This is a genomic window from Tateyamaria pelophila (genome assembly GCF_019966495.1).
Lineage (GTDB): Bacteria > Pseudomonadota > Alphaproteobacteria > Rhodobacterales > Rhodobacteraceae > Tateyamaria > Tateyamaria pelophila.
The window spans coordinates 56,716-111,022 of the sequence record NZ_JAIMIA010000005.1; the positions used below are offsets into that span (position 1 = coordinate 56,716).

Below are 54,307 nucleotides of genomic sequence, written 5' to 3' on the forward strand. Positions count from 1 at the left end.
CCATAGGCGTAGTCGGGTGTCTTGTCCTCGAAATCGCGGTTCGGACCTGCGCAAAAGTCGCCGCACCCATCGAGCCGGTCCACCACCTTGGCCAGATCGAGCATGACCGCATTGACCTGCCTTGGGTCAGCGTCTTCGCGCAAACGTAGCATCACACAGTGACGGATCATGTCACAGCTCCTCTTGTTATCGACGGGTCGCTGCCCGGCGTTGCTCAATTCAATCTTTGCGCGACGCGGTTTGCAAGGTCGATACGCCAGCGCGTGACCCGTGTCGGGCAGCATCGGGGTTCGCCCGGGCCCAACATAGTGGTGGTGATGTCGATATGGGTAGGGGCAAATGCGATATCGCGCGGAGATTGGCCGAAGAGCCCCTGCACAATGCCCGCGAATTGCCACCCTTGGGTCGTGCGCTGGTAAAGGCCAGTGGCGATGGAGGTCGCGTTGCCGCCCGGAAACGCCTCGTAGACTATGCCAAGGGCGCGGGTCGCAGTGGCCGGATCGCCCTGATCGGGCAGCCAGAACGACGCCTCGGCCCGCCCTGACGCGGTGAGCGTACCATAGAGCAGCCGGTCAAGATCGGGCCAGCCGTTTTGGGCCTGCACCGGCGTGACCAATATCAGCAAAAGGGCGGCAATCGCCCTCATGTGCTCTGACGCGCCTCATCCATCAAGCGACGCATCTCCCGGATCGCCGGGTCCAGACCCAGAAATATCGCCTCGCCAATCAGGAAATGCCCGATGTTCAGCTCCATCGCCTCCGGGAAGGCTGCAACCGGCTGGACCGTCTCGTAGGTCAGACCATGACCGACATGCACTTCCAGTCCCAGATCATGGGCAAACCGGCTCATGTCGCGCAGGGCGTCCAACTCGCGGTCGCGATCTTCAAAGCGACCCTCGTGATGGGCATCGCAATAGGCACCAGAATGCAGTTCGATCACTTGTGCGCCGATCCGGTGAGCCGCCTCGATCTGACGCTGATCCGCCGCAATGAAAATTGACACCCGGCAGCCTACATCTCGCAAGGGCGCGATGAAATGCGCCAGCTTGTTCTCCTCGCGGGCTACTTCAAGACCACCCTCTGTCGTGCGCTCTTCGCGCTTTTCGGGCACGATGCACACAGCGTGGGGTTTATGGCGCAACGCAATCTTTTGCATCTCGTCCGTAGCCGCCATTTCGAAATTCAAAGGCACGGACAGAACATCCATCAAGCCTTCGATATCCGAGTCCGAAATATGGCGGCGGTCTTCACGCAAATGCGCAGTGATGCCATCCGCACCGGCAGCTTCTGCAATTTTTGCGGCACGAAGCGGATCGGGCGTGTCGCCGCCCCGCGCGTTTCGAACAGTCGCGACGTGGTCGATGTTGACCCCAAGACGGAGTTTGCCAAGCGGTGCGGTCATGGGTCGGATCCTTTCCTTCGATCAACGGCAACCTACTGCGGACAAGGCTGCTTGGGAATGCGGAGATAGCAGGAATATTGCACCAGCAGATGGTCATTTTCCCGTAAGGCGCACCCTTGGTGCGCCCGTGCTCAATCCGCCTTTTTGCGCGCATCTGCGGACTTTGCAGCGGCTTTCGCCTTGAGAATTTCCAGTTTTGCCTTCATCGCGCCTTTCCGACGATGCTGATAAGCGCGGATCAGCGGGACAGAGACATAGTAACAGATCGTTGCCGCAATGATCCCCGGAGCGATGCCGCCAATGAGATAAGGAAAGAATATCTCATCGAAAAAGACGGCAAGACCCGTCCAATCCTGAGGATGCCCGGTCACAAGAGCCTTCAGGTTCAGCCACAAATCTCCGCCTGCATCCACAAATTTACCAATGAAAGACCGCTCGTGCTCTTCTGACAAGTCGGACCCCAAGAGCCAGTGGCCTGTCTGAAGAGAGATCAGGCCAATCGGGACATAGGTCAGCGGATTGCCAAAAAACGTAGCCATCAACGATGCCAGAATATTCCCGCGCAAGGCGGTTGCTATGGCGCCGGCCACCACGAAGTGCGCCCCATAAAACGGGGTAAACGTCGTGAAAACACCTGCCCATATTCCGCGCGCAATACGCTCGGGCGCATCCGGCAAGCGCCGGACGCGGTGTTTGACGTACTGAAATGCACGACCCCAGCCCCCGCGCGGCCAGAGAGATTCCAGCACCGCACGAAATAACGGCTTGCGGTCGCGGCGCTTGAATACCAATGCCTCGCCCTTCTCTGCTCGCTCAGCTTACAGCCGCATGCCCGGCAACGGGCAAAGGCTTGCGATATCGCTTGATCGCCGCCACATCGCTTTCCGCCTGCAGGGCCCCCATCAGGCTGTGTAAATGCTGAGCATCCCGGAGTTCCAGGTGAATGAGTAACCGGAAGAAGTCCGGTTTACGATCCTTGAATTCCAAATCGGAGATATTGGCCTTGGTCTCTCCGATCAAGGTGCAAATACGCCCCAGAACACCGGTGTCATTGCCGATGGTCAGATCCAGCGTCGCGCCGTAAACGGCCGGATGCGATCCGTCGTGCCAGTGCAGGTCCAACCAGCGGTCCGGCTGGTCTTCGTACTCCGTCAAACGCGCACAATCGATGGCATGCACGACCACTCCCTTGCCGCGAAATGTGATGCCGACGATGCGCTCTCCCGGCAAAGGCTCGCAGCATTCCGCACGTTGAAAGGACTGTCCGGGCAAAAGTCCGATCACTGCACGGCGCGCATCCACCAGCTTGCCCGTTTTGGGAATCAGTTCGGGATAGATTGACTGCACCACCTCACGCCCGGTCAATTCAGCCGATCCCAGGCGGGCCAGAACCTCGTCGGCATTGCCAAGGCGTAACTGCTTGGCCGCGGCCTCAAGCGCCTTGTCAGTGGCCTTCTTGCGCACATGGGCAAAGGCTGATCGGGCCAATTCACGACCCAGGGTGATGAACCGCTCGCGGTCCGCTTCCCGCATGGATCTGCGAATCGCCGTCTTGGCCTTGCCGGTCGTCGCAATCTCCAGCCAGGTGGCCTGCGGCGTTTGCCCTTCGGCTGTGATGATCTCGACAGACTGGCCATTTTTGACCCGGGTCCAGAGCGGCACCCGCATCCCATCCACCTTGGCTCCGACGCAGGCGTTCCCGATCCGCGTGTGGATGGCATAGGCGAAATCGATGGGTGTCGCCCCGCGCGGCAGCTTCACCACCTCGCCCTTGGGCGTAAAGCAAAAGACCTGATCCGAGTACATCTCCAGTTTGACCGCTTCGAGGAAATCCTCGTGATCGTCCTCGCCGTCAAACTGTTCCGTCAGCTGCGCGATCCATTTGGCAGGATCGACGGCAAAGGGGTTTTGCGAGCGCACCCCGTCCCGATAGGACCAATGTGCCGCAACGCCTGTTTCGGCCACGTCATGCATCTGGCGCGTACGAATCTGCACCTCGACCCGCTTGCCATCGCGGCCCGAAACGGTGGTGTGGATCGACCGATACCCGTTTGTCTTGGGTTGACTGATATAGTCCTTGAACCGCCCCGGCACCGCGCGCCAGCGCTGATGGATCGCGCCCAGCGCACGATAAGTGTCTTCTTCGGACGTGGTGATCACGCGAAATCCGTAGATGTCGCTGAGGCGGCTGAACGACTGATCCTTTTCCTGCATCTTGCGCCAGATCGAATAGGGTTTCTTGGCGCGGCCGAAGACTTCGGCTTCTATGCCCGCCTTTGCCAACTCGTGGCGCATATCGCCAGTGATGCGCTGGATCACGTCACCCGTATCGCGTTGCATCGTGATGAAACGCCGGATGATGGACGATCGGCCCTCGGGGTTGAGCACCTTGAACGCCAGATCCTCAAGCTCTTCGCGCATCCACTGCATGCCCATGCGTCCCGCCAGCGGTGCAAAGATATCCATGGTTTCGCGGGCTTTTTGCACCTGTTTGTCAACGCGCATCGACCGGATCGTGCGCATGTTGTGCAATCGGTCACTCAGCTTGACCAGAATCACGCGCATGTCCTTGGACATCGCCATGAAGAGCTTGCGGAAATTTTCGGCCTGTTTGGTCTCGACGCTGCTGAGCTGAAGATTTGTCAGCTTGGTGACGCCATCCACCAGCTTGGCAATGTCAGGGCCGAACTTCTCCAGGACGATGGCGTAGCTCGCCTTGGTGTCTTCGATTGTGTCGTGCAGCAACGCCGTGATGATTGTGGCATCGTCAAGTTGCTGTTCGGTCAGAATGGCCGAAACGGCAACGGGGTGGGTGAAATACGGCTCACCGGAATGACGAAACTGGCCCTCATGCATCTGCTCCCCAAATGCATAGGCGGCGCGAATAAGCTTTTCATTCGTTTTTGGATTGTAGTTGCGGACCAGCGCGATCAGATCGTCAGCAGAGATCATTCGGTCCGCACCTCGGGTGTGCTCAGCTTTGGCCTTGCGCGGCCATCAACTGACGCAAAAGCATCTCTTCGGACATGCTGTCTTCTTCCGGCTTGTCCTGCTCTGCACCCATCAAAAGCGCCATGGCATCTTCTTCGGCTTCGTCGACCTCGATCTGTGTCTGGTTCGATTCGATCAGGCGTTCGCGCAGTTCGTCGGCGCTTTGTGTTTCGTCAGCAATTTCGCGCAGCGACACAACGGGATTTTTGTCGTTGTCACGGTCGACGGTGATCGGCGCACCGGCAGATATCTCGCGCGCACGATGTGCTGCAAGCATCACCAGTTCGAAACGGTTTGGAACCTTGTCAACGCAGTCTTCAACGGTCACGCGGGCCATGGGGTGCTCCAGATCAGCATAATTAAGTAGAAGGCGGGTATTTAGGCCCGTTTCGACCGAATGACAAGGTGCAAATGGGTCGCTGGCCCAAAGCAGGTCTAGTCCAGCGCCTTGATCTGCTCAATATCCGCAGCAGGCAACAAGGCAAGCAACTGCTTCACCGTCTGCCCCAGCACTGGATGCACCCATCCCGGAGCGACATCCGCCAGGGGGACCAAAACAAAGGCCCGTTCGTGCAGGCGCGGATGCGGCAGTATCATGTGTTGCGGCGCTGCGGTCTTTTGCTGCGACAACGGCATATCCATCCAGGCCCGCACTGTTTCCTCATCCGGGCTCACCATGTCGCCGCACGCCAAAAGATCGAGGTCGAGCGCACGTTGTTCCCAGCGCGCTTTTCTGCGTCGTCCCAGCGCGGCCTCGACCGCATGCAGGTGCGTCAGGGCCTCCTGGGGTGACCACGGTGCCGAGATGGCAAGCGCAGCATTCACATAGTCTGGCCCCGATCCGGCAGGGAACGCCGGGGTGCTGTAAAAATGGCTCATGGTCCGAATCACCCCCCCCGCCTCGACAATCAATTCAACTCCAGCACGAATGGTTTCCCTTGGGTTACCTGCGGTGGAATCCATGTTTGACCCCACGGCAACTAGCATCTCTGACCGTCTTTGTGGCGGTAATTCGCCGTTTTTTTCGGCAAAGGTGTCTTGCGACATACTCAAAATAACCTATTTTTGGTCCATCGCCGTCCGCAAAATTTTGCGCACACTCACGGATATTAATTGGCGGTAATCCGAATTATCGGAAGGACACTTTATGTTTTATAAGGACGAACGGCTTGCGCTGTTCATCGATGGTTCCAACCTGTACGCTGCAGCCAAAGCGCTTGGGTTCGATATCGATTACAAACTCCTGCGGCAAGAATTTATGCGACGCGGGAAACTGCTGCGTGCATTCTATTACACTGCTTTGCTGGAAAATGACGAATACTCTCCAATCCGTCCTTTGGTTGACTGGCTGAACTATAACGGTTTCACAATGGTGACCAAGCCGGCCAAGGAATACACCGACAGCATGGGCCGCCGTAAGGTCAAGGGCAACATGGATATCGAATTGGCCGTGGATGCGATGGAATTGGCATCGCGGGTTGATCATATCGTGCTGTTTTCCGGCGACGGGGATTTCCGCCCACTGCTCGAAAGCCTGCAACGTCAGGGTGTCAGGGTGTCGGTTGTTTCGACGATCCGCAGCCAGCCACCGATGATCTCGGATGAATTGCGCCGCCAGGCGGATAATTTCATCGAGTTGGATGAATTGAAGGATGTCATTGGCCGCCCACCGCGCGAACAAACCTTCGAGCGCAACGACCGCCTGCAAGCGCAAAGCTGATTTGGCTTGATACAAGCCCGGTCGGGCCTATGTTCCGCCTAGGCCCGGTTGCTGGGCCCAGACACAGAGGCTTGCCAATGCCAATTTACCCGCTGTTTGTGCACAGCACAGACATCGCTGGCACTGTCAGGTTTTGACCGGCCTTATCGCCATGTTCTTCGTGGCTTTCGGAGCAGCAACCTTGTTGCCGCTCCCGTCTGAGCCTTTGTTTGCCGCCTTGCAGATCCAGGGGGACACCTCGCTTCTTTGGCTGGTGGTGTTTGCAAGCGTCGGCAATACGCTGGGTTCAGTCGTCAACTATGTCCTCGGATGGCAAGCCATGCGCTTTGCCGATCGTTCATGGTTTCCAGCCAACCCCAAGAAGATGGCCAGGGCCCAGCGCTGGTTCGAACGCTGGGGCATTTGGACCCTCTTGTTTGCCTGGATGCCACTTGGGGATGCGATCACATTGCTTTCGGGCGTGATGCGGACCCGCTTCTGGCTCTTTTTTGTTCTGGTGGCTACGGGCAAAACACTGCGATATGTTGCCATGGCTCTCGTCACCAGCGGCGTTCTGGCACTTTAGGTGCGCCGGGGCTGGACGCGCGGCGTGTCCTTGCATACCTCTTGTAAAGCTTCAAAAGGACCGCGCCCATGACCAAGCCCCCTTTGACCTTGTATCTTGCCGCTCCGCGCGGTTTTTGCGCAGGCGTGGACCGCGCCATAAAAATCGTCGAGATGGCCTTGGAAAAATGGGGCGCCCCGGTCTTTGTGCGCCACGAGATTGTGCATAACAAATTCGTGGTTGATGGGTTGCGCGACAAGGGCGCCGTCTTTGTCGAAGAACTGGACGACTGCCCGGATGATCGGCCCGTCATCTTTTCGGCGCATGGCGTGCCCAAATCCGTCCCCGCGACGGCTGCTGCCCGCGAGATGGTCTATGTCGATGCGACCTGCCCGCTGGTCAGCAAGGTGCATATCGAGGCGCAGCGCCATTCCGACAACGGCCTGCAGATGATCATGATCGGCCACGCAGGGCACCCCGAAACCGTCGGCACCATGGGGCAGCTGCCCGACGGCGAAGTGCTGTTGGTCGAAACGGTCGAAGACGTGGCGCATGTCGAAGTCCGCGATCCCGAGCAACTGGCCTTTGTCACCCAAACCACATTGTCGGTGGATGACACCGCAGATATCGTAGCGGCCCTGAACGCGCGGTTTCCGCGTATCGTCGGCCCGCACAAGGAAGACATCTGTTATGCCACAACGAACCGCCAGGAGGCAGTCAAGGCGATGGCGCCCAAATGCGACGCAATGCTGGTGGTCGGCGCGCCGAACTCGTCAAATTCCAAACGGCTGGTCGAAGTCGGTGAGCGTGCAGGGTGCACCTATGCTCAACTGGTGCAACGCGCCACAGATATCGATTGGCGCAGCCTGGATGGGATTTCCAGCGTCGGGATCACCGCAGGTGCATCTGCTCCCGAAGTGCTCATAAACGAGGTCATTGACGCGTTTCGCGACCGGTATGACGTGACCGTTGAGATGGTCGAAACCGCCGTCGAAAATGTCGAGTTCAAAGTGCCAAGGGTACTGCGCGAACCTGCCTGAGAGGCCGGGCGCACCATGGGTGCGCCTTACGGGGCCTGACGACGCCAGGAAGAAATCACCCGCTTTACCCTTCCGGTCCCACTTCGTATCGTCGAAGGTACGCATTGGATTCAAAGGTGTCCAAATGATCTCACTACAGTTTCTGTTGACAGCGATGGTTGTGGTCATCGCGCCGGGCACCGGTGTGATTTACACGCTCGCACTTGGTCTTGGCCAAGGTCGGCGGGCCGCCGTGTGGGCCGCGTTGGGATGCACAATCGGGATCGTCCCGCACCTCGCTGCCGCAACACTGGGATTGGCGGCGATCCTGCACACGTCGGCGCTACTGTTCAACATCGTGAAATTCGCAGGCGTCGCCTATCTGCTATACCTCGCATGGGGCAGCCTCAAAAGTGACGGCGCTCTGGCAATTTCCTCGGAAAAGCACAGCGAGGCAGGGTGGCGTATCGCCCGTCGCGGCGCTCTGATCAATATCCTCAATCCCAAACTCTCGATCTTTTTCCTTGCGCTCTTGCCGCCCTTTCTATCGGGGAATTCCGCCACCGCGACCGCAGAAATGGCAATGATGGGCGGGATATTCATGATGATGACATTTGCCGTGTTTGTGCTGTACGGCGTCTTCGCGGCGGCAGCGCGCCAGTGGATCCTTGGATCCGACATCGTCATGCGCTGGTTGTCGCGCAGCTTTGCCGGGATTTTTGCAGCCCTCGCGGCGCGACTGGCGCTGGAGCGCGCATGACCGACGCGAGTCCAGTGGCGACCGAACACATCGGCGTCACGCCAATCAGTGCCCGTTGCGGCCTGAGGCTTGCCAACGAATGCGAAACCGCCGAAACCATCGCTGCACGGATTCCTGACCGGATGACACAGATATGATACAGATCCCACGCGCTCCACTCCTGCTTGGCCTTGCCGGGCTGATCCCCTTCGTTTGGGGTGCGGCGACCGTGTTGAGCGACGATTTGGCGGCTCTGGGCCTGCAATTTTTGGGGCCGCGCTTCATCGGACCTTATGTGCAACTGTTCTATGGATCTGTCATCTTGTCCTTCATGTCCGGCGTTTTGTGGGGGTTCGCGACGAAAGCCAGCGGGGCGCAGGCGGCAACAGGTTATGTGTTGTCCGTGGTGCCCGCCCTGTGGGCGTTTTTCATGACCGGTGGCGGGCCGACCAGCGCGGGTATGAACCTCATGTTCGGTTTTTCCGGGCTTTTGATGTTGGATTTTGCGTTCACCCGCTGGGGACTGACACCACCATGGTGGATGTCCCTGCGCATTCTGCTTACGGTGATCGTCTTGGCCTGTTTTGCAATTACGGTACTGCGATGAGCGATCCTGAAACCCTGACTGTCTACGCCACCCAAGCCGACGCATACGCATCACTGACCGACGAAGGGGCAAAGATAGATCCTTTCGTCCAGCGCTTTATCAAGGGCGTGCCCGAGGGCGGTCGCGTTCTGGACATCGGGTGCGGCCCGGGTGCGTCTGCAGGGCGTATGGCCGCCGCCGGTCTGCTGACAGAGGCATGGGATCTTGTTCCTGAAATGCTCGAACTGGCCAAACGATTTGACGGCGTTGTCACGCGCCAGGCGGGGTTTGGCGATCTGATCGGCGCAGATGTTTATGACGGCATTTGGGCCAATTTCTCAATGCTGCACGCGCCGCGATCAGAATGGCCATCACATTTACACGCCATTGCGACCGCATTGCGACCGAACGGCCTCTTCCATATTGGCACCAAGCTGGGCACGCGAGAGGACCGAGACACAATAGGACGTATGTACACCTATGTGAGCGAAGACGAATTGGACGCTTTGCTGCGCGCCGCCGGGTTCAGGCCGGAATTCTCAGACCGGGGCCGCGACAAAGGGCTAAGTGGAGAAATGGCCGACTGGATCGTGGTGCAAGCGCGTGCCTGAGCTCATTGCATATACAGACGGCGCCTGTTCGGGAAATCCCGGACCGGGCGGCTGGGGTGCTCTGTTGCGCGCGATGGACGGGGATGCCGTCTTGAAAGAACGTGAATTGAAAGGCGGTGAGGGCCTGACCACAAACAACAAGATGGAGTTGATGGCCGCCATATCCGCGCTTGAAACGTTGGGAAAACCCTCGACCATCACGATCGTGACCGACAGCAATTATGTCAAAAACGGAATAACAAGCTGGATTCACGGCTGGAAACGAAACGGCTGGAAGAACGCCGCGAAAAAGCCCGTTGCCAATGCAGATCTATGGCAACGATTGGATGCCGCACAGGCCAGACACACAGTGACGTGGAAATGGGTAAAGGGACACGCAGGGCATCCGGAAAACGAACGCGCCGATGCGTTGGCCCGCGCGGGAATGGCACCGTTCAAACCAGAGTGACCTCGGTTTCGGAAGCGTGACGAGATTTTTAGGACTAAAAATCTTGCACCGCCACACCCTCAGCGCATTATCGTTTCCGCCAATGTGTCGGCACGATGATAAGTGCCCCGACGGAAGAGACGATTGCATTCAGGCCCGAGCTGCCAAAGCCGATGCCGAACATCAGTCGCACGAAGTAGAACAAAAACGCGCCGCCGATGCAGATGATGATCGACGGTAAAATGCCGTTGCGGGTGAACCCCGTTTTTTCTGAGGCGTACCCGACGATCCCCGCGATCACTACCGTTCCGATTAGAGTTGGAAACATACGCGCGCTCCGCTCAAAGGACTGTCCCACGCGGCAAGGCCGTACCGCGCAAGAACTCAATTGCATCTTGTGCGCCTTTACCCGCGCGTTGCAAGCGCGTCAGTTGCACGGCACCGCCTTCGCAGGCCACCGTCAGTGCATCATCCAGAACAATACCAGTCGGCCCGCTCCCGTCCCGCACTTGCGATCCCAGGACTTTGATGCGGACCCCATCATGCTCGAACCACGCACCTGGAAACGGCGACAGCCCCCGAATTTGACGGTCCACCTCGGTCGCGGGACGCGCCCAGTCAATCGCCGCTTCCGCCTTTTCGATCTTGTGCGCATAGGTCACGCCGACGTCGGGTTGCGTCACCGGGACCAGATTGGGCAGATCCGCCAAAGCCCGCACGATCAGGTCCGCCCCCATATCCGCAAGACGATCATGCAACTGCTCGGTCGTCTCAGCGGGACCGATCGGGGTCGCCTGCCGGAGCAGAACCGGCCCTGTGTCCAGACCCGCCTCCATTTGCATGATGCAAACGCCTGTTTCTGCATCTCCGGCCATAATCGCACGGTGAATCGGTGCAGCCCCACGCCAGCGCGGCAACAAACTGGCGTGGATATTCAGACATCCATGCACCGGCGCATCCAGCACGGGTTGCGGCAGGATAAGACCATAGGCAACAACAACTGCAACGTCAGCCTTCAACGCAGCAAACGCCGCCTGCGCCTCTTCAGACCGCAATGTCACGGGATGACGCAGGGGCAAGCCCAAAGCTTCTGCGCGCGTCTGAACCGGGCTTGGGCGCTCCTTCTTGCCGCGCCCCGCCGGGCGTGGCGGTTGCGTATAGACGCAGACGATCTCGTGACCCGCGTCATGAAGCGCATCCAAAGCAGCAACCGAAAACTCCGGCGTGCCCATGAAAACCAGTTTCATACATTCTCCCCGTAAGGCGGAGGCGTCCTCCGCCCTAGCGCCGTTTCCGGGCGCGACGCAGCAGCATATCGCGTTTCACCCGACCCAGATTGTCAAAATACATCCGGCCCGCCAGATGGTCGATCTGATGCTGCACGGACCGCGCTTCGAGATCGACAAAATCCCGACGCTCGATAACTCCATCCCTGTTCAAAAAGCGTACGGAAACCGTTTTCGGCCGGGTGATCTCGGCCTCGACGCCGGGCAGGCACGGACTGCCTTCGGCCCACGTGTGCGGTTCCGGGCTTGCGCTCAGAACCTCGGGGTTCGCCATCACAATCGGGCGCGTCCTGTCAGGCGTGACATCCACTACCGCCAGCCGCAACATGACACCAATCTGAGGTGCGCCGAGACCGATACCCGGCATGGCATACATCGTATCAAGCATGTCAGTCCAGATTGACCGGACCTCATCCGTGATGGCTTCGACCGGCGCGCACGCCGTGCGCAATCGCTTGTCCGGCCACATGACAAAGGGACGCACAGCCATCAGGCGGCCTCGTATTGGGCCTGCAACGCGGTGCGTTGGTCTGCATCTATCCGATCAAAGGTGACCATGCCGTTCAGGTGGTCCATTTCATGTTGCGCACATATGGCCGCGAATCCGGTCAAGTCCTGCGCATGCTGCACACCCTCCAGATCAGTCCATCCCATGCGGATGGTGGTAGGGCGGGACACCTGCGCGGAAACACCGGGAATGGACAAACACCCTTCCGGCCCCTCTGCAACCACAGCGCCCAGGGAGATGATTTCCGGATTGATGCAGACAACAGGATTTCGCCCGGCCTCCTTGGCAGTAGGATCCATCACGAACACGCGGAGCATGACACCGATCTGAGGGGCGGCCAAGCCACGCCCGGGAGCATCATACATCGTGTCCAGCATATCCTCGACCAATACGCGCAGATCGGGCGTGATTTCAGCCACCGGCGCACAGTTTTGGGTCAACCGCGCGTCCGGCCATTTCAAGATCGGACGTATACTCATGCTTTTTCGCGGGCGCGCTCGCGCTTGAACTTGACCATCTTGCGCGTGATCAGTTGACGTTTCAGCGGCTTGAGATAATCGATGAACAGCTTGCCATCGAGGTGGTCGATCTCGTGCTGCACACAGGTCGCCCAGAGGCCCGACATCTCTTCGTTCTGTTCGTTCCCATCGCGGTCGATCCAGCGCACCTGCACCTCTGCCGGGCGCGTCACATCTGCGAACTGCTCCGGCATGGACAAACAGCCTTCTTCGTAAACGCTGGTTTCCTCTGAGGAGGCCACGATCTCGGGATTGAACATGATCAACGGACGCGGCGCTTCGTTGTCCAGCTTTACGCAGTCCAAAACGATGAGCCGTTGCAAAATACCGACTTGCGGCGACGCCAGACCGATGCCGGGTGCGTGGTACATCGTGTCCAGCAGATCATCGGCAAGCGTGCGCAATTCGTCCGTCAGGTCTTCGACGGGAAGGGAGGTCTTTTTCAACCGGGGATCGGGGTGCAGGATAATAGGACGTTTCATGGCAATTCATTTAGGGGATGGCGGCCCAAGCTGCAATGTCCCCTTGCACCTGCGGATCACCAGAGTAGCCTGCCGCCGACGCCAATCAGGAGAACCCATATGAGCTTTGACGAAATCATCGACCGCCGCGGCACGCATTGCAGCAAATGGGACATGATGGAAAAAATCTATGGCGTCTCGCCCGAGGACGGGCTTGCCATGTGGGTTGCCGATATGGATTTTCGCCCGCCGCAGGCCATTCTGGACGCCGTCCAAGGCCAAGTGGATCATGGGGTGATCGGGTATTTCGGGGATGACAGCGCCTACAAGGCCGCGATTCAATGGTGGATGGATACCCGCCATGGGTGGACGGTGGATGCCGCGGATATCTTTTCCACCCATGGGCTGGTGAATGGCACGGCGCTTTGCGTTGACACATTCACGCAGCCCGGCGATGGGGTTATCCTGTTCACGCCCGTGTACCATGCCTTTGCCAAGGTGATCAAAGCCAACGACCGCCGTGTTGTCGAATGTGAACTGAAACAGGTCGACGGACGCTACGAGATGGATTTCGCGGCTTACGATGCGCAGTTGGATGGCACCGAAAAGATGGTCATCCTGTGCTCGCCGCACAATCCCGGTGGCCGGGTCTGGACGGCCCAGGAACTGGCGGAGGTCGCGGCCTTTGCCAAACGGCACGACCTGATCCTTGTCTCTGATGAAATCCACCATGATCTGGTGATGCCCGGAAACACCCATATTCCGATGGCCCTGATCGAGGGGATCCAAGACCGGCTGATCATGATGACGGCCACCACCAAGACGTTCAATATCGCCGGGGCGCATGTGGGCAATGTCATCATCGCCGATCCGGATCTGCGCAAACGGTTTGACAAACGGATGATGGCGCTGGGCCTGTCGCCCAATGCGTTCGGGATGTTCATGGTGCCTGCCGCCTATTCCCCGGAAGGGGCGGCATGGGTGGATGATCTGGTCCGCTATCTGGATGGAAACAGGCGTCTGTTTGATGAAGGGGTGAATGCGATCCCCGGCCTCAGGTCGATGCCGCTTGAGGCGACGTATCTGTCCTGGGTTGACTTTGATGGCACCGGGATGAGCCGCGAGGAATTCACCAAAAGGGTGCAAACGGATGCGGGGATTGCCGCCAATCACGGCCCCACATTCGGCAAAGGCGGCGAAAGCTGGCTGCGGTTCAACATCGCAACGCCCCGCGCGCGTATTCAAGAGGCCGTTGAGCGGCTGACACGCGCCTTTGGCGATCTGCAATAGGCGCCGCCGACGCTCTCAAAAAGCGTCGGCAATTTGAACCCTGCATTGGGTCAGTGACCGGTAAACACCAATGTTTGCAAAGGCAGAAGCAATGCGCGGATGCGCAAGCCCGCGGCGTGTACGACGCCTACCGTGTCGACGACGTGCAGGAAAATCCGGTGGAAAAAGCCCAGCGTGTCATCGGTTTCAAGCCGATGGTGGTTGTCGGTGTAGGCGTTGGCGATACAGCGGCTGCCCGGCGGGATACCGTCCGCCTGCCCCGGAAAGATCGGCTCAAGATAGGCGCTTATCGTGCCGGGCGTGCCAATATTCTGTGGATCCAGCAGAAGATCTGAGGGACGTACCTGACCCGAGGCAATCACATCCTGAACTTCGACGATCACCATCGGAATGATCGTGAACGGCTTGGAGATACACATCATTTCCGCGACGCCCCCTTGCTGGATCACTTGCGTGGTCACTTGCGGAAAGCCCGCGAGAAAGCGGCCATAGCCCACCTCTGTCGGCACAAGAATACCGGCAGGGCGCAAGACGGGGCTGACAATATCACCCACCTGCAGGGACAACTGTTCGATCCGGCCTGTGGTGCCCGCATAGATCGTCAGTTTCTCGATCTCTGTCTCGGCTTGCTCAAGGGCCGCTTCGGCGCTGGCGCGTTGCGCCGGCAATTGCACGGAAATCTTCGCTTCAACCGCGCTCAGGTCCGCCATGGCCGCGTCCACGGACGCTTGGTTGGCAGAAACCTGCGTTTCAAGGATTTCAACGTCGCGGACGCTCACGGCACTCGATCCACGCTCGAGCAGTGAGTTTTGACGATCAAAGTCAGCTGTGGACTGAGTCAGTTGCGCACGCGCCTGTTCGATCAGGGCATTCGCAGCCGCCCGTTCGGAGCTTGCCAGCACCAGCGACGCCTCGACCTCTGCAATCTGGCGCCGTGCTGTCTCGGCTGCGGCTTGCTGGCTGCTGTCGTCCAGACGAAAGATCGGCTCGCCTGCCTGCACGTCTTCATTGTTCCTCACAAAAACCTCCGCGACCCGCCCGCCACTTTCCGACAGAACCGTGACGGTGCGAAAGAAGGACGAGACGTTGCTGGTGGTCGGGTGATAATAAAAAAAATCGTGATCAAGCCGATGGTCAGCATGGCACACAGTGTGATCCCCCACCGCAACTCGTACCAGACTGTGAAAAAGTTGATCTGCTCGCCCCAGCGTTTGCCCTGAAAACGCCGGCGCAGCATGTAATCCGGCAAAATCGTGACCAGCGAACACAGGAAAAGCTCGAGCATCGCAGCTTACTCCTTACTTGTCATGCTGTGCAGGGATTTGGCGATGGATTGCAACGGCGTGACAATATCCGGAGGGCGAAACGCCGCCAGGACAATGGCAGCCACCCAAAACAGGTTATTGTGCGTAAACAGGGCCAGCATCGCCAGAATGCTGATCAGTTGTAACTGCGTTGCATTGCCCTTGTGCGCCATCCGTTCCGGCAGTGCATGCAGGGTGAAATAGGCGACCCCGATCAACAGCACCGCGCCCACAAGGAAAAAGACCATGAAGGTGAACAGGAAATCGCTGCCGTCGGCCCCAGCCAAATAGGACGGCAGATGCTCAGGGGCCAGCGGGTGTCGCGTCTCTGACATGAATGAACTCGCCTGAAGGAATGGTCGCTATGTCACGTAACGCTAGCCGCGCCTGTGCCACATGACCACCCCAAACCGAGCATCATCGCTTCTGATTATCCGGTATGTCGCAGCCTATTCACCCGGATCTGATACTGCGATCAAGGCCACTGGCGCGTCTGCTGCAATTTCAAAATCCACCGCGGCGCGATCCGCCACGGCCGTCAACCGCTTGAACTCGAATCGCATCTCGCCATTCTCCTCTTCGAACGCGACGATCAGGCACCGGAACAAGTGGATTGCCCCGTCATAAAGGTCGGCATGGCCTCGCAAAACCGGGACTGAACCCGCTTCCAACGAAAATCCCGATTTCCACAGGCGCAAGACCGGGTGGGCCCTGCCATTCGCAACCAAACGCAGGCGCGACCCTGATTTGAGTGCAGCAAGCCGGGCGCTGTCCAAACCCGCCTGCACTTCCCTTGGGACAAAAGTCGTCACGGCCTTATCTCCTGCTCCGCGGCACAACGCGCGTTTCAGCCGCGTCACCCCGTCAGTTAAGTGTCCTGCGTTCAACTTACGAGCTATGTGTAACCAATCCGTGACTTCCCCCCTGTGCGCAAATGCAGGGCCGATGCGCGACCGATGGCATAGGTTTTGCGGGCCGATCCGATTACATCAAGATAAACTAAGGAGGAAGATGGGACATGGGCCTTTTGATCGACGGTGTTTGGCACGACCGGTGGTATGATACCAAATCCAACGGCGGAAAATTCGAACGCGCCGCCGCCAAATTCCGCAACTGGCTGACGCCGGATGGCAGCGCAGGCCCGTCCGGAACAGACGGCTTCAAAGCTGAATCCGGGCGCTACCACCTCTATGTCTCCCACGCCTGCCCCTGGGCGCACCGCGCGCTGATCTTCCGCACCCTCAAAAACCTTGAGGATCACATCAGCGTTTCCGTCGTGCATCCCGACATGCTGGACGATGGGTGGACCTTTGAAACAGATGCGTTCGGAGCGACCGGTGACACGCTCTACGGGCTGCCCTTTGCCCGCGACATCTATACCAAGGCGGACCCGGCATTCTCCGGCCGTGTGACCGTGCCGATCCTGTGGGACAAGGAGCGCGAAACGATCGTGAGCAATGAAAGCTCAGAGATCATCCGCATGTTCAACAGCGCCTTTGATGAGATCACCGGAAACACGGACGACTATTGGCCTGCCGAATTGCGTGACGCCATCGCACCCGTCAATGACCGGATCTACGACACGCTCAACAACGGCGTTTACAAGTCCGGCTTTGCCACATCGCAACAGGCCTATGACGAAGCGGTACATGCGCTGTTCGACACCATGGACTGGCTCGAAGAGCGACTGTCCACCCGTCGCTACCTGATGGGCGGCACGCTGACCGAGGCTGACTGGCGGCTGTTCACGACGCTGGTACGCTTCGATTCCGTCTATCACCTGCATTTCAAATGCAATCGCAACCGTGTGGTGGATTACCCGAATCTCTGGGCCTACACCCGCGAGCTATACCAACGCCCCGGTGTCGCCGAGACCGTCAACATGGACCACATCGTGCGCCACTATCACTACAGCCACGAAAGCATCAATCCGCACCGGATCATCCCAATCAATCCCGTGCTCGATTTCGGGGCGCCGCACAGCCGCAATCAACTGGCCGCGTAATGTTCGACCATGGCCGCCAGATCCTCTGGCGCCGTGGTCGCAGGCAGGAACGCGCAGGCGTTGCTCGAATGATTGAAAATTGATCCGTCCGAGAAGAATGTGGTGTTGGTGACGAAAATCACCCGCGCCTCGGGTCTGCGGTAGTTGGCGAAATCCGACACGGCCAGAGCGCTTCCATATTCCAACACAAGATTAAGAACGATGATATCAGTCTCGTGCTCAGACAGATATCTCACAGCATCGGTCTGGCCGGTGGCCAGCGCAACGCTCATGCCCTGTCTTTCAAGGTGACGCCGCCATATCGCGGCCAGGTCTTGGCAGCTTTCGACAATTAACACGTTCATGATCACTCCGGATCGAGCCGATTTCTATACCATACCCTTTCACTTGGAGCCGATTGTCTTAACAAACTATTAACAAGAATGAATATGCCTTAACACATTCCGATCACACTTGATAAATGCGCGGTGATCCGCTCTTTGCTGGCGCGTATCCGCCAAAATGAGGGTAAGTTTAACTGGAGCCTTGCACATTGACTAAAGCACGAGATCACGGAGGTGGAATCGATGCGGCGGCCGCGCAATATGGCGGAGACCGCTCGGATTGGATCGACCTCTCGACCGGGATCAATCCCGTTCCCTACCCGATTCCCGACCTGCCCATGTCAAGCTGGACGGCCTTGCCGGATCAGGCGGCGGCCCAGGCCTTGACCCAGGCAGCGCGCCATTTCTGGGGCGTTCCCGAAGGCGCGGATATACTGGCCGCCCCCGGCGCCTCCGCCCTGATTGCCCAGATCCCCCGCCTTGCCAAACCTGCCCGTGTGATGATCCCCGCGCCAACCTATAATGAACACGCGGCCAGTTTTGCGGCACAGGGATGGCAGGTGACAGGCCATGCGCCCGCCGAAGCGCAGGTTCTGGTTCACCCCAACAACCCGGATGGGCGGCTCTGGTCGGCATCCGCCCTGTCGGGCGGTCTGAACATCATTGACGAGAGCTTTGGCGATATCGCACCGGATCGATCGCTGATCGCGCAAGCAGATCGACCGGGCGTTCTGATCCTCAAGAGCTTTGGCAAATTCTGGGGTCTCGCAGGCGTACGATTGGGCTTTGTCATCGGCGACCCAAAGCTGATCGCCAGGCTGCGCGACATGCTGGGCCCCTGGCCGGTTTCAGGGATCGCGCTCACCGTCGGGGCGCGCGCGTTGCAAGATACACAATGGGCTGCTCAAACGCGCCAGCGGCTTACAAATGACGCGCACCAACTGGATGCACTGCTAAGCGGCCATGGCGCTACAGTCGTCGGCGGCACGACGCTGTTCCGCCTCTATGACGTTGACGATGCGCAACTCTGGCAACACCGCCTCGCACAACACCACATCTGGAGCCGCACCTTTCCTTACGCTTCAAACTGGCTTCGCCTTGGCCTGCCCGGCCCGCAGGATTGGACAAGGCTGGAGGCGGCCCTTTGAGCACACCCGTTTTGCTCGTCCTTGCGTTGATCCTCGACGCAATCGCGGGCGAGCCGCGCTGGCTGTGGTCCCGCGTTCCGCATCCGGCTGTGCTCATGGGCAGGGCGGTCGGAGCCTTGGACAAATCGTGGAACGGCACCAATGGCACCAAGCTGCACGGCTGCATCGCCATCGCCATACTGGTCATAGGCGCAGGCGCCATCGGATGGGCCATCAGCGTTTTGGGACCGGTGGCCACGACCCTCGGAGCGGCCATCCTGCTGGCCCAAAAATCACTGGTCGAACATGTCAGGGCCGTGAGTGAAGGCCTCGCACAATCTGAAGAAGCCGGGCGCAAGGCGGTCGCAATGATCGTCAGCCGCGACGTCAGCCAGTCCAGCGCCTCGGACACCGCACGTGCCGCAATCGAAAGCCTGTCGGAGAATTTCAGCGACGGCGTCATTGCGCCCGCCTTCTGGTTTCTGATCGCAGGGTTGCCGGGGATCATGATCTACAAGGTCGTGAACACCGCCGACAGCATGATCGGATACCTCACCCCGCGCCATGCGCAGTTTGGGTGGGCCGCTGCCCGCCTCGATGATGTCCTCAACTGGATACCCGCCCGGATCACAGCCGTGTTGATCGCGCTGGTCGGGCAAAGCCTGTCGCAGTGGAGCGCCATCACTCGGGATGCCGCACACCACCGCTCGCCCAACGCAGGCTGGCCCGAGGCCGCCATGGCACGCGCCCTGTCCATCGCGCTGGCCGGGCCACGCAGCTATCACGGCACGATACAGGACTTGGCCTGGGTCAATGGAACAGGACGGCGCGACCTCACACCGGTCGATATTGACGCTGCAATAACTATAACATGGAAAGCATGGGGCATCGCGATTCTCGTCACCGCATCCATCGGAGGAATTTCATGGGCCTTTTGAAACAGATCAGCCTGATATGCGCCCTTGGGCTATTGCCGCTTGGCGCTCATGCCCAATGCGGCGGTTCATTCAACGCGTTCAAGGCGGGTCTGCAATCCGAAGCCGTGGCCCGCGGGATCGATCCGAAAACTGCCGATGCGTTCTTGTCCGGCGTCCGTCAGGACCCGGCCGTGCTCAAAGCCGATCGGGCGCAAGGGGTTTTCCAGCGGCCCTTCATCGACTTCTCGCGCCGTCTGATCTCTCAAAACCGGATCGACACGGGCCGGGCCAAGGCCCGCCAATATGCGTCTGTCTTTGATCAGGTCGAACAACGTTATGGCGTCGATCGACATGTCCTTCTGGCCTTCTGGGCGTTCGAGACGGATTACGGCGCGTTTCAAGGCAATTTCAACACCGCCAACGCTTTGGTGACCCTCGCCCATGATTGCCGCCGCCCGGACCTCTTCCGCCCTCAGGCCCTCGCCGCAATCGAGCTTTACGCCCAAGGCGGGTTTGACCCACGCACCACCACGGGTGCCTGGGCAGGCGAAATTGGCATGGTGCAGATGTTGCCCCAGGATATCCTGACCAATGGTGTTGACGGCGACGGCGACGGTGCGGTGCGGCTCAAGACCTCCGCCCCGGATGCGTTGATGTCGGGCGGCAAGATGCTGCAACACCTTGGTTGGCGCGCAAATGAGCCATGGCTGCAAGAGGTCACAGTCCCCGCCAATATAGATTGGAGCCTGAGCGGCGTGGGAACCACCAAGTCGCCCGCGGAATGGCAGGCCATGGGTATTGAGGCGCGACAAGGCCCGTTGGCGGACCTGCCCGCCTCTCTGATCCTGCCGCAAGGGCACAAAGGGCCAGCCTTTCTCGCCTACCCGAATTTCAACGTATATTTCGATTGGAATCAATCCTTTACCTACGTTCTGACCGCCGCCTATTTCGCCACGCGTCTGGCCGGAGCGCAGATTTATGATGCAGGCACCCCCGACATGGGCCTCGGAGCCGATCAGATGAAGCAATTGCAGCGCAAACTGCAGGCGCGCGGCTACGACGTGGGCAACATCGACGGCATCCTCGGTGCGGGCACGCGCAGCGCCGTTCAGGCGGAGCAAATCCGACTTGGGCTGCCTGCCGATGCGTGGCCAACGCCCGCATTGCTCAACCAACTGTAGAGCAAGCGCGCGGCGCGGCTGGCATTGCGATCACGTTCGATCTGCAAGCGTCAAATGTCGCGACAGGGCCGGATCATCGGATACCAGATAGTAGTCCCTTCAAAATCACCCACGCTGAGAACACCGCCATGTTCGAATTTGAGTGCTGCGCAGGGGGCGACATACTGGTGATGCTCAACCGCAAACGCCTTAGGCGTATCCAGAATCCACTGAACGGTCGGATCGTCCGCAAAGCCGCGATCCATGACGTGCTGTACTTTTTGCAAGCCGTTCCGTGACACCACCAAACCGGAGCCCGGAGTCAATCGGCCTTCAGATGCCATATCGGCAGAGCGCGTTTGCGCAAATGTACACTTCAGCCCCTGTGCTGCTCAGGGTCGAGCGTACCGAGAGCGATGGCAGTCTCACGCTGGGCGGATTGAACGGTGGTTGTTTTGACGACCCGGCGCATATGGGCTTTTAGCGATCCGTGCCGGTCATGCGACCAGCTTTTCGGCCTTCTTGAGGTCCACCGACACCAACTGGCTCACGCCCTGCTCCGCCATGGTCACTCCAAACAACCGATCCATCCGCGCCATGGTCACCGCATGGTGGGTGATGATGAGGAAACGGGTATCCGTGCGGCGACACATTTCGTCCAGCAGATCACAAAAGCGGGTGACGTTGGCATCATCCAGCGGCGCATCGACCTCATCCAGCACACAGATGGGCGCAGGATTGGCCAAGAACACCGCGAAGATCAGCGCCATCGCCGTCAGGGTCTGTTCGCCCCCCGACAAGAGGCTCAGCGTCGACAGCTTCTTGCCCGGCGGTTGGCACATGATCTCAAGGCCGGCCTCCAGCGGATCATCGCTTTCGACCATGACCAGATTGGCCTCACCGCCACCAAAAAGGTGGGTAAAGAGCAAGGAGAAGTTCGAATTGACCTGTTCAAAGGCGGTCAGCAAACGCTCGCGCCCTTCCCGGTTCAGGCTCGCAATTCCGTGGCGCAGGGTCTTGATCGCCTCCTCAAGGTCGGCCTTTTCGGTGATCAGCGCGTCATGGTCGACCTGGACTTCCTTGGCGTCTTCTTCGGCGCGCAGGTTCACGGCTCCCAACGCATCCCGCTGGCGTTTCAGGCGATTGACATCCGCTTCCAACGCCTCGGCCTTGGGCATTGCATCCGGTGTCACATCCAACGCCGTGAGCAACTGGTTCGGCGTCATCTGATGTTCTTCCGCGATCCGTTCAGCGGCAGCGGCCACCGTCTCGTGCGCTGCCTCCAGCCGGGCTTCGGATCGGGCGCGCGCTTCACGGGCCTCCGAGGCCAGACGTTCCGCTTCACGCTCGGCCAGCGCTGCATCGCGCAACGCCCCTTCTCCTTCTGACAGCGCGTTGGCGGCCTGCGCCTTTCGGGCGTCCGCTCTCAAAATCTCCTGAGCCAGCGCGTCACGTTTGGCCGCCAGCTCAACCGGGGCGGCCTGAGCCAAGGCCAGTTCAGCTTCGGACCCTTCCTTGCGTTCCGACAATTCGGCGGTGCGCTTTTCGGCGGTCTCAAGCCGATGTTTCCAGCCGCTGACCTCTTTGGTAATTTCTTGCGCACGCTTGGTCCGGGCCTCGCCGGTGCGGCGCAGGTCATCATGGGCCGAGCGGCGGGTCATCATCGTGATCCGCGCCGCTTCAACCGTCATGCGCAGATCTTCGATATCGGCGCGCGCGGCCTCCAGATCCGGCAGTTCGGCCAGGGCACTTTCCGCTTCGGCCACACGCACACGCGCCGCCATCGCATCCTCTTCGTGGCGCGCAACAGCCAGACCAAGGGATTCCAACCGTCCCTCGGCCAGATTGCGATCGGCCTCCGCACGGCTCAACGCACGCGCGGCATCCGCAACCAGCCTATCCGCCTCGCGCCGTGCGAGACGCGCCTGTTTGTCGGCCTCGGCCAACTCTGACATGCGCGCAGTCAGGGTCTCATGGGCCTGCCGCGCACCATCGGCCCGGGCCGTCGCGCGCTCTAGCGATTGCTTGAGTTCTTCCAACCTGTTGAGCTGTTGCAGACGCAATGCCGCCGCACTTGGCGCATCTTCCGCCCAGGCGCGAAACCCGTCCCAACGCCACAAATCGCCCTCGGGCGACACCAAACGCTGGCCGGGTTGCAACAACGGTTGCAGGCGCTGTGCATCATCCGGATCGACCAGGCCAATCTGGCTCATCCGGCGGACCAGCACATCGGGCACCGACACATGCAGCGTCAGCGGGGTCACCCCTTTGGGCAGCGGCTGGTGCGCATCATAGGGGCGCAGCACCGCCCAGCCGGACGGTCCGTCCTCGCCCACTTCCGGCGCACGCAAATCATCCGCGAGCGCGGCGCCTAAGGCCTTTTCAAACCCCTGCTGAACCTGCAGGCGGTCCAATATCTGACCCCCTTCTGCCGTGTCGCGTTCGACCAATTTGGCCAGCGCTCCGGCTTCGGCACGCAAAGCGTTCATCTCACCCTCGGCCTCGGACCGTTCGGCACGGGCATCCGCCTCGCGGGCCTGCGTTTCGGCCCGCGCCTCCTCAGCAGACAGCAAGGTTGCATCGGCTTTCATGGCGGTCGCCTCGGCCTCGGCTTCTGCCTTGCGCGCCGCTTCGAAATCCAGTCCCGCCTTGTCGAGCGCCGCCTGACTGGCAGCAACGGCGGCGCGGGCCTTGTCGGCTTCACCCTCGGACTTCGCCTCGATCTTGCGATTGTCTTCGAGCAGGCGTTGCGCCGATCCATGCCGGGCCGCCAGCCGCGCGACATCTTCGGTTTTTTCGGACTGGTCCGCTTCGCGCGTCTGCAAGACCTGCCCTGCCTCGCGCGCTGCTTCTGCCGCATCCGCCAAATGCTCAGCGTGGCCTTCGCTGGCCTTTGCGATCTCGGCCGCTTCCCACTCAAGGCGCTCGATCGTCTCGCCCGCATCCCGGTTCAACCCGCCTTCGCGATCAATGTCCCGGGCCAGTTGGGTGATGCGTTGGGTCAGGGTCTCGATCGTGCGCGCGGCCTGCGCTTCCTGATCGCTGAGCGTATCACGCTGCACCGTCAAACGCTGCAAGACCGCCGCCGCAATAGCGTCCTCTTCGCGCAAGGCGGGCAACGCCGCCTCTGCCGCTTCGCGGGCCTTGGACGACACCCGCACCGCCCCCTCCGCTTGCGCCGTGGTGGTCGTGCGCGCACGCAACTCCTCATCTGCCGCAGCCCGCGCGGTATCAGCCTCGCGCCAGCGGCGATACAACAACTGACCTTCCGCACTGCGCAGGCTTTCCCCGATCTCGCGATACCGTGCAGCCTGCCGAGCCTGCCGGGCCAGTTGTGCCAGTTGCGCCGCCAACTGCTCGATGACGTCATCGACACGGGAGAGGTTTTGCTCCGCCCCGTTCAGCTTCAACTCCGCCTCATGACGGCGCTGATAGAGGCCCGAAATACCCGCCGCTTCTTCCAGAATACGGCGACGGTTCTTGGGTTTGGCGTTGATCAGTTCCGCGATCTGGCCTTGCCGCACGAGCGCCGGGCTGTGCGCACCCGTTGAGGCATCCGCAAAGAGCATCTGCACATCGCGTGCGCGCACATCTTTTCCGTTGGTCTTGTAGGCACTGCCGACATCGCGCGTGATGCGGCGCACGATATCCAACGTATCAAGGTCGTTGAAACCCGCCGGGGCCAAACGTTCGGAATTGTCCAGATGGAGGCTGACCTCTGCAAAGTTACGCGCCGGACGGGTGGCGGCCCCGGCAAAGATCACATCCTCCATCCCACCGCCACGCATCGCGGTCGGACGATTTTCCCCCATTACCCAGCGCAGCGCCTCAAGCAGGTTCGACTTGCCGCACCCGTTCGGGCCGACGACACCGGTCAGGCCGTCCGCAATGATCAGATCCGTCGGATCAACGAAAGATTTGAAGCCTGTCAGTCTGAGTTTTGAAAAGCGCAATTGCCGCCGTCCCGGTCTGCCTTGGTTGGACGCGATTTTGAACGCTGCAAAGCTGCGCTGTCAACGGATGACCCCCACAAACAGGGGCTACAAACGGCTTATCCACAAGATATTGCGGTTTTTCGCCGATTTATCGCCTCACACGGGCGCGCAATCCAGATCCAGAACCACCTCATTCGTCGCCGGGCTAATGTAGCGGTCGATCGAGAAACACTCGTATTCACCTTGCGGCTGCAACTGATCAATGTCCGAAGGAGTTCCGCCGCAATCGAGAATACCCAGGGCGACGGCCTGATCCCCACGCACTTCCTTGACCGTGCATCCACTCACCAACTGCATCGCCTTTCCAGCTCTGCTTTGGACAGGGCCAAAGCGGGGCGCGTATTCCATGTTGGTGCGGATCGCCTCGGCCAAACGTCCGTTGACGCGCACATCGAAAGTTGACCCGTCTATGGTCACCGTCGTGGCGGGCAAACCGCGAAAGCGAGGGCCGGCCGTGTTGCATGCCGCAAGAACCGTCAAAAAAAGAAGCATGATCCGCATGCACCTCAGATGACATCAACTCGTTAACACAGAATTAACCATGGCGGACGATGCGTCCGCCTTACGGGCAATATTGCACCGGCTCTCCATTGGTCATATGATTTTACCAATTCAAACAGGAGCAAGAATGCCGTTCCGCCCCGTTCACCCTGAAAAACTATCCACCGCCGTTGTGCGTCAGATCGAGCAGTTGATCCTGCGTGGCATCTTGCGGCCGGGAGAGCGTTTGCCGTCAGAGCGCGAACTGGCAGAGCGGATGGGTGTGTCACGCCCATCGTTGCGCGACGCCATCGGTGTGTTGCAAGACACGGGCCTGCTCACTGCACGGCCAGGCGCCGGGATATATGTGGCGGATGTGCTGGGCTCTGCCTTCGCCCCCGCGCTGACACAACTTTTTGCCCGCCATGACGAAGCGGTTTTTGATTACCTCAGTTTCCGGCGCGACATGGAAGGGCTCGCCGCCGAACGCGCCGCGCGGCTGGCCTCCGACACCGACCTCGCCGTTGTTCAGGCCGTCTTTGCCAAGATGGAAGGCGCTCACCCCAAGCGAAATTCCGACGAAGAGGCCAAGCTCGACGCGCAATTCCACATGGCAATCATTGAGGCCAGCCATAACGTCGTCATGCTTCACATGATGCGGTCCATGTACGAATTGCTCCGGGAAGGCGTGTTCTACAATCGTCAGGTCATGTTCAAACAACGCACGACCCGAGAGGCCCTGCTAGACCAACACCGTGCCATCAACGACGCTCTGCAGGACCGTGATCCGCGCGCTGCCCGCGCCGCGGTACACGCCCATCTGGATTACGTCGAACGGGCGCTGCGTGACCAGATAACTGCCGAACAGAACGAAAATATTGCCCTGCAACGCCTGGACCACGAAACGGCCAACTGACGTTGCCCTTTTCTTTAGGCCCTAAATATCCCGGGGAGTCCGCCGGACGGGGCAGAGCCCTTCATATTCGGCGTGCGGCGTAGCCGCGCCTTTGGGCAAAAAAAATCCCGGCGAAAAAGCCGGGACTTTTCAACTCTGAGTTCGCCCAAAATCAGTGTAGCTTGGCGTCGACCTGCGCAATTGCGTCATCAATCAACGCATTCCCGTCCGCTGCCGTCATCTGTTTTGCAATGACGTCGCGTGCCGCCATGATGGCGATGTTTGCCGCCATATCGCGCACCTCTTTGACAGCGCCGGCCTGCGCCGATGCAATCTGGTCTTCCGCAGTGGCGACGCGGCGTTCGATCGACTTCGCCAGTTCCACGCGTGCCTGATCTGCGGCAGCTTCAGCATCCGCCTTGGCCTGTGCAACGATCCGATCCGACTGGGCCTGCACTTCCTTGTGCTTGCGCTCGTATGAGGCCAGAAGGGTTTGCGCCTCTTCGCGCAGCGCGCGCGCTTCATCCAGTTCGGATTGGATGCCTGTTGACCGATCATCCAACATCTTGGACAGCATGCCCGGCACTTTGAAATAGGCCAGGACGCCGAGGAAGATGATGAAAGATATCAGCACCACGAAGTCCGTGTTCGCAAAGCTGAAGAATGGACCTGTGGCCGCCAGGCCCGGGCTTGCGGAAAGCGTAATGACGCCTGCACCTATAAGGGTTTGCTTCAACATCTGAGTTACCCTTTCATCCGGTCAGAGACCGCAGTGTCGATCGTGCTTTGATCTGCTTTGCCGCCCATCACGGCCACGATTTCCATTGCTGTATCCTTGGCGACTTCTGCAACGGCCTCCATGGCACCCTCGCGAATTTCGGCAATAGCCTTTTCGCTCTCTGCCGTTCTTGCGGCAATCTCGGCGTCTGCCTTGGCGATGGCGACGTTCAGGTCTGCCTGAATGGTTGCCTTTGTCTCTGCCGAAATGCGTTGTGCTTCGGCACGGGCATCAGCCAGGGCCTTGTCATAGGCCGCTTCGGCGTCATGTGCCTTGGCCTTCAGATCCTCGGCCGCCGCAATGTCGTTTGTTATCGTCCCCTGCCGCTCGGCAAGGATGGCTGCAATACGCGGCAACGCGACACGCGAGAGCACGAAGTAAATCACGACCAGCGTGATCAGCAGCCAGAAAACCTGGTTGTCGAATGTGCCGATGTCGAGTTGCGGCATCCCCGGAGGGGCGCCAAGTGCAACTTCGCCTGCGGCGTTTGTTGTATCTGCCATGTCGGTCGTTCCCCTGAACTGGCCCCTGTTTCAGGACCCAAATGCGAGCCGTTACATCGGGCAGCATACGCGATGCATGCTGCCCGACCGTAAGGAATGCGGTCAGAGTGTCTTAGACAGCGAACATCAGCAGCAGAGCGACGAGGAACGAGAAGATCCCCAGGGCTTCTGCAAAGGCGATGCCGATGAACAGAGTTGCAGTTTGACCTGCCGCGGCGGATGGGTTGCGCAGAGCGCCCGCCAGGAAGTTGCCAGCCACGTGGCCCACACCGATAGCAGCGGCACCCGAACCGATGGCTGCCAGGCCTGCGCCGATGAATTGACCCAATTGTGCGATATCGCCTTCCATGTCTTTTCTCCTTACGATGGAATGAAGTGATTTCTGTAAGGCGGACGCATCGTCCGCCCAGTTGTTAGTGATGCGGGTGCAATGCATCCTTGAGATACACGCATGTCAGAATGGTAAAGACGTAAGCCTGGATGAAGGACACCAGCACTTCGAGGGCGTATACCGCCACGACACCGAGGATCGACACCGGAACGATGATCAGAGCCATGCCGCCGGTCACCTGCGCAAAGCCCGCGAACACTTTGAGAACCGCGTGGCCCGCCATCATGTTACCCGCCAAACGAATGGAGTGGCTGACGGGGCGCACGAAATACGAGATCAGCTCGATCAACGCCAGGATAGGCCGCAGAGCGAGCGGTGCGCTGGACACCCAGAATAGGCTCAGGAACGAAACACCGTTCTTGACGAAACCCAGGATGGTCACTGCAAAAAACACACCGAAACCCATGACCGCCGTCACCGCGATATGCGATGTGGTGGTGAAGGCCATCGGGATAAGGCCGAGGAAGTTGGCGCACAAAATGAAGATGAACAGCGTCATGATATACGGGAAATACTTGATCCCGTCCTTGCCCGTGACATCTTCAACCATCTTGTAGACAAAGCCATATGCCAGTTCGGCAACCGACTGACCGCGGGACGGTACAACCGCGCGCTTGGACGTTGTCAGCACCAGCAACCCAATGGTCGCCAATACAGCCAGCGCCAGCCACAACGTTACGTTGGTGATCGTGTACATGTGCACCGGATCGCCGATTTCACCAAACAAAGGTTTGACGATGAACTGATCCATCGGGTGAAATTCAAGGCCGCCGCCGCTATGTGCTTCATCTGCCATCTGGCTCTCTCCGTCTCACCTCACCCTGATGGGTGGCTGTTGTCTTCGGCCTTATCGGCCTCTTGTCGGGCCTGAACCTCTTGCGCACTACGCATCATCGTTTTGACGCCGGCCGCAAAGCCCAGAAATATAAACACGATCATGAACCACGGAGAGGTGCCAAACAGCGCGTCCAACCCGTAACCCATCCCAAATCCGATCCCCAGACCGGCCACCAGTTCAATCACCATGCGCCAGGCCAGTTGTGCCTGAGAGTGATGATCCGGTGCGCTTGGCTTTGGCGTATGCACCTCCTTGACAGCTTTGATCCGGTCGCCGAGCGCGTCCAGTCGTGCTTTGTCATCGGGGTCGGTCATGCACCTTGTCCCTGCCACTTGGCTTGCATGTTGAATATGTTGACGACAGCCGTGAGTCAACGCAGTGCAGCTGATGTCCGATAATCATCTAATGGACTGTTTTTATTTCTGTTTTCAGAACCAAAGATAGGAGCGGCAGTGCGTCGCACCCAAGGGTTTGGCGGAAAAGCATCCCTTATGCATATTCAACCATATGGTTGAGCTTGCACCCAAGGACCGAACGACCAAGGCCAACCGCGCCACCTGTGCACACGTCAAGACGCGTCGACGAAAAGACGGGTACAAAGGCCGATGCCGGAAAATCCTTAAATGTGCGTCGCGCTTGACCGCACGCCATCCGGCTCATACGGGATAGATATGTCTACGGATCTCGACATTGTCTTCTCCGCGCTGGCCGATCCGACCCGTCGGGCCATCCTCTCCATGCTGCTCGAGGATGACATGGCCGTCACGGACGTGGCGGAACCGTTCGAGATGTCGCTGGCCGCCATCTCGAAACACCTGTCCATCCTGACGCGCGCGGGACTGATCCAGCAGGAAAAGCGGGGCCGCGTGAAATGGTGCAAGCTGCAACCGGACGCCCTGCGCAGCGCGTCGGTCTGGATGCAGGGCTTTGGTCAGTTCGAGCCCGTCCATCTGGACGCCTTCGAACGGTTCCTCGCCGCCGAATTCCATGATGACCAGGCATAGGCCGTTCTTGTTGCACGCCCGGCTTCTCAAACGCATCCGCACCCCATGACCGATGACAATGCGCCTGATCCGTTGCCCGAACCGCGCATACGTGTGGTGCGCAAGGCTGTCGTTGTACCCCATACCGGGCAAAGCGATGTAGCCCATGGCGTCTTTGATGCGAAAGGCGCCTTTGCGCCCATGTCGATGGCGCGTCTGTCCAAAGGCAGGATGAGTGGCGTACCCGAGTGGTCCCCGCCCACAGCGCGGCTGCACGGCACGTACCTCTATGCGGGCTTTGGGCACCGTCATTTTGGACACTTCATGCTCGAGGGACTGGTCCGCCTGTGGGCGCTGGACCATGTGAAAGAGCCTGTGGACGGCCTTGTTCTGCCGGCCCGCCAGAAGATGCCCATCGAAGCGTCCCTTGAGCGTGCCTTGGGCTCGGTCGTGGCACTCTTCGGGGACGGCCTGCCACCGCATGTGATCCGCGAGCCCACCCGGATTGATCGCCTGATCCTGCCAAGCGCCGGTTTCGGACACGATACAGGTCTGACAGGAACCCCGGCCTTTCGCACCTATATCGCCAAACGCGTCGCGGCCATTCCCGCCGATGGTGCCGATAAGCTTTACCTGACCCGGACGCGGCTGGGATATCCCGAACAGCGCGTCGACCGCGAGGCCGAGATCGAGGCGATGATGCGGGACGCGGGCTATTTCATCTTCTCCCCCGAGCGCTACCCGATCGAAACGCAGATCGCCATGATCAAGGATGCAAGGCAAATCGTGGGCGCGGACGGATCCGCTTTTCACATCGTGCCCTTCGCCATGCGCAAGGACGCCGCTGCCGCAATCTTTCTGCGGCGCAATCGCCCCGAGATGCTGGCCCGCCTGAGTACGCAAATGCAGGCCTTTTGCGGGATCACACCAACCCTGATCGATGCGCGCCAACGCCCGCTCCCAAGGACCACGCCCGCCCCGATCGACCTGAACCACTTGCGTCAGGCCCTGCGGGATGCCGGGTTCCTCTGAGGCTGATCCTCGTCCCGCAAGAGCAGACCCAGCGCAACGATCGTCAGAGCGACGCCGACCCAGACCAGCGCGGCAGGCACGCCATTGCCCAGCGCGATTTCCCAGCCGATGACCCAGCTGGGTGTCAGGTAGGTATAGGCCATCACCTTGGCCGAGGGCAGGCGCATCGTCGCAAATTGCAGCAGAACAAATGTCGTGGCACTGGCAAAAACCGATACATAGAGCAACGCAATCCAGACGATCCCGGGCAGCATCGCCCAAGGCGTCGCAACAAGGTCGGACCAGCCATAGATCGTCAGCAGGATCGCGCCGGCCACCAGCACCCCAAAGGTGAACACGATCACCGGCTCGCCCCGGTTCAACTTGCGCACGAGGGGCGTATAGAGCGCATGGCTAACGCAGCCGATGAAATAGATGAACTCGCCCCGCCCCACATCCAGCGCCAGCAGGGCCGCAAAATCCGCGCGAAAGATCACCCACAGCGCCCCCATGGCACCGATCACCAGCGCCAGCGCCATGCGGCCCGTCGTGACCTGGCGCAGCAGGATCCAGCCAAACAGTCCCGCCATGACCGGCGTGAGGGTAAAGACGGCCGCCGCACTGACGGGTGGTGCCGTCTTGAGCCCTTCGAACATCAGGACAAAGTAGGTCGCAAACAGACCGCCCAGAACCAAATAGCGCCACGGCGCGCGCGCAGCGGGCCGGACCTGCCTGCCTGTCACCAGGATGACGGCCCCGATGATCCCGGCAGCGATCCAGAACCGCACCGCATTGAGCGCCGCGGGCGCGATGTCGTTGGCGGCCATGGACCCCAGCGAAAAGGATCCCGCCACGAGAGCGGAAAACAACAGCATCGCCGCGTGTCCCTGACGTGCGGGGCTCACAGCACCTGCCAGTCTTTGGAGCGCTCCTTGAGGAACGTCAGAAAGGCCTGCACCTTGTTCGTCCGGTGCAAATCGACATGGGTGACCAGCCACAAGGGCGAAGACCAGTCTTCGCGGGGCGGCATGATCTCGACCAGGTCGGGGTTCGCGCGGGCTTCCATGATCGGCATGAACCCGATGCCCGCCCCCGCCACCACCGCTTGCTCCAATGCGCGCACGTCGGTGGAGCGGAAGGTGATACACTCCTTGTCGACCACTTCACGCAGCCAGCGATGAAACGGCGCGCGCGACTCGTCGCTGTCATGGCTCACGAAACGATGGCCGCTGCAACCTTCGACGGTCTCCGGCACACCATGACGCTCAATGTAGCCTTGCGTCGCAAAAAGCCCCATGGACTGTCTCACGAAGGGCTGCACCACGTTGTCCGGCTGATCCGGTGCCGTGCCTGCACGAATGGCCACATGCGCCTCGCCATATTCCAGCTGGAACAGGCGATCCCCCGTCAGATAGCGCACGACGACATCCGGGTGTTGCTGCTGAAATTCCGTCAGAACGGGTGCCATCCGTGGCGCGAGCCCGATCAGCGACGTCACGACCAACTCACCGGAAACCGTGGTGCCGCGCCCCTTGATGCGCCCCGACAACTGGCTGAACTGGTCGTCGGTCGCCTGCGCCACGCGAAACAGGTCATCGCCCGCCTCGGTCGGCGTATAGCCGCGCGCATGCCGCTGAAACAGCTTCACGCCCAGCCTGCCCTCCAGTGCATCAATGTGGCGGATCACCGTCGCATGATGAACCCCCAGCACATCCGCCGCGCCGCTGACCGTGCCCATGCGGGCAACCTGATAGGCTGTCTTGATTTCATCCCAGTTTTCCACGCCGCGCCCTTATGTGCAAATCCAAACATGTTCTGTTGAGTTTCGGGAATTGCGTTCAAATTTGAAAGGGTCAAATATCACACATCGAACGCTCATTCCCGAAAAGGATTTCAACATGACCATTCTCCACATTGACAGCTCCGCCCGCTTGCAGGGTTCCGTCACCCGTGACCTGACCGGACGGATCGTGGCCAAACTTGGCGGCGACGTGATCCGGCGCGATCTGGCCGAGGCCCTGCCCCAGATCAACGAAACCTGGGTCAATGCAAACTTCACTCCGGCGGATCAGCGCAACGCAGTGCAAGCCGACACATTGGCCCTGTCGGACACACTGGTCGCTGAGCTCAAAGCCGCAGATACCATCGTCATCGGCGCGCCGGTCTACAACTTTGGCGTGCCCGCAGCGCTCAAAGCCTGGATTGATCTGGTCGCCCGCGCCGGCCTGACCTTTCAATACACCGAGAACGGACCCCAAGGATTGCTGGACGGCAAGCGCGCGATCATCGCAGTGGCGACCGGCGGTATGCCCGTCGGCAGCGAAGCAGACTATGCCACGGGCTATCTGCGTCACGTGCTGGGCTTCATCGGTATTCAGGATGTGCAGATCATTTCTGCCGACCGGGTGATGGCCAACGGTCCCGAAGCCATTGCCGACGCCAAGGCGGAAATCGACGATCTGGCCGCCTGACGGGCCGACCTTGCTCCCAAAACTGCAATCTCCCTCCGGTTCATGCGCGCCGGAGGGAACCTTTCCGCACCCGAGAGCCCTCTGACATCCGCCCGGCTGGACGCCAACGGAACCGGTTGTCTAAGATCACCCCATGACCGTTCTGCGCAACCTGCCCAGCCAGTTGATCCTGGCCCATGCCCCTTGGGTTCTGGGCGGCGGGCTGATCGTGTGTATCGTGGCCTGCGCCGCCGCCGGACTGACCTTGCTGTTCAGCGGGGAAACGACCGGGCTGTTGACCCTGTTTCTCGGCACCTGCGTGCCGCTCGCGATCTTCGCCCAGTCGATCAAACGCGACCAGGTGATTTTTGACGCGGTCTCCGGCACGGTAACGCTGCAACGGCGGACGCTCTTCCGCTACGCCCGCTGCACGCTCCCGCTGAACGATGTCCGCCGGGTCGAGGTCGAGGATTTCGGCGAAACCCATCGCCCGACACTGACCTTCCACTCACCGACGGCCCCCTATCCTCTGGTCGAAGCCTACACCTCCGGCAACGGTCCGCGTCAGGCCGCTGACATCATCAACACATGGCTGCACGACGCGCGACCCAACGACCGCAAAGGCGCCTGAAGACAAGGTCACGGGTGCCAATTCCCTCGCGGAGCAAGCCACCCAAGAAAGCCTCCGTCTTGGTTGCCCCCGAATCAGGGAACGGAAACGCCAAGTTGCGCGGTGTCAGGAGTTTGGTTATCAATCCAAAGGACATATGCTCTCACACAGGAACTGGCCATGACGCTGCGTGCCACGATCACACTTCTTGCAATCACACTCGCGTTCCTAGGAACGGCATTTCCGGTGCTGGCGCACGCAGGCGACGGATATGGCGGTGGTTTCATCACAGGGTTCACGCATCCAATTCTGGGCTGGGATCACGTCGCGGCCATGGTGGCCGTTGGCCTGTTGGGGGCATTTCTTGGCGCGCCTTCCATCTGGATTTTGCCCGTGGTGTTCCCTTTGGTCATGGCGTTGGGTGCGGTGGTCGGCATTCTCGGCATTCCCGTCCCGGCGGTTGAAACGGGCATTGCGCTGTCCGCTGTGGTCCTCGGCTTGATGATCGCCTTCGCCCTGAAACCGCCGATTTGGGTTTCGGCCGCCATCGTCGGGGCGTTTGCTGTGTTTCACGGATATGCTCACGGCACCGAACTTCCCGCCACCGTCAATGCCTTTGCCTATGCGGTTGGTTTTGTGATTGCGACGGGGATGCTTCATCTGATCGGCATCGCGTTCGGCATTCTCGTCAAATGGCCTGCGGGACGGGTTGCCGTGCGGGGCGCGGGTGGTCTGATTTCTCTGGCTGGAGTGGCGTTTCTTACCGGAATGGCCTGAACATGCCCAAAACCTGGGGGCTTGCCGGGTGCCTCGTTGTTGCAGGCGCCGGACCGGTTATGGCTCACAGTCCTGTCCCGGGAATAGAAGGGTTCTACGTTGGCCTTCTGCACCCGTTCTCGACGCCGTCCCAAGCGGTCCTGATGATCGGCCTGGGATTGCTGGTCGGAGCGTTTGATGTCGTCAAGGTGCGCTGGTTGCTGGGCAGTTTTCTGGTGGCCAGCACTGCGGGCCTGATCGCAGGCTTTGGCACCGCTGAGATTGATGCAACCATGTTCGCGGCGGCGTTCGTCGCCTGCGCGTTCGCGGCGCTCTTGCCGGGCAAAACGGCCCTTGCTGCACTTGGTGTTGTGGCCTTCGGAGGTCTCCTGATCGGCGCAGCCTCCATCCCGGATGACGGCCCGATGCGCGATCGCATGTTCACGATGTCCGGTTCGCTGGTCGGGGCCAACGTCGGCTTGCTCTACCTCTTCGGGATCAATCATTGGATCAGGGAACTCTACACTTGGGCTTGGGTGCCGATCGCGTTTCGGGTTGCAGCGGCCTGGGTCGGGGCAATTGCACTCGTAATGCTCGCGCTGAGCTTTGCCGAAATCGCACCTCAGGGATAAACGGCCACGACACCCGGCTGGGTCGGCGCGTAACTGCCGCTGGGCTTATCCGGAACGACGACAAATGGCCTGCCGTCAATGATTTAGCGGTCCGGGTCTGACCATTCAGAAGCAGAGACATCGCGCCTTTGCAAACGCAGAGCCAGACCCAAGGCAACCCCTAGGCCGATGGCAACAGTCAGATCGACCAGGACCGTAAGGATCAGGGTAAGGGCAAGGAGGAAGATATCAGTTTTCCGCTCCTTGAGATATCCGCGCCATTTATGCGGCTCGCTCATATTCCACGCCGTAAGGATGAGCAGGCCTGCCAGTGCAGGCATGGCGAGGTACCCGACGAGACGTGAAGCGACCAACATGACAAGCAAGATCGTCATGGCATGGACAAGTCCGGCCACCGGCGTCTTGCCGCCTGCCCGGATATTGGTCGCCGTGCGCGCGATGGCTCCGGTCGCAGGCATTCCACCAAAGAGCGACGAACCTATGTTTGCAGCCCCCTGCGCCAACAGTTCGGCATTGGGCCGATGATGCCCAGAAATCATCCGGTCGGCCACCATGGCAGACAGCAGGGATTCAACACCTGCAAGAAACGCGATAATGAGCGCCGACGGAAGGAGTTCGAAGATCCGTTCAAGACTGATGACAGGCATCGCGGGCCACGGCAGTGTGTTTGGCAAGTCACCAAACCGCGACTCGATGGTATCAACCGAAAGATCAGCAAAGGCCACGATTGCTGATGTGATGGCGACTGCAACGATCAGTCCCGGCAACTTTGGCGCTGCACGGCGAAACACTACGATCAGCACCATCGTCGCGAAGCCGATCACGGCGGAAGCCACCGAGATAGCTGGACGGGCAGCCCAAAGCACCTCGACCTTGGCAAGAAACTCGGCCGGGATTTCGGACACGGCAAGCCCGAAAAGATCGTTCAGCTGGCTTGTTGCGATGATGATAGCGATGCCGATGGTAAAACCATTGATGACCGGCTCAGGAACCAGACGAATGAGGTTTCCTGCGCGAAGATACCCGGCAAAAAGCAGGATCAGGCCCGCCATAAAAGTGGCTATGACCAAACCGTCATAGCCATGCTCTGCGATCACGCTGAAGACGACAACGATGAAGGCCCCTGTTGGTCCACCGATTTGAACCCGGCTTCCGCCCAGAAGCGAAATCAAAAAACCACCAACAATGGCAGTTACGAGGCCTTTTGCAGGATCAGCGCCAGACGCAATCGCGATGGCCAGGCTGAGCGGCAATGCGACCATGGCAACCGTTAGCCCAGCTATGACGTCCTGTAAAAAAAGAGGACGCGTATAGTTCGGCAAAGTCGTGAGAATCTTGGGCTTCATGCGCCGACACTAGTGCACCGTTCATCTGTCGTCATATTGAAAGCAGATGCTCAAATTGATTTCAGGACTGCCCGCTTCGTCCGCACAGCGAACACCCCCGCCTCCAACCCACGCTTGACTCCCCTCGTCCACACCCCTATCAGCCCACACAACACCCGGAAGCCTTTATCTTCCGGTCCCTTGGGATATGCCCGGGATCGCCCTCCGTCAGCGCGTTGCGCCCACGGAGGCGTTTTTCGTTTGGTAAATCTCCTTGGGATTTCCGCCGCCTGACCTTACCTACAGGCACAATGTCAACGGCTCTGAAAGGATGATGGCCCGTGTTTGAAAATCTCTCCGAACGCCTCTCCGGTGTCTTTGACCGGCTGACGAAACAAGGCGCACTGTCCGAGGACGACGTCAAAACCGCCCTGCGCGAGGTGCGCGTGGCCCTGCTCGAGGCCGACGTCTCGCTGCCCGTAGCGCGCGATTTCGTCAAGGCGGTACAGGAAAAGGCCACCGGTCAGGCCGTTACCAAATCGATCACCCCCGGCCAGCAGGTCGTCAAGATCGTGCACGACGCATTGATCGACACCCTGCGCGGCGAAGGCGAACCGGGGGCCCTGAAAATCGACAGCCCCCCGGCCCCGATCCTGATGGTCGGCCTGCAGGGCGGCGGTAAAACCACCACCACCGCAAAACTTGCCAAACGGCTGACCGAGCGGGACGGCAAGCGCGTGCTTATGGCCTCTCTCGACGTCAACCGCCCCGCCGCGATGGAACAGCTTGCCATCCTCGGCCTGCAAATCGGCGTCGACACTCTGCCCATCGTCAAGGGCGAGACCCCGGTTCAGATCGCCAAACGGGCCAAGACCCAAGCCAACCTGGGTGGCTATGACGTCTACATGCTCGATACCGCAGGGCGTCTCTCCATCGACGAAGAGTTGATGGCCCAGGTCGAAGCGGTCCGCGACGTCACCAACCCGCGCGAAACCATTCTGGTGGTCGATGGCCTCACAGGGCAGGACGCGGTCAACACCGCGCAGAACTTCGATGACCGCATCGGCATCTCCGGCGTCGTGCTGACCCGGATGGACGGCGACGGACGCGGCGGTGCAGCCCTGTCGATGCGCGCCGTGACCGGCAAGCCCATCAAATTCGTGGGCCTGGGCGAAAAGATGGACGCGCTCGAAACCTTCGAGCCGGACCGGATCGCGGGCCGTATCCTCGGCATGGGCGACATCGTCAGCCTTGTCGAGAAAGCCCAGGAAACCATCGAGGCCGAACAGGCCGAAAAGATGATGCGCCGCATGACCAAAGGTCAGTTCAACATGAACGACCTGCGGATGCAGCTTGAACAGATGGTCAAGATGGGCGGCATGGAAGGGATGATGGGCATGATGCCCGGCATGGGCAAAATGGCCAAGCAGGTGCAGGACGCAGGGTTCGACGACAAGGTGCTCAAGCAGCAGATCGCCATGATCCAGTCCATGACCAAGAAAGAACGCGCCGCCCCCCAGATCCTGCAAGCCAGCCGCAAAAAGCGGATCGCGCGCGGGTCGGGCATGCAGGTCTCTGACCTGAACAAGCTGCTGAAAATGCACCGGCAGATGTCGGATATGATGAAAAAGCTCGGCAAGGGCAAAGGCGGCATGCTGAAACAGGCCATGAAGGGCATGTTCGGCAAAGGCGGCATGCCCGATATGGGCAGCATGGATCAGGCCCAGCTTGAAGCAGCCGCCAAACAGATGGGCGGCAAACTGCCCGGCGGCATGCCCGGCATGGGCGGCGGCATGGGCCTGCCTCCGGGTCTTTCGGGGTTCGGCAAAAAGAAATGACGCAGGCGATCTGCCATATTCCGACGGTCACCACCGACAGTCTGGTGCTGCGGTCTGCGCAACGTGGCGACTTCGACGCGTTTGCGGCCATGCTTGCGTCGAATCGGGCCATCTACATGGGTGGACCCTATGATCGCAACGCGGCGTGGGGCCTCTTTGCAAACACCTTGACCAACTGGTCGCTGGACGGCTTTGGCGCGTGGATGATCACTGACCGCGACAGTGGCGCTTTCATGGGCGATGTCGGCGTCACCTACCCCATTCGCTTTCCCGAGCCGGAAATGGGCTGGACCCTGACGGCCGATGCCGAGGGCAAGGGATATGCCTTCGAGGCAGCCGGGGCGGCACTTGCATGGTACTGGGCCAATACCGATGCCGACAGCGTTGTCAGCTATATCGACCCCGACAACGCACGCTCCCGTGCGCTTGCCGAAAAGCTCGGTGCGACGCTCGATACATCTGCCCCCCGACCCGTCGGTGAAACGGCGGAAGAAACGATTGTCTACCGCCACCGGAGGGCTGCATGACGACGCGCTCCGAAACGATCATCCGCATCCCGACCCTGCGCACCCCAAACCTTGTTCTGCGCGCACCGGGCGCACAGGATTACGAGGCTTACGTCGCCTTTCGGGCCTCGCCCCGCTCCAGGGGGACGGGCGGGCCCTACGACCGGACGGCGTCATTTTCGCATTTTGCGGAATTGATCGGGCACTGGGTCATACGGGGCTACGGGCGTTGGGTCGTGGCCGATCCTGAAACCGACACGGCCCTTGGCATTGTCGGCCTGATGTATCCCGAAGACTGGCCCGAGGCCGAGATCGCGTGGACTGTCTTTGACAGTGCCGAAGGACGGGGCATCGCTTTTGAGGCCGCATCAGCCGCGCGCCAATATGCTTATGACGTATTGGGCTGGTCCACTGTCATCAGTTGCGTTTTGCCCGACAACACCCGTTCCATCGCGTTGGCCAAACGGATGGGGGCCACCTATGAGGCCGACTACGCTCACCCCGAAATGGGTTCCTTGGGCATCTGGCGTCACGTCGGACCGGAGGCCCTGGCATGAACCGGAGTTCCATTCCCACAATCGAAACCGGGCGCCTGATCCTGCGCGGCCCCGAGCCCGGAGACTATCCGAACTTCAAGGCGACCTTCGCGTCCTATCGGTCGCGTTTCATGGGCGGGCCGCTGAATCCCTATGAAGCGTGGATGCTCTATGCCGCCGAAATCGGGCATTGGGAAATTCGCGGTTTCGGCATGTGGATGATCCACGACAAGAGCACGGACGAAACCTACGGCATGGCCGGAGGCTGGCAGCCCGCAGGCTGGCCCGAGCGCGAGATTGCCTGGATCATCTGGCCGGACAAATCCGGCAAGGGTTACGCCCTCGAAGCGACCCATGCGGTGCGGTCGCATTATTATGCGAATGGCTGGGACAGCGCCGTCAGCTACATCGATCCCATGAACCTCGACAGCATTCGGCTGGCCGAACGGCTGGGGGCGAAAAAGGACCCGGAGGCGCAAACCATCGACGGGTCCGATGCCGTCTACCGTCACCCCGCACCTGCTGCACTCAAGGACAGCCAGTTGGCCCACGGGATCGAGATGGAAATCGACCACTATGCCGACCCGATGTTCAAACCGAAAGGATGGGCCCTTGATTAACAAAATCCTGCGACCTGCGCACGGTGCCGGTGCACAGATGGTGCACGCCCGGTGCACGCAATGTGCCCCCCTGTCACCGGGTCATTTCGACCGGATTGGAGGATGCATATGACAGATGCCGCAACCCGCGCCGCCGAGGTGCTCAAAGAGCATCGCAAGAGCATCGACCGGCTCGACGCGGTCCTCGTCTACACTTTGGGTGAGCGCTTCAAACACACCCAGGCCGTGGGGAAACTCAAGGCCACACACGACCTTCCACCGTCCGATCCCGCCCGCGAAGCGGCACAGATCGCCCGGCTCGAAGCTATGGCGAAAGAGGCCGACCTCGACCCCGAATTTGCCAGGAAGTTCCTGAACTTCATCATCGCTGAGGTTATTCAGCACCACAAGAAACACCAATCGTAAGGCGGATCCAGATCCGCCAACCCACAGAACCCAAAAGGAAAAACATCATGGCTATGAAAATTCGTCTCTCCCGTGGCGGCTCCAAGAAGCGCCCCTTCTACCGCATCGTCGCCGCCGACAGCCGCATGCCACGCGATGGCCGCTACATCGAAAAGCTGGGCACATATAACCCATTGCTGCCCAAAGACAGCGAAGACCGCGTGAAAATGGACATGGAGCGCGTGCAGTACTGGCTCGGTGAGGGCGCACAGCCCACCGACCGGATCAGCCGCATGCTCGAAGCCGCCGGCGTCACACCGAAAAAAGAGCGCGCCAACATGAAAAAAGGCGAGCCCGGCAAGAAAGCCAAGGAACGCGTCGAGGAAAAAGCCGCCAAAGCAACCGCCGCCGCCGAAGCTGCAGCAGCGCCTGCCGAAGAAGCAGCAACAGAGTAATCTGTATTTTCTTCAGACAGTTACGCCCGCCCTTGCAGTATGCAGAGGCGGGCGTTTCCGTTTCATTTGCCTGAATTTGGCCGGTGATCGTGCAACGTACACGCACCTCCGGCACGGCACAAAACAGGCTGGGAACGTCCCTACCTCAAGGTTTTGACAAACGTGACCTTGTCCTCTCCGACATCAAAAAAATCTGGTATCGTCGCAATAAGCACGTACCCGCGTGCCTTATAAAACCGGCGCGCCCGAGCTTGATCCGAAGTCTGTGTTGTATCGACCACGATCATACGGGCGTCTTTTAACGCACTCTCCATCGCGCCAATCAAAGCAGTTCCCGCCCCAGAGCCATACAGCTCGGGTGACACAGCAATCGCGCGCAAATTCCAGGCTGCATTTGTCATCGCCTCGGGCTGCGCAAAGGCAAATCCGACGACATTCTCGCCCTGTGTCGCCATGCGCCATATGTCTGGACGCTCTTCGGTCAATGCGGGAGCGATCATGCCCTCCAGCATCTCGCCGGGAAATAGGGTGGCATCTGCGATGACGGCAAGATACGGGATGTCGGACGCGCGCGCGGCGCGGGTTTTGTATAGGTTTGGCATGGCCATCCTCTTGTATATTCTGATTATTTCAGGGTGAACCGACACAAAGCCGGGCGTCTGCTGCGGGCACGCAGATCATAACCGCCAAAGCAGTTTTTTGTCCCCAAAGTGCCGCCCGATCAGGGGCAGCTGGGCATGTGCCCGATCACACCGACATAAAATCTCCACGCCGCACCCTCTGGTGCGGGTACAATGAAGTTACGTGCACATCCCTTGGCACCTCAAGTGCAGGGGTGGACAAACCCCACCCCTGTGGCCCAAATGCACCCAGTTGCATGCCTCTTGAGAATGGTCGCCATGTTTGGACTGATCCGCACCGCTGTCCTGGTCATGATCGCCTTTGTCGCGGGCCTCATGTTCGAGCGTAATCAGACGGCCGAGGCCTGCAGCGGCCAAGGCGGAACCATGCGGGACTGAGTGTGCTGGAATGAGTGATGAGAAGATTTGTGTGGGCGTGATCAGCGGCTCCTATGGCGTGAACGGCGAGTTGCGGGTGAAATCGTTTTGCGCCGTGCCCGAAGACATCGAGACCTATAGCCCTCTTACCACCGAGGACGGCAAGCGCAGCTTTGCGCTGGCCCTCGTGCGACCCATGAAAAACGGATTTGTCGCGCGGATCGCCGATGTTGCCACCAAGGAACAGGCGGACGCCTTGCGCGCCACCCAACTGTTTGCACGGCGCGCCGACCTACCCACGTTGCCCGACGATGAATACTATTACAGCGACCTGACGGGCCTTGAAGTGTTTGACACCGGCGGCACGTCTTTGGGTTATGTGAAATCGGTACAGAACCATGGCGCCGGCGATCTGTTGGAAGTCCATGTTGCCGGGGCCACTGCGACGGTTTTGCTGCCCTTTACCATGGCCGTCGTGCCGACGGTTGATCTGGCTTCGGGCCGGATTGTGGCGGACCCGCCGGAAGGGCTGTTTTGACCCATGCCACCCCGCGTTATGACTCGCGCGCAGCCTTGGCATAGCGGTCGCATACCGCCAAATCCGGCCTTGAAATCGCGATACGCATGAAACGCGTGATCCTGCATGCCGGTTTCCACAAAACTGGCACGTCTCATGTACAACGCACGCTGCGCGCCAATGCCCGCGCGCTAAGTCCCTATGTGACGCTCCGCGTCAGACGCGATATGAAAGCCTTGATGCGCGCCACACGCAGTTTTTCCTCGATGAGCGACATGGGGGCTCTGACGGCAGTGGCCACGGAATTTCGGTCATTGCTGAACGAGATCGAAGACGCCGCTTGCCTCGTGATCGCCGCCGAGGAGCTTTCTGGCCATTTGCCCGGACGGCCGCGCGTTTCCGATTACAGCGCAGCACCAATTCTGGCAGAGATCTACAGCAGCGCGATCCGCGATCGCTGGCCCCGGGCGGACGTCATATTCCACTACGGCACCCGCGCGCGTCAGGACTGGCTGCCCAGCGCCTATTGGGAGCACGTGAAATCATCCTCCATCACCATGAATCTGGAAGACTTTGTCGCCCGCTATCACACTGCGACTGACCTGGATGGCATCGCCGCACAGGTCGCGGACCTTGGGCTTGAGGTCCAGACAACGCCGCTGGAGTCCGCACGGGGGCGCTTTGGCCCAGCGGAACCGGTACTCAAACTTTGCAACTTGCCGAATGACTTGATTTTGAAGCCACAACGCCCCCATAATGAGCGACTTGCCAGTGCTGTGCTGCTTGATCTTCTGGCGGCAAATCGCGCATACCCTGACCGCGCCGCGCTCAAAGCTGCGAAAGCGGCAATCCTCGCCAAGGCAGAGACATGACACCTCCGACGAAATCCCACGGACGCAAGGCGATCCGGCCCACGTTGAAGCCCAGTTCGCTGATGGACGAAGCCCCGGACCTTGTCGGGGTCTGGCAGGCACGGATTGTAACGTTGTTTCCCGAAACCTTCCCCGGTGTGCTGGGCGCATCGCTGACGGGCAAGGCTTTGCAAGACGGGAAATGGCAGTTGCACACCCATGATTTACGGAGACACGGCGTCGGGCGGCACCGCAATGTCGATGATACACCCGCAGGCGGTGGGGCCGGTATGGTGCTGCGGGCAGATGTGGTTCACGCCGCACTCAGCGAGGCGCAAGGCAATTCGCGTGGGCGGTGGCCGATCCTGTACATGTCGCCGCGCGGGCGGCGGTTTGATCAGAGCATGGCCCGCGATCTGGCTCGCTGTGACGGCGTTACGATGCTGTGTGGCCGGTTCGAGGGGGTCGACGAGCGGGTGCTGGACCACTGGAGCGTCACGGAGGTCAGTTTGGGAGACTTCGTGATGACCGGCGGAGAGATTGCCGCCCAGGCCATGCTGGACGCGACCGTGCGACTGCTGCCAGGTGTGTTGGGAAATGCAGAAAGTGCCGTCGAGGAAAGCCATTCCAACGGCCTGCTTGAGCACCCGCAATATACCAAACCGGCGACGTGGGAGGGGCGCGATATTCCTTCCGTTCTGATGTCTGGAAACCACGGCAAGATTGCCAGGTGGCGGCAAGAGATGTCAGAGGAACTGACGCAAGCCCGGCGACCTGACCTGTGGGCAAAGCGTGAGGCGCAAGACAGGTGAGCACGCCCGTCGTGCTTCACGGCTACCACCACAGCGTCTACACTTGGATTGCGCGCATGGTGCTGGTGCAAGCTGATGTGACCTTTGACACGGTCGAGGAGAACCCGTTTGCGGACCCGCCTGTTGTGGTGCGGAAATTACACCCGTTTGGCCGCGTCCCGACGCTTGTCCACGACGATTTTGTCATCTTTGAAACGACAGCCATCTCGCGTTACATAAACCGTGAATTTGCCAACGATACATTGACGCCCGATTGCGCCAAGGCGCAGGCGCGCATGGATCAGGTGATCGCGATTACCGACAGTTATGGATACGTCCCCCTGGTGCGCCAGGTGTTTGCCCATGCGGTGTTTCGCCCCTGGGAGGGAGAGCGCGTTGACCCGGAACAAATCACGGCTGGTATCGACGCGGCGCGTCCTGTCCTCGCTGCACTTGATCGGATCGCCGCTGAGGGCCATGTGCTGAACGCCGCGACGATTACACTCGCCGACTGTCATCTGGCCCCGATGATCGGCTACTTTTTGCAAGCGGACGAAGGCAGAATAGTCATGGAGGACGTACCGGCGCTGGCGCGATGGTGGGACCTGATCGCACACACCCCGTCGCTGGTTGCCACGCAGCCGAAACGCGGCGTGCAATCCACTTGATTGCAATGAAATCCACGCCTATACACCGCTCATTCCGACTCGGGGCGACCTGATCGGTATTTTGTGTTCTATGGCGCCTTCTTCGGTGGTTCAACATGGGACATTGGATCGGAACAAGGAACGATGACCTTACCTCTGGCGGGCGCTGACGGCGGACCCGGTGAAGACCAAGAGCTCTGAGGCGTTACAAAACTTCGTGGATAAACCACGAGCATCATAGGAGAGATGGTCAATGGACCTGATCGCACAGATTGAGGCGGAACAGATTGCCGCCCTCGGGGCAGATATCCCCGATTTCAAAGCCGGTGACACCATTCGTGTCGGCTTTAAAGTGACCGAAGGCACCCGCACCCGGGTACAGAACTACGAAGGCGTCTGCATCGCGCGCAACAACGGCCACGGCATTGCCGGTTCGTTCTGCGTCCGCAAGATCTCCTTTGGGGAAGGCGTGGAACGTGTGTTCCCGCTCTATTCGACCAACATCGACAGCATCACCGTGGTGCGCCGCGGTCGCGTGCGTCGCGCCAAATTGTACTACCTGCGTGCACGTCGTGGTAAATCCGCGCGTATCGCAGAGGTTGCAAACTACAAACCCAAGTCCGAAGGAGCCAAGGCATGAAGGCCGATACGCATCCCGAATACCACATCATCAACGTCAAAATGACGGATGGAACCGTTGTGGAAATGAAGTCGACCTGGGGCAAAGAGGGCGATCAGCTTTCGCTCGACATCGATCCGTCGGTGCACCCGGCCTGGACCGGTGGAACATCGCGCCTGATGGACACTGGAGGCCGCGTGTCGAAGTTCAAGAACAAATATGCAGGTCTTGGCTTCTAAATCACACGAACCTACGCTGTACAAAAGGCCGCTCCTTGTTGGGCGGCCTTTTTGCTTTTTTATAAAAAGTGAGGGGGCCAGCCCCCTCGCCTGCGGCCTCCCCCGGAGTTTATCTGGCAAGATGAAGTCGGATCAGAATTGCCATTTAAAGGGCCCGACAGTTCCGCGCCCATAACATCACGAACTTGAGCGAAACACCCAAGAAAATTCGGATGGATTTTCTTGGGTCACACGGCTTTAACGCGGCAGTGCGGCGGCATCCCGTGCAAGTGCTTCGATCCCGGCCCAATCGCCCGCCAGCACCTTATCCTTGGGTGCAACCCAACTGCCGCCCGCGCAGATTACGGTTGGCAGGCTCAGATAGCTTTCTGCATTTTCGAGACTAACGCCGCCGGTGGGGCAAAACGAAATCTGTGGCAACGGCGCACCGATCGCCTTCAATGCAGGGGCACCACCTGAAGCCTCCGCGGGAAAAAACTTCAGCATGTCGTAGCCGCGCGCCAGAAGAGCCATCGCTTCGGTTGCCGTCGCAGCGCCGGGCAGAAGCGGGAGTTCCTCGGCTTCGCAGGCGGCAATCAATGCGTCCGTCGCGCCGGGAGAAACACCAAATTTTGCGCCCGCCTCTTTGGCATTTCTGACATCATCCGGCGTGACCAACGTGCCTGCACCAACGACACCGCCGGGAACGGCAGCCATCGCTGCGATGACTTCCAGAGCGGCGGGCGTACGCAGTGTCACCTCCAGGGCGGGCAAACCACCCGCAATCAGCGCTTCAGCCAGCGGACGCGCGTGACTCACATCATCAACGACCAGAACGGGCACAATCGGAGCCAACTCACAGATTTCGCGCGCATGTGCGGCGGCGGCTTTTGCAGTCATCATTGTCAGAAATCTCCAAATACGGTTGCACCGGTGTTGGCCGATCCCACAGCCCCACGGAACGTCGAAAACAGCTCGCGCCCGACGCCCCAGGTGTTGTTTTCAAGATTAGCGGTCGCGTGAGGGCGCTCCAAGACACCTTCGGTTATGATCTGCAATACACCAGCCTCGGCGTCCACGCGCAAGACATCACCGTCTCGCAATTGGGCAATCGGGCCCCCATCCAACGCTTCCGGGCAGACGTGTATCGCTGAAGGTACCTTGCCAGAGGCACCAGACATGCGGCCATCCGTGACCAGCGCCACCTTTTGCCCGCGCCCTTGCAAGATCCCCAAGAGTGGCGTCAGGCTATGGAGTTCTGGCATCCCGTTCGCCTTCGGTCCCTGAAAGCGGACCACGATAATCGTATCGCCGGTGAACTCGCCCGCTTTGAAAGCCGCTTTCACGGCGTCCTGATCATGGAACACACGGCAAGGCGCCTCGACCTTCCGATGTTCGGGTGCCACGGCAGAAACCTTCATCACACCCGTTCCCAGTGAGCCTATCAAACGGCTCAACCCGCCAGTGTCCTGAAAAGGGTCCGTGGCTGGGCGCAAAATACCTGTGTTGAGGCTTTCTCCGGAGCCCGGAGTCCAATTCAGCGCACCATCTACCAGCTTGGGTTCAGCCGTATAATTTTCCAGCCCGTCGCCGGCGACGGTTTTGGTATCGTCGTGCAACAGCCCGGCATTCAGCAACTGACCGATCATAAAGCCCAAACCGCCGGCGGCGTGGAACTGGTTCACGTCTGCCATTCCGTTTGGATAAACGCGGGCGATCAGCGGCGTCACTTCCGAGAGGTCACAGAAATCTTCCCAATCCAGAATGATACCGCCAGCGCGCGCCATGGCGATCAGGTGGATCAGCAGGTTGGTCGAGCCACCCGTGGCGTTCAGACCAACAATACCGTTCACAAAGGCCTTTTCATCCAGAACATCGCAAACGGGCGTGTAGTGGTTACCCAGGGCGGACAAGGACAGCGCGCGCTTGGCCCCCTCGACAGTCAAGGCGTCGCGCAAATCGGTATTCGGATTGACAAAGGATGAACCCGGCAAATGAAGTCCCATGAACTCCATCAACATCTGATTGGTGTTGGCCGTTCCATAAAACGTGCAAGTTCCGGGACCATGATAGGCAGCCATTTCGGCGGCCAGAAGCTCTTCGCGGGAGGCTTTGCCCTCGGCAAAGCGCTGGCGGACCTTGGCCTTTTCGTCATTGGGCAAACCGCTGACCATCGGCCCGGCGGGCAGGAAGACGGCAGGCAAATGGCCGAAGCTTTGGGCGGCGATGATCAGACCCGGAACGATTTTGTCGCAAACACCTAAATAGACGACCGCGTCAAAGGTATTGTGACTGAGCGCGACGCCCGTCGCGAGGGCGATCACGTCGCGGGAGAACAGACTGAGCTCCATACCCGCCTCACCCTGGGTGACTCCATCGCACATGGCAGGCACGCCGCCTGCAACTTGTGCCGTGCCGCCGGCGGCACGTATCGCATCGCGGATCAACGTGGGATAACGTTCGAACGGTTGGTGGGCGGACAGCATGTCATTATAGGCTGTCACGATCCCCAGATTTCCGACCGACGCTTCGGCCAGACGGCCCTGGTCCGGACCTGCGGCGGCAAAGGCGTGCGCCTGACCACTACATGACAAATGTGCGCGCGCCGGGCCTTGAGACTTGGCCGCTGCCATCCGGTCCAGATAGCGGCGACGGCTTGGGGCGCTGCGTTCGATAACACGCTCTGTGACGCGTTCCAGCATTGGGTGCAGAGGCATGAGCTCTCCTATCTTCTGATACGATTTGAGCGACTATAACACAGCAAGCATGATAGCGCTAACAAGAACTGAGTGCAAACGATCGCACCGAAAAGGTTTTCCAGCGCTTTTCAATGGCACGACCACAACATATAGTGCCCAAAAAAATGCATAGCGGATGTGCGGTAAGGGGACAGTCATGGCGCATATCATCGTCGTGGGCAACGAAAAGGGCGGTGCCGGCAAGTCGACGGTATCGATGCATCTGGCGACCGCCTTGGCCCGCATGGGGCATAAGGTCAGCGCGCTGGATCTGGATCTGCGCCAACGCACATTTGGGCGTTACGTCGAAAACCGAGCCAGCTTTCTGGCGCAGGCTGACCTCGATCTGCCAAGCCCGGATGTACACGACCTGCCGGAGATCGAGGCCGCGCGCCTCAAACCCGGCGAAAACATCTATGATCACAGGCTTTCGGCCGCCGTGGCCACACTGGAGTCTGACAACGACTTCATCCTGATCGACTGCCCCGGATCGCACACGCGGCTGAGTCAGGTTGCGCATTCGCTGGCGGACACGCTGATCACACCGCTGAACGACAGCTTTATCGACTTCGATCTGCTGGCCCGGATTGACGGCAATGGCGAGAAAATCCTGGGCCCCTCCGTCTATTCCGAAATGGTCTGGAATGCGCGGCAATTGCGGGCACAGGCGGGGCTGAAACCCATTGACTGGATCGTCGTGCGCAACCGGATGGGAGCCCAGCGCATGGTCAACAAGGAAAAGATGGAGCGCGCGATCCTGATGCTGTCCAAGCGTATCGGATTTCGGATCGCACCCGGATTTTCCGAGCGCGTGATCTTTCGCGAGCTGTTCCCCCGCGGGCTGACGTTGCTGGATCTCAAGGACATTGGCGTCAAGCAACTCAACATATCCAATGTAGCGGCAAGACAGGAATTGCGTGATCTTGTCAAAGCATTGCATCTGCCCGGCGTCGAAGCTGATTTCTAACGCAAAGCGGATGCAACCCGACCAAGTAACTGCACAGTCACCGGCGCCGCTGCGCCAGCGTCCTCAGCAGCGCCTTTAACGTCAGCGCATCTTCTGTCGAAAACCCTTCCAGTAAGGCTGCATCGTATCGTTGTGCCACAGCGCACAAATCGATGTAAGCGGAACGCCCGTTCGCCGTCAGTTTCAGATGCTCGACCCGGCGATCCTCGACATCCCGATCACGGCTCAGAAACCGCCGCGCCTCAAGCTTGGACACGGCGCGGCTGATCTTGGTTTTGTGAAGCCCTGCACGAAATGAAATCTCGGACGCGGTCAACTGGCCATACATCCCAAGGTGAAACAGGACCCGCCACTCGTTGCGCAGCATCCCGTAGCGATCCTTGTAAACCTGTTGAAACTCAAGGCTCGATGCCTCTGCCGCCTGGTTCAGGAGGTAAGGCAAGAATTGCTCAAGTTCGAAGTCAGACACACTGGCACCGCTTGTTAGTTACAAAATCAACTATTACACCTGTGAAAAATTCCGCAAGGGAGTCCGAGACATGAATCGCCACACCAAACCCCACAACATGGTTCAGGCCCCATCCGGAGCAGGGATCACAGACGGCTACATGCCCGGCTTTGGCAATGATTTTGAGACCGAGGCCCTGCCGGGTGCCCTGCCCGATGGCATGAACTCACCGCAGAAATGCAACTACGGGCTTTACGGGGAACAGCTCAGCGGCACGGCCTTCACGGCCCCCAGCCACCAGAACGAACGCACATGGTGTTATCGCATACGGCCATCGGTCAAACACTCGCACCGCTATGCCCGTACTGACCTGCCCTACTGGAAATCTGCGCCACATATCCCCGAGGATGTGACCAGCCTTGGGCAATACCGATGGGATCCGCTGCCTCATTCCGATGAACCACTGAACTGGCTGACGGGCATGCGCACCATGACCACGGCCGGCGATGTGAATACGCAAGTCGGCATGGCCACCCACATCTACCTTGTTTCTGACTCAATGACCGACAGCTATTTCTACTCCGCCGACAGCGAGTTACTGGTGGTCCCCCAGGAAGGGCGGCTGCGCTTTTGCACCGAATTGGGCGTGATCGATCTGGAGCCTAAAGAGATTGCAATTCTTCCCCGTGGCTTGCTCTACCGGGTCCAAGTTCTCGAAGGCCCCGCACGCGGTTTTGTATGCGAAAACTATGGTCAGAAGTTCGAACTGCCCGGGCGCGGTCCAATCGGGGCCAACTGCATGGCGAACCGGCGTGATTTCAAAACCCCCGTGGCCGCATTTGAAGACGTCGAACGCCCCTCCACCGTCACCATCAAATGGTGCGGCCAGTTCCATGAGACCCAAATCGGGCACAGCCCGTTGGACGTGGTGGCATGGCACGGCAACTATGCGCCCGTCAAATATGACCTGCGGACCTATTGCCCGGTGGGGGCCATCCTGTTTGATCACCCCGACCCGTCGATCTTTACCGTTCTGACCGCGCCCTCTGGCGTGCCTGGAACCGCCAATATCGACTTTGTCCTCTTTCGCGAACGCTGGATGGTGGCCGAGAACACATTCCGCCCGCCCTGGTACCACAAGAACATCATGTCCGAACTGATGGGCAACATCTATGGCCAGTATGACGCCAAACCCAAAGGCTTCGTGCCCGGAGGGATGAGCCTGCACAACATGATGTTGCCGCATGGGCCAGACAAAAATGCGTTCGAAGGCGCCAGCAACGCAGAGCTTGACGCCGTCAAGCTCGACAACACAATGTCCTTCATGTTCGAGACGCGTTTTCCCCAGCATCTGACGCAATTCGCAGCCCAAGAAGCGCTGCTGCAAGACGACTACATCGACTGCTGGTCAGACCTCGAAAAGAAATTCGACGGCACACCGGGTAAGAAATGATCGATTTTCTGATCTCATCTTTGGGGATCGGCCGGGCTCTGGCCATGGTGTTTTCTGCCACGCTCTGGAAGTTACCGATCAGTCTGCGCGAGACAGTTGGCGGCGGCAGCCGCACGGGTGAGCAACACATGCAACCCGGCGCCTATCCAATGTATCTGAGGCCCGACGCACGCGTGCATTCTAAAACGCCAAGAGCGTGTACGTCCTCCGGAATGGCTTTCGGATGAAACCTTATTCCTACCGGCGTTCCACCACGTCTTGCCGCTTGCGCGCAGCCTTGAACTTCAAGGAATTGCCCTACGAAACGGTGCCGGTTGATCTGATCGCAGGCGCTCAGTGCAGCCCGAAATCCACCGCGCTCAATCATGGGTGCGGCGTGCCCGTGCTGATGTTGGAGGATGGCACCGTCCTGACGCAATCACTGGCGATCCTGGATTATCTTCAGGTCGTGGCCACACCTAGGCTGCTGCCCGAAGGTCCGGTCCAGCGCGCCCGTGTCATGGCCTGCGCCCATGGTGTGTCTCTGGACATCCATCCGGTGAACAACTTTCGGGTGACCCAGCATCTGCGAAACACCCACGGCGTCACACCTGGAGAGACCAAGGTCTGGATGCAGCATTGGATGACCGATGGGTTCACCGCCCTTGAGGCCATGGTATCGCAAAACACATCCTTCGCTTTTGGCGAAACCCCAGACCTCGCTGATCTGTGCATCGTCGCACAAATCTACAACGCTCACCGTTTGGACCTCGACATGAAACCATATCCGCACCTCTCTTGGATCGAAGCGGCCTGCCTTACGGATCCGGCCATCAATGCAGCCCGCCCCGAAAACCAATCTGACGCACCACATTCAACGAAAGCCCCTGCATGACCCTGATGAAAAGCTGGGTGGAGAGCGCAAACACCGCCGACACTGACTTCCCCCTCAACAATCTGCCCTATGGCGTGTTTTCAACCCTCACGCTTGACGCGCGCTGCGGCGTCGCCATCGGGGACATGATCCTCGATATGCAAGCAGCCGAAGAGCAAGGGATCATCGACCTGACGGATGACCCGCTGTTCGACGTACCGTTCTGGAACGAAGTGATGGAGGAAGGCCCTGCGGTCTGGACCGCGCTCCGCAACCGGCTAAAAGACCTCTTGGCCGCAAACAGCAGCGATCAGGCACTGATCGCGCCGCTTTTGATCTCGCAAGCAGACGCAGAAATGCACATGCCGCTCGTTGTCTCCGAATACACGGACTTCTACGCCGGACGGCACCACGCAACGAATGTCGGAACCATGTTCCGCGGGGCGGAAAATGCACTGCCCCCGAACTGGTTGCATATTCCGATCGGGTACAATGGTCGGGCCTCCTCGGTCGTGGTCTCGGGCACCGATATTTGCCGCCCCTGGGGTCAGCTGAAGTCACCGAACCACGAATTACCGGCCTTCCTGCCCTGCCGCCGGTTCGATCTGGAATTGGAAATGGGAGCGATCGTGGGAATGAGCTCTGACGGGCCAATTTCCGTAGACGAGGCGGACGGCGCAATCTTCGGCTACGTCCTGCTCAACGACTGGTCGGCGCGCGACATCCAGGCGTGGGAATACCAACCGCTCGGTCCGTTTCAGGCCAAGGCCACAGCCACATCGATCAGCCCGTGGATCGTAACCAAGGCCGCACTCGAACCTTTCCGGACACCAACGCCCCACCGCGAATTCGAGCTGCTGGACCACCTCAAGGATACCGGGCCCATGCTCTACGACATTGACCTCGCGGTCACACTGGCCCCGCAGGGCAAGGCGGCAACGACAATCACCCAAACCAACTACAATGAAATGTATTATTCCGCAGCCCAGCAACTGGCGCACCATTCCAGCTCGGGTTGCCCCATGAATGTCGGTGATCTGCTCGGCTCCGGCACCATATCGGGGCCGACAAAATCCGAACGCGGCAGCCTGCTGGAACTCAGCTGGGGTGGCAAGGAGCCCCTGACGCTTGAAACAGGCGAAACGCGCACCTTCCTCGAAGATGGCGACACAGTCACCCTGCACGGCGCAGCCAAAGGCGACGGTTACAAAATCGGCTTCGGCACCTGCACAGGCACAATCCTGCCCGCACTCAAAGACCCGTACGCCCGATGATCCTTCTTCATCTCGCCACATGAACTCCGGGGTCTGGGGCAGCGCCCCAGTCCACAACCAGAAGAAAACAAACGCTCAATAAAGGAGCCAAAAATGGCCAAAGCCTTCGCCTCCCAAGGGGACATGACCGAAAAGAAAATCACCTTCGAGGAAGTGGGCAAGGACCTCTGGGCCTTCACCGCCGAGGGCGACCCGAATTCCGGCGTTATCATCGGTGACGCCAGCGTCATGATCGTCGAGGCGCAGGCCACGCCGCGCCTTGCCAACAAGGTGATCGAAAAGGTGCGCGAAGTCACCGACAAGCCGATCACCCACGTCACCCTCACACACTATCACGCCGTTCGGGTGCTCGGAGCGTCGGCGTTCGGCGCACAACAGGTCATCATGTCGGATATGGCGCGTGGTATGGTGGCCGAACGGGGCCAGGAGGACTGGGACAGCGAATTCCAACGCTTCCCGCGCCTGTTCGAAGGCCACGAATCCATCCCTGGCCTCACTTGGCCGACCACCACCTTCACCGACAAGATGACCGTTTTTCTCGGCAACCGCCGGATCGACCTGATGCATCTGGGCCGGGCGCACACCGCAGGCGATATCGTGATCCACGTGCCCGATGAAAACGTCATGTTCACCGGTGATATCGTCGAATACCACTCCGCCTGCTATTGCGGCGACGGGCATTTCAGCGACTGGGGCACCACACTGGACACAATCAAGGCCTACAATGTCGACGCCATCGCCCCCGGGCGTGGCGACGCATTGGTCGGTCCCGAGATGGTCAACAAAGCCATCGAAAACACGCGTGATTTCGTCACCTCCACCTATGCCCCCGCCGCCCGTGTAGCCGCCCGCAACGGCACGTTGAAAGAAGCGTGGGACGCCGTGCGCGCCGAATGCGACCCCAAATTCAGCGACTACGCGATCTACGAACACTGCCTGCCCTTCAATGTGGCACGCGCCTATGACGAGGCGCGCGGCATAGCCCATCCCCGCATCTGGACCGACAAACG

Annotated in this window: 68 protein-coding genes (2 of these 68 running past the window's edge); 37 read left to right on the forward strand and 31 right to left on the reverse strand. The window is 59.7% G+C overall.

Translation table 11 applies throughout. From position 1 onward, the window contains the following. The 7 genes from LC354_RS03125 to folK form a co-directional block, all read right to left on the reverse strand. Positions 1–170, reverse strand: partial view of a Dabb family protein gene (locus LC354_RS03125; protein WP_223421381.1) — the 5' portion only. 145 nt of this gene lie to the left of the window's left edge; 170 of the gene's 315 nt are visible here — the first part of the coding sequence; it begins with the start codon at positions 168–170; its stop codon lies beyond the left edge, outside the window. Positions 171–214: 44 nt separating this feature from the next. Next, a complete protein-coding gene (locus LC354_RS03130) occupies positions 215–646 on the reverse strand; it encodes a hypothetical protein (protein ID WP_223421382.1) in 432 nt (143 codons plus the stop codon). Further along, the gene (locus tag LC354_RS03135) at positions 643–1,401 is read right to left on the reverse strand and encodes a pyridoxine 5'-phosphate synthase (protein ID WP_223421383.1); all 759 of its coding nucleotides are present in this window, start codon (positions 1,399–1,401) and stop codon (positions 643–645) included. The genes LC354_RS03130 and LC354_RS03135 overlap by 4 nt, the downstream gene beginning before the upstream one ends. Before the next feature lie 131 nt (positions 1,402–1,532). Next, the gene (locus LC354_RS03140) at positions 1,533–2,192 is read right to left on the reverse strand and encodes a DUF2062 domain-containing protein (RefSeq protein WP_223421384.1); all 660 of its coding nucleotides are present in this window, start codon (positions 2,190–2,192) and stop codon (positions 1,533–1,535) included. A 22-nt stretch (positions 2,193–2,214) separates the two neighbouring features. Continuing rightward, positions 2,215–4,353, reverse strand: coding sequence for a RelA/SpoT family protein (locus LC354_RS03145; protein ID WP_223421385.1), 2,139 nt, complete (start codon positions 4,351–4,353; stop codon positions 2,215–2,217). A gap of 22 nt (positions 4,354–4,375) precedes the next feature. Beyond that, positions 4,376–4,729 carry a DNA-directed RNA polymerase subunit omega gene (rpoZ, locus tag LC354_RS03150; RefSeq protein WP_223421386.1) on the reverse strand — a complete coding sequence of 118 codons (354 nt, stop codon included), beginning with the start codon at positions 4,727–4,729 and terminating at the stop codon, positions 4,376–4,378. A 98-nt stretch (positions 4,730–4,827) separates the two neighbouring features. Then, on the reverse strand, positions 4,828–5,439 hold the full coding sequence (folK, locus tag LC354_RS03155) for a 2-amino-4-hydroxy-6-hydroxymethyldihydropteridine diphosphokinase (protein ID WP_317849265.1): 612 nt from the start codon (positions 5,437–5,439) through the stop codon (positions 4,828–4,830). 100 nt (positions 5,440–5,539) lie between these two features. Between folK and LC354_RS03160 the strand changes: the two genes are divergently transcribed. The 8 genes from LC354_RS03160 to rnhA all read left to right on the forward strand — a co-directional run bounded on the left by LC354_RS03160 (position 5,540) and on the right by rnhA (position 10,059). Next, positions 5,540–6,112 (forward strand): LabA-like NYN domain-containing protein, encoded by a 573-nt coding sequence (locus tag LC354_RS03160; protein ID WP_223421388.1) that lies wholly within the window; start codon positions 5,540–5,542, stop codon positions 6,110–6,112. Between the two features lie 133 nt (positions 6,113–6,245). Continuing rightward, on the forward strand, positions 6,246–6,677 hold the full coding sequence (locus LC354_RS03165) for a YqaA family protein (RefSeq protein ID WP_223421389.1): 432 nt from the start codon (positions 6,246–6,248) through the stop codon (positions 6,675–6,677). 68 nt (positions 6,678–6,745) lie between these two features. Further along, positions 6,746–7,696: a 4-hydroxy-3-methylbut-2-enyl diphosphate reductase gene (gene ispH / locus LC354_RS03170; protein WP_223421390.1), complete on the forward strand. Its 951-nt coding sequence runs from the start codon at positions 6,746–6,748 to the stop codon at positions 7,694–7,696. Between the two features lie 124 nt (positions 7,697–7,820). Further along, complete coding sequence (locus LC354_RS03175) at positions 7,821–8,435, forward strand: LysE family translocator (protein WP_223421391.1); 615 nt, start codon at positions 7,821–7,823, stop codon at positions 8,433–8,435. Further along, complete coding sequence (locus LC354_RS03180; protein WP_223421392.1) at positions 8,432–8,572, forward strand: hypothetical protein; 141 nt, start codon at positions 8,432–8,434, stop codon at positions 8,570–8,572. The genes LC354_RS03175 and LC354_RS03180 overlap by 4 nt, the downstream gene beginning before the upstream one ends. Beyond that, positions 8,569–9,021, forward strand: a complete 453-nt coding sequence (locus tag LC354_RS03185; protein ID WP_223421393.1) for a DUF3429 domain-containing protein — start codon at positions 8,569–8,571, stop codon at positions 9,019–9,021. Before LC354_RS03180 ends, LC354_RS03185 begins: the two co-directional genes overlap by 4 nt. Continuing rightward, the gene (locus LC354_RS03190; RefSeq protein WP_223421394.1) at positions 9,018–9,611 is read left to right on the forward strand and encodes a class I SAM-dependent methyltransferase; all 594 of its coding nucleotides are present in this window, start codon (positions 9,018–9,020) and stop codon (positions 9,609–9,611) included. The genes LC354_RS03185 and LC354_RS03190 overlap by 4 nt, the downstream gene beginning before the upstream one ends. Further along, the gene (gene rnhA, locus LC354_RS03195) at positions 9,604–10,059 is read left to right on the forward strand and encodes a ribonuclease HI (RefSeq protein ID WP_223421395.1); all 456 of its coding nucleotides are present in this window, start codon (positions 9,604–9,606) and stop codon (positions 10,057–10,059) included. Before LC354_RS03190 ends, rnhA begins: the two co-directional genes overlap by 8 nt. A gap of 67 nt (positions 10,060–10,126) precedes the next feature. Here rnhA and LC354_RS03200 read toward each other — a convergent pair whose 3' ends face one another. From LC354_RS03200 to def (LC354_RS03220), 5 genes are read right to left on the reverse strand one after another with little or no spacing between them, the layout of a single operon-like run. Beyond that, positions 10,127–10,366, reverse strand: coding sequence for a hypothetical protein (locus tag LC354_RS03200; RefSeq protein WP_223421396.1), 240 nt, complete (start codon positions 10,364–10,366; stop codon positions 10,127–10,129). 13 nt (positions 10,367–10,379) lie between these two features. Continuing rightward, positions 10,380–11,285, reverse strand: a complete 906-nt coding sequence (gene fmt, locus LC354_RS03205; protein ID WP_223421397.1) for a methionyl-tRNA formyltransferase — start codon at positions 11,283–11,285, stop codon at positions 10,380–10,382. A gap of 34 nt (positions 11,286–11,319) precedes the next feature. Continuing rightward, on the reverse strand, positions 11,320–11,814 hold the full coding sequence (gene def / locus LC354_RS03210; RefSeq protein WP_223421398.1) for a peptide deformylase: 495 nt from the start codon (positions 11,812–11,814) through the stop codon (positions 11,320–11,322). Further along, positions 11,814–12,311 (reverse strand): peptide deformylase, encoded by a 498-nt coding sequence (gene def, locus LC354_RS03215; protein ID WP_223421399.1) that lies wholly within the window; start codon positions 12,309–12,311, stop codon positions 11,814–11,816. The genes def (LC354_RS03210) and def (LC354_RS03215) overlap by 1 nt, the downstream gene beginning before the upstream one ends. Continuing rightward, positions 12,308–12,832 carry a peptide deformylase gene (gene def, locus LC354_RS03220; RefSeq protein ID WP_223421400.1) on the reverse strand — a complete coding sequence of 175 codons (525 nt, stop codon included), beginning with the start codon at positions 12,830–12,832 and terminating at the stop codon, positions 12,308–12,310. Before def (LC354_RS03220) ends, def (LC354_RS03215) begins: the two co-directional genes overlap by 4 nt. Positions 12,833–12,931: 99 nt before the next feature. On the opposite strand from def (LC354_RS03220), the gene LC354_RS03225 reads away from it, so the two are divergent. Then, on the forward strand, positions 12,932–14,101 hold the full coding sequence (locus LC354_RS03225) for a MalY/PatB family protein (RefSeq protein WP_223421401.1): 1,170 nt from the start codon (positions 12,932–12,934) through the stop codon (positions 14,099–14,101). Between the two features lie 50 nt (positions 14,102–14,151). On the opposite strand, the gene LC354_RS03230 is transcribed toward LC354_RS03225, so the two are convergent. The 3 genes from LC354_RS03230 to LC354_RS03240 all read right to left on the reverse strand — a co-directional run bounded on the left by LC354_RS03230 (position 14,152) and on the right by LC354_RS03240 (position 16,217). After that, on the reverse strand, positions 14,152–15,249 hold the full coding sequence (locus LC354_RS03230) for an HlyD family secretion protein (protein ID WP_317849266.1): 1,098 nt from the start codon (positions 15,247–15,249) through the stop codon (positions 14,152–14,154). A 143-nt stretch (positions 15,250–15,392) separates the two neighbouring features. After that, complete coding sequence (locus tag LC354_RS03235) at positions 15,393–15,740, reverse strand: hypothetical protein (RefSeq protein WP_223421402.1); 348 nt, start codon at positions 15,738–15,740, stop codon at positions 15,393–15,395. Positions 15,741–15,854: 114 nt separating this feature from the next. Continuing rightward, positions 15,855–16,217, reverse strand: coding sequence for a hypothetical protein (locus LC354_RS03240; protein WP_223421403.1), 363 nt, complete (start codon positions 16,215–16,217; stop codon positions 15,855–15,857). Between the two features lie 206 nt (positions 16,218–16,423). On the opposite strand from LC354_RS03240, the gene LC354_RS03245 reads away from it, so the two are divergent. Continuing rightward, the gene (locus LC354_RS03245) at positions 16,424–17,410 is read left to right on the forward strand and encodes a glutathione S-transferase family protein (protein WP_223421404.1); all 987 of its coding nucleotides are present in this window, start codon (positions 16,424–16,426) and stop codon (positions 17,408–17,410) included. Here LC354_RS03245 and LC354_RS03250 read toward each other — a convergent pair. After that, positions 17,395–17,754 (reverse strand): response regulator, encoded by a 360-nt coding sequence (locus LC354_RS03250; protein WP_223421405.1) that lies wholly within the window; start codon positions 17,752–17,754, stop codon positions 17,395–17,397. The two genes, LC354_RS03245 and LC354_RS03250, sit on opposite strands and share 16 nt — an antisense overlap. 188 nt (positions 17,755–17,942) lie before the next feature. On the opposite strand from LC354_RS03250, the gene cobD reads away from it, so the two are divergent. The 3 genes from cobD to LC354_RS03265 are packed head-to-tail and all read left to right on the forward strand — an operon-like array spanning position 17,943 to position 20,958. Further along, entirely contained in the window at positions 17,943–18,881 is a 939-nt protein-coding gene (gene cobD, locus LC354_RS03255) for a threonine-phosphate decarboxylase CobD (protein WP_223421406.1), read from the forward strand. Beyond that, positions 18,878–19,798: an adenosylcobinamide-phosphate synthase CbiB gene (gene cbiB / locus LC354_RS03260; protein WP_223421407.1), complete on the forward strand. Its 921-nt coding sequence runs from the start codon at positions 18,878–18,880 to the stop codon at positions 19,796–19,798. Before cobD ends, cbiB begins: the two co-directional genes overlap by 4 nt. After that, the gene (locus LC354_RS03265; RefSeq protein ID WP_223421408.1) at positions 19,786–20,958 is read left to right on the forward strand and encodes a lytic murein transglycosylase; all 1,173 of its coding nucleotides are present in this window, start codon (positions 19,786–19,788) and stop codon (positions 20,956–20,958) included. Before cbiB ends, LC354_RS03265 begins: the two co-directional genes overlap by 13 nt. Before the next feature lie 50 nt (positions 20,959–21,008). Here LC354_RS03265 and LC354_RS03270 read toward each other — a convergent pair whose 3' ends face one another. The 3 genes from LC354_RS03270 to LC354_RS03280 all read right to left on the reverse strand — a co-directional run bounded on the left by LC354_RS03270 (position 21,009) and on the right by LC354_RS03280 (position 25,424). Further along, positions 21,009–21,224 carry a hypothetical protein gene (locus tag LC354_RS03270; protein ID WP_223421409.1) on the reverse strand — a complete coding sequence of 72 codons (216 nt, stop codon included), beginning with the start codon at positions 21,222–21,224 and terminating at the stop codon, positions 21,009–21,011. A 210-nt stretch (positions 21,225–21,434) separates the two neighbouring features. After that, positions 21,435–24,890 carry a chromosome segregation protein SMC gene (gene smc, locus LC354_RS03275; protein WP_223421410.1) on the reverse strand — a complete coding sequence of 1,152 codons (3,456 nt, stop codon included), beginning with the start codon at positions 24,888–24,890 and terminating at the stop codon, positions 21,435–21,437. A 138-nt stretch (positions 24,891–25,028) separates the two neighbouring features. After that, positions 25,029–25,424 carry a hypothetical protein gene (locus tag LC354_RS03280; RefSeq protein WP_223421411.1) on the reverse strand — a complete coding sequence of 132 codons (396 nt, stop codon included), beginning with the start codon at positions 25,422–25,424 and terminating at the stop codon, positions 25,029–25,031. Positions 25,425–25,560: 136 nt separating this feature from the next. Between LC354_RS03280 and LC354_RS03285 the strand changes: the two genes are divergently transcribed. After that, on the forward strand, positions 25,561–26,328 hold the full coding sequence (locus tag LC354_RS03285; RefSeq protein WP_223421412.1) for a FadR/GntR family transcriptional regulator: 768 nt from the start codon (positions 25,561–25,563) through the stop codon (positions 26,326–26,328). A 151-nt stretch (positions 26,329–26,479) separates the two neighbouring features. Here LC354_RS03285 and LC354_RS03290 read toward each other — a convergent pair whose 3' ends face one another. The 5 genes from LC354_RS03290 to LC354_RS03310 form a co-directional block, all read right to left on the reverse strand. Beyond that, a complete protein-coding gene (locus LC354_RS03290) occupies positions 26,480–27,046 on the reverse strand; it encodes a F0F1 ATP synthase subunit B (RefSeq protein WP_223421413.1) in 567 nt (188 codons plus the stop codon). Positions 27,047–27,051: 5 nt separating this feature from the next. Beyond that, positions 27,052–27,588 (reverse strand): F0F1 ATP synthase subunit B', encoded by a 537-nt coding sequence (locus LC354_RS03295; RefSeq protein WP_223421414.1) that lies wholly within the window; start codon positions 27,586–27,588, stop codon positions 27,052–27,054. Between the two features lie 112 nt (positions 27,589–27,700). Continuing rightward, positions 27,701–27,937: a F0F1 ATP synthase subunit C gene (locus LC354_RS03300; protein ID WP_008205040.1), complete on the reverse strand. Its 237-nt coding sequence runs from the start codon at positions 27,935–27,937 to the stop codon at positions 27,701–27,703. A gap of 64 nt (positions 27,938–28,001) precedes the next feature. Next, positions 28,002–28,775 (reverse strand): F0F1 ATP synthase subunit A, encoded by a 774-nt coding sequence (locus tag LC354_RS03305; RefSeq protein ID WP_223421415.1) that lies wholly within the window; start codon positions 28,773–28,775, stop codon positions 28,002–28,004. Positions 28,776–28,795: 20 nt separating this feature from the next. Further along, entirely contained in the window at positions 28,796–29,131 is a 336-nt protein-coding gene (locus LC354_RS03310; RefSeq protein WP_223421416.1) for an AtpZ/AtpI family protein, read from the reverse strand. A 357-nt stretch (positions 29,132–29,488) separates the two neighbouring features. Between LC354_RS03310 and LC354_RS03315 the strand changes: the two genes are divergently transcribed. Next, on the forward strand, positions 29,489–29,821 hold the full coding sequence (locus LC354_RS03315; RefSeq protein WP_223421417.1) for an ArsR/SmtB family transcription factor: 333 nt from the start codon (positions 29,489–29,491) through the stop codon (positions 29,819–29,821). Between the two features lie 45 nt (positions 29,822–29,866). After that, on the forward strand, positions 29,867–30,832 hold the full coding sequence (locus tag LC354_RS03320) for a glycosyltransferase family 61 protein (RefSeq protein ID WP_223421418.1): 966 nt from the start codon (positions 29,867–29,869) through the stop codon (positions 30,830–30,832). On the opposite strand, the gene LC354_RS03325 is transcribed toward LC354_RS03320, so the two are convergent. Together LC354_RS03325 and LC354_RS03330 are read right to left on the reverse strand one after the other, a co-directional pair. Next, positions 30,802–31,686 carry a DMT family transporter gene (locus LC354_RS03325; protein WP_223421419.1) on the reverse strand — a complete coding sequence of 295 codons (885 nt, stop codon included), beginning with the start codon at positions 31,684–31,686 and terminating at the stop codon, positions 30,802–30,804. The two genes, LC354_RS03320 and LC354_RS03325, sit on opposite strands and share 31 nt — an antisense overlap. A gap of 26 nt (positions 31,687–31,712) precedes the next feature. Beyond that, on the reverse strand, positions 31,713–32,594 hold the full coding sequence (locus LC354_RS03330; protein ID WP_223421420.1) for a LysR family transcriptional regulator: 882 nt from the start codon (positions 32,592–32,594) through the stop codon (positions 31,713–31,715). A 115-nt stretch (positions 32,595–32,709) separates the two neighbouring features. On the opposite strand from LC354_RS03330, the gene LC354_RS03335 reads away from it, so the two are divergent. The 4 genes from LC354_RS03335 (at position 32,710) to LC354_RS03350 (ending at position 35,259) form a co-directional block, all read left to right on the forward strand. Continuing rightward, positions 32,710–33,282: an FMN-dependent NADH-azoreductase gene (locus tag LC354_RS03335; protein ID WP_223421421.1), complete on the forward strand. Its 573-nt coding sequence runs from the start codon at positions 32,710–32,712 to the stop codon at positions 33,280–33,282. Between the two features lie 133 nt (positions 33,283–33,415). Further along, entirely contained in the window at positions 33,416–33,892 is a 477-nt protein-coding gene (locus tag LC354_RS03340; protein ID WP_223421422.1) for a hypothetical protein, read from the forward strand. Positions 33,893–34,051: 159 nt separating this feature from the next. Next, positions 34,052–34,648, forward strand: a complete 597-nt coding sequence (locus LC354_RS03345; protein WP_223421423.1) for a HupE/UreJ family protein — start codon at positions 34,052–34,054, stop codon at positions 34,646–34,648. A gap of 2 nt (positions 34,649–34,650) precedes the next feature. Continuing rightward, entirely contained in the window at positions 34,651–35,259 is a 609-nt protein-coding gene (locus LC354_RS03350; RefSeq protein ID WP_223421424.1) for a hypothetical protein, read from the forward strand. A gap of 83 nt (positions 35,260–35,342) precedes the next feature. On the opposite strand, the gene LC354_RS03355 is transcribed toward LC354_RS03350, so the two are convergent. Beyond that, a complete protein-coding gene (locus LC354_RS03355; protein ID WP_223421425.1) occupies positions 35,343–36,605 on the reverse strand; it encodes a SulP family inorganic anion transporter in 1,263 nt (420 codons plus the stop codon). A gap of 320 nt (positions 36,606–36,925) precedes the next feature. On the opposite strand from LC354_RS03355, the gene ffh reads away from it, so the two are divergent. The 6 genes from ffh to rpsP all read left to right on the forward strand — a co-directional run bounded on the left by ffh (position 36,926) and on the right by rpsP (position 40,923). Continuing rightward, positions 36,926–38,422, forward strand: coding sequence for a signal recognition particle protein (gene ffh / locus LC354_RS03360; protein ID WP_223421426.1), 1,497 nt, complete (start codon positions 36,926–36,928; stop codon positions 38,420–38,422). Further along, a complete protein-coding gene (locus tag LC354_RS03365) occupies positions 38,419–38,949 on the forward strand; it encodes a GNAT family N-acetyltransferase (protein WP_223421427.1) in 531 nt (176 codons plus the stop codon). Before ffh ends, LC354_RS03365 begins: the two co-directional genes overlap by 4 nt. Further along, a complete protein-coding gene (locus tag LC354_RS03370; RefSeq protein WP_223421428.1) occupies positions 38,946–39,485 on the forward strand; it encodes a GNAT family N-acetyltransferase in 540 nt (179 codons plus the stop codon). The genes LC354_RS03365 and LC354_RS03370 overlap by 4 nt, the downstream gene beginning before the upstream one ends. Beyond that, positions 39,482–40,084, forward strand: coding sequence for a GNAT family N-acetyltransferase (locus LC354_RS03375; protein ID WP_223421429.1), 603 nt, complete (start codon positions 39,482–39,484; stop codon positions 40,082–40,084). Before LC354_RS03370 ends, LC354_RS03375 begins: the two co-directional genes overlap by 4 nt. 108 nt (positions 40,085–40,192) lie before the next feature. After that, positions 40,193–40,489: a chorismate mutase gene (locus LC354_RS03380; RefSeq protein WP_223421430.1), complete on the forward strand. Its 297-nt coding sequence runs from the start codon at positions 40,193–40,195 to the stop codon at positions 40,487–40,489. Between the two features lie 47 nt (positions 40,490–40,536). Beyond that, positions 40,537–40,923: a 30S ribosomal protein S16 gene (gene rpsP / locus LC354_RS03385; protein ID WP_223421431.1), complete on the forward strand. Its 387-nt coding sequence runs from the start codon at positions 40,537–40,539 to the stop codon at positions 40,921–40,923. A gap of 140 nt (positions 40,924–41,063) precedes the next feature. On the opposite strand, the gene LC354_RS03390 is transcribed toward rpsP, so the two are convergent. Next, a complete protein-coding gene (locus tag LC354_RS03390; protein ID WP_223421432.1) occupies positions 41,064–41,525 on the reverse strand; it encodes a GNAT family N-acetyltransferase in 462 nt (153 codons plus the stop codon). Between the two features lie 427 nt (positions 41,526–41,952). Here LC354_RS03390 and rimM point away from each other — a divergent pair, with 427 nt between their 5' ends. The 6 genes from rimM (at position 41,953) to rpmE (ending at position 45,585) form a co-directional block, all read left to right on the forward strand. Then, positions 41,953–42,459, forward strand: a complete 507-nt coding sequence (gene rimM / locus LC354_RS03395) for a ribosome maturation factor RimM (RefSeq protein ID WP_223421433.1) — start codon at positions 41,953–41,955, stop codon at positions 42,457–42,459. A gap of 86 nt (positions 42,460–42,545) precedes the next feature. Then, positions 42,546–43,310: a hypothetical protein gene (locus LC354_RS03400; RefSeq protein WP_223421434.1), complete on the forward strand. Its 765-nt coding sequence runs from the start codon at positions 42,546–42,548 to the stop codon at positions 43,308–43,310. After that, on the forward strand, positions 43,307–44,101 hold the full coding sequence (gene trmD / locus LC354_RS03405; protein ID WP_223421435.1) for a tRNA (guanosine(37)-N1)-methyltransferase TrmD: 795 nt from the start codon (positions 43,307–43,309) through the stop codon (positions 44,099–44,101). The genes LC354_RS03400 and trmD overlap by 4 nt, the downstream gene beginning before the upstream one ends. Next, entirely contained in the window at positions 44,098–44,748 is a 651-nt protein-coding gene (locus LC354_RS27865; protein WP_223421436.1) for a glutathione S-transferase family protein, read from the forward strand. The genes trmD and LC354_RS27865 overlap by 4 nt, the downstream gene beginning before the upstream one ends. A gap of 232 nt (positions 44,749–44,980) precedes the next feature. After that, positions 44,981–45,367, forward strand: coding sequence for a 50S ribosomal protein L19 (rplS, locus tag LC354_RS03415; protein WP_223421437.1), 387 nt, complete (start codon positions 44,981–44,983; stop codon positions 45,365–45,367). Continuing rightward, positions 45,364–45,585: a 50S ribosomal protein L31 gene (rpmE, locus tag LC354_RS03420; protein ID WP_223421438.1), complete on the forward strand. Its 222-nt coding sequence runs from the start codon at positions 45,364–45,366 to the stop codon at positions 45,583–45,585. Before rplS ends, rpmE begins: the two co-directional genes overlap by 4 nt. A 237-nt stretch (positions 45,586–45,822) precedes the next feature. On the opposite strand, the gene eda is transcribed toward rpmE, so the two are convergent. Continuing rightward, complete coding sequence (gene eda / locus LC354_RS03425) at positions 45,823–46,464, reverse strand: bifunctional 4-hydroxy-2-oxoglutarate aldolase/2-dehydro-3-deoxy-phosphogluconate aldolase (protein WP_223421451.1); 642 nt, start codon at positions 46,462–46,464, stop codon at positions 45,823–45,825. Positions 46,465–46,469: 5 nt separating this feature from the next. After that, on the reverse strand, positions 46,470–48,281 hold the full coding sequence (gene edd / locus LC354_RS03430; protein ID WP_223421439.1) for a phosphogluconate dehydratase: 1,812 nt from the start codon (positions 48,279–48,281) through the stop codon (positions 46,470–46,472). A 178-nt stretch (positions 48,282–48,459) separates the two neighbouring features. On the opposite strand from edd, the gene LC354_RS03435 reads away from it, so the two are divergent. Next, positions 48,460–49,269: a division plane positioning ATPase MipZ gene (locus tag LC354_RS03435; protein WP_223421440.1), complete on the forward strand. Its 810-nt coding sequence runs from the start codon at positions 48,460–48,462 to the stop codon at positions 49,267–49,269. Between the two features lie 37 nt (positions 49,270–49,306). On the opposite strand, the gene LC354_RS03440 is transcribed toward LC354_RS03435, so the two are convergent. Then, complete coding sequence (locus tag LC354_RS03440; protein ID WP_223421441.1) at positions 49,307–49,738, reverse strand: MarR family winged helix-turn-helix transcriptional regulator; 432 nt, start codon at positions 49,736–49,738, stop codon at positions 49,307–49,309. Between the two features lie 70 nt (positions 49,739–49,808). On the opposite strand from LC354_RS03440, the gene hmgA reads away from it, so the two are divergent. The 4 genes from hmgA to LC354_RS03460 all read left to right on the forward strand — a co-directional run. Continuing rightward, the gene (hmgA, locus tag LC354_RS03445; protein WP_223421442.1) at positions 49,809–51,170 is read left to right on the forward strand and encodes a homogentisate 1,2-dioxygenase; all 1,362 of its coding nucleotides are present in this window, start codon (positions 49,809–49,811) and stop codon (positions 51,168–51,170) included. A gap of 223 nt (positions 51,171–51,393) precedes the next feature. Further along, on the forward strand, positions 51,394–52,044 hold the full coding sequence (maiA, locus tag LC354_RS03450; RefSeq protein WP_223421443.1) for a maleylacetoacetate isomerase: 651 nt from the start codon (positions 51,394–51,396) through the stop codon (positions 52,042–52,044). Beyond that, complete coding sequence (fahA, locus tag LC354_RS03455; protein ID WP_223421444.1) at positions 52,041–53,297, forward strand: fumarylacetoacetase; 1,257 nt, start codon at positions 52,041–52,043, stop codon at positions 53,295–53,297. Before maiA ends, fahA begins: the two co-directional genes overlap by 4 nt. A gap of 93 nt (positions 53,298–53,390) precedes the next feature. Next, positions 53,391–54,307, forward strand: partial view of an MBL fold metallo-hydrolase gene (locus tag LC354_RS03460; protein WP_223421445.1) — the 5' portion only. Its footprint extends 34 nt past the window's final position; only the first 917 of its 951 coding nucleotides appear in the window; its start codon is at positions 53,391–53,393; the stop codon falls past the right edge of the window.

Bases quoted from the DNA above. Each gene is read 5' to 3' on its own strand.
- LC354_RS03130 (WP_223421382.1), bottom strand. From the start codon at position 646: ATGAGGGCGATTGCCGCCCTTTTGCTGATATTGGTCACGCCGGTGCAG.
- LC354_RS03135 (WP_223421383.1), bottom strand. From the start codon at position 1,401: ATGACCGCACCGCTTGGCAAACTCCGTCTTGGGGTCAACATCGACCAC.
- LC354_RS03145 (WP_223421385.1), bottom strand. From the start codon at position 4,353: ATGATCTCTGCTGACGATCTGATCGCGCTGGTCCGCAACTACAATCCA.
- rpoZ (WP_223421386.1), bottom strand. From the start codon at position 4,729: ATGGCCCGCGTGACCGTTGAAGACTGCGTTGACAAGGTTCCAAACCGT.
- folK (WP_317849265.1), bottom strand. From the start codon at position 5,439: ATGTCGCAAGACACCTTTGCCGAAAAAAACGGCGAATTACCGCCACAA.
- LC354_RS03160 (WP_223421388.1), top strand. From the start codon at position 5,540: ATGTTTTATAAGGACGAACGGCTTGCGCTGTTCATCGATGGTTCCAAC.
- ispH (WP_223421390.1), top strand. From the start codon at position 6,746: ATGACCAAGCCCCCTTTGACCTTGTATCTTGCCGCTCCGCGCGGTTTT.
- LC354_RS03175 (WP_223421391.1), top strand. From the start codon at position 7,821: ATGATCTCACTACAGTTTCTGTTGACAGCGATGGTTGTGGTCATCGCG.
- LC354_RS03180 (WP_223421392.1), top strand. From the start codon at position 8,432: ATGACCGACGCGAGTCCAGTGGCGACCGAACACATCGGCGTCACGCCA.
- LC354_RS03185 (WP_223421393.1), top strand. From the start codon at position 8,569: ATGATACAGATCCCACGCGCTCCACTCCTGCTTGGCCTTGCCGGGCTG.
- LC354_RS03190 (WP_223421394.1), top strand. From the start codon at position 9,018: ATGAGCGATCCTGAAACCCTGACTGTCTACGCCACCCAAGCCGACGCA.
- LC354_RS03200 (WP_223421396.1), bottom strand. From the start codon at position 10,366: ATGTTTCCAACTCTAATCGGAACGGTAGTGATCGCGGGGATCGTCGGG.
- fmt (WP_223421397.1), bottom strand. From the start codon at position 11,285: ATGAAACTGGTTTTCATGGGCACGCCGGAGTTTTCGGTTGCTGCTTTG.
- def (WP_223421398.1), bottom strand. From the start codon at position 11,814: ATGGCTGTGCGTCCCTTTGTCATGTGGCCGGACAAGCGATTGCGCACG.
- def (WP_223421399.1), bottom strand. From the start codon at position 12,311: ATGAGTATACGTCCGATCTTGAAATGGCCGGACGCGCGGTTGACCCAA.
- def (WP_223421400.1), bottom strand. From the start codon at position 12,832: ATGAAACGTCCTATTATCCTGCACCCCGATCCCCGGTTGAAAAAGACC.
- LC354_RS03225 (WP_223421401.1), top strand. From the start codon at position 12,932: ATGAGCTTTGACGAAATCATCGACCGCCGCGGCACGCATTGCAGCAAA.
- LC354_RS03235 (WP_223421402.1), bottom strand. From the start codon at position 15,740: ATGTCAGAGACGCGACACCCGCTGGCCCCTGAGCATCTGCCGTCCTAT.
- LC354_RS03245 (WP_223421404.1), top strand. From the start codon at position 16,424: ATGGGCCTTTTGATCGACGGTGTTTGGCACGACCGGTGGTATGATACC.
- LC354_RS03250 (WP_223421405.1), bottom strand. From the start codon at position 17,754: ATGAACGTGTTAATTGTCGAAAGCTGCCAAGACCTGGCCGCGATATGG.
- LC354_RS03265 (WP_223421408.1), top strand. From the start codon at position 19,786: ATGGGCCTTTTGAAACAGATCAGCCTGATATGCGCCCTTGGGCTATTG.
- LC354_RS03280 (WP_223421411.1), bottom strand. From the start codon at position 25,424: ATGCTTCTTTTTTTGACGGTTCTTGCGGCATGCAACACGGCCGGCCCT.
- LC354_RS03285 (WP_223421412.1), top strand. From the start codon at position 25,561: ATGCCGTTCCGCCCCGTTCACCCTGAAAAACTATCCACCGCCGTTGTG.
- LC354_RS03290 (WP_223421413.1), bottom strand. From the start codon at position 27,046: ATGTTGAAGCAAACCCTTATAGGTGCAGGCGTCATTACGCTTTCCGCA.
- LC354_RS03295 (WP_223421414.1), bottom strand. From the start codon at position 27,588: ATGGCAGATACAACAAACGCCGCAGGCGAAGTTGCACTTGGCGCCCCT.
- LC354_RS03300 (WP_008205040.1), bottom strand. From the start codon at position 27,937: ATGGAAGGCGATATCGCACAATTGGGTCAATTCATCGGCGCAGGCCTG.
- LC354_RS03305 (WP_223421415.1), bottom strand. From the start codon at position 28,775: ATGGCAGATGAAGCACATAGCGGCGGCGGCCTTGAATTTCACCCGATG.
- LC354_RS03310 (WP_223421416.1), bottom strand. From the start codon at position 29,131: ATGACCGACCCCGATGACAAAGCACGACTGGACGCGCTCGGCGACCGG.
- LC354_RS03315 (WP_223421417.1), top strand. From the start codon at position 29,489: ATGTCTACGGATCTCGACATTGTCTTCTCCGCGCTGGCCGATCCGACC.
- LC354_RS03320 (WP_223421418.1), top strand. From the start codon at position 29,867: ATGACCGATGACAATGCGCCTGATCCGTTGCCCGAACCGCGCATACGT.
- LC354_RS03325 (WP_223421419.1), bottom strand. From the start codon at position 31,686: ATGCTGTTGTTTTCCGCTCTCGTGGCGGGATCCTTTTCGCTGGGGTCC.
- LC354_RS03335 (WP_223421421.1), top strand. From the start codon at position 32,710: ATGACCATTCTCCACATTGACAGCTCCGCCCGCTTGCAGGGTTCCGTC.
- LC354_RS03340 (WP_223421422.1), top strand. From the start codon at position 33,416: ATGACCGTTCTGCGCAACCTGCCCAGCCAGTTGATCCTGGCCCATGCC.
- LC354_RS03345 (WP_223421423.1), top strand. From the start codon at position 34,052: ATGACGCTGCGTGCCACGATCACACTTCTTGCAATCACACTCGCGTTC.
- LC354_RS03350 (WP_223421424.1), top strand. From the start codon at position 34,651: ATGCCCAAAACCTGGGGGCTTGCCGGGTGCCTCGTTGTTGCAGGCGCC.
- LC354_RS03355 (WP_223421425.1), bottom strand. From the start codon at position 36,605: ATGAAGCCCAAGATTCTCACGACTTTGCCGAACTATACGCGTCCTCTT.
- LC354_RS03365 (WP_223421427.1), top strand. From the start codon at position 38,419: ATGACGCAGGCGATCTGCCATATTCCGACGGTCACCACCGACAGTCTG.
- LC354_RS03370 (WP_223421428.1), top strand. From the start codon at position 38,946: ATGACGACGCGCTCCGAAACGATCATCCGCATCCCGACCCTGCGCACC.
- LC354_RS03375 (WP_223421429.1), top strand. From the start codon at position 39,482: ATGAACCGGAGTTCCATTCCCACAATCGAAACCGGGCGCCTGATCCTG.
- LC354_RS03380 (WP_223421430.1), top strand. From the start codon at position 40,193: ATGACAGATGCCGCAACCCGCGCCGCCGAGGTGCTCAAAGAGCATCGC.
- rpsP (WP_223421431.1), top strand. From the start codon at position 40,537: ATGGCTATGAAAATTCGTCTCTCCCGTGGCGGCTCCAAGAAGCGCCCC.
- LC354_RS03390 (WP_223421432.1), bottom strand. From the start codon at position 41,525: ATGCCAAACCTATACAAAACCCGCGCCGCGCGCGCGTCCGACATCCCG.
- rimM (WP_223421433.1), top strand. From the start codon at position 41,953: ATGAGTGATGAGAAGATTTGTGTGGGCGTGATCAGCGGCTCCTATGGC.
- LC354_RS03400 (WP_223421434.1), top strand. From the start codon at position 42,546: ATGAAACGCGTGATCCTGCATGCCGGTTTCCACAAAACTGGCACGTCT.
- trmD (WP_223421435.1), top strand. From the start codon at position 43,307: ATGACACCTCCGACGAAATCCCACGGACGCAAGGCGATCCGGCCCACG.
- rplS (WP_223421437.1), top strand. From the start codon at position 44,981: ATGGACCTGATCGCACAGATTGAGGCGGAACAGATTGCCGCCCTCGGG.
- rpmE (WP_223421438.1), top strand. From the start codon at position 45,364: ATGAAGGCCGATACGCATCCCGAATACCACATCATCAACGTCAAAATG.
- eda (WP_223421451.1), bottom strand. From the start codon at position 46,464: ATGACTGCAAAAGCCGCCGCCGCACATGCGCGCGAAATCTGTGAGTTG.
- edd (WP_223421439.1), bottom strand. From the start codon at position 48,281: ATGCCTCTGCACCCAATGCTGGAACGCGTCACAGAGCGTGTTATCGAA.
- LC354_RS03435 (WP_223421440.1), top strand. From the start codon at position 48,460: ATGGCGCATATCATCGTCGTGGGCAACGAAAAGGGCGGTGCCGGCAAG.
- hmgA (WP_223421442.1), top strand. From the start codon at position 49,809: ATGAATCGCCACACCAAACCCCACAACATGGTTCAGGCCCCATCCGGA.
- maiA (WP_223421443.1), top strand. From the start codon at position 51,394: ATGAAACCTTATTCCTACCGGCGTTCCACCACGTCTTGCCGCTTGCGC.
- fahA (WP_223421444.1), top strand. From the start codon at position 52,041: ATGACCCTGATGAAAAGCTGGGTGGAGAGCGCAAACACCGCCGACACT.